Origin of the sequence: Mucilaginibacter oryzae, assembly GCF_003148845.1 — a bacterium.
GTDB classification, from domain to species: domain Bacteria; phylum Bacteroidota; class Bacteroidia; order Sphingobacteriales; family Sphingobacteriaceae; genus Mucilaginibacter; species Mucilaginibacter oryzae.
On the sequence record NZ_QGHA01000013.1, the window covers coordinates 1 to 57671 of the forward strand.

Annotated in this window: 47 protein-coding genes (1 of these 47 running past the window's edge); 24 read left to right on the top strand and 23 right to left on the bottom strand. The window is 45.0% G+C overall.

Going from position 1 to position 57671, the window contains the following annotated elements:
• Nucleotides 1-273: 273 nt before the first annotated feature.
• Both LX99_RS21845 and LX99_RS25795 read right to left on the bottom strand, forming a co-directional pair.
• Complete coding sequence (locus LX99_RS21845) at nucleotides 274-1359, bottom strand: acyltransferase family protein (RefSeq protein ID WP_109609768.1); 1086 nt, start codon at nucleotides 1357-1359, stop codon at nucleotides 274-276.
• A 297-nt stretch (nucleotides 1360-1656) separates the two neighbouring features.
• Nucleotides 1657-1818 carry a hypothetical protein gene (locus tag LX99_RS25795; RefSeq protein ID WP_170122767.1) on the bottom strand — a complete coding sequence of 54 codons (162 nt, stop codon included), beginning with the start codon at nucleotides 1816-1818 and terminating at the stop codon, nucleotides 1657-1659.
• Between the two features lie 385 nt (nucleotides 1819-2203).
• On the opposite strand from LX99_RS25795, the gene LX99_RS21850 reads away from it, so the two are divergent.
• The 3 genes from LX99_RS21850 (at nucleotide 2204) to LX99_RS21860 (ending at nucleotide 6242) form a co-directional block, all read left to right on the top strand.
• Complete coding sequence (locus LX99_RS21850) at nucleotides 2204-4939, top strand: DEAD/DEAH box helicase family protein (RefSeq protein ID WP_245927989.1); 2736 nt, start codon at nucleotides 2204-2206, stop codon at nucleotides 4937-4939.
• 253 nt (nucleotides 4940-5192) lie between these two features.
• A complete protein-coding gene (greA, locus tag LX99_RS21855) occupies nucleotides 5193-5666 on the top strand; it encodes a transcription elongation factor GreA (protein ID WP_109609769.1) in 474 nt (157 codons plus the stop codon).
• A gap of 180 nt (nucleotides 5667-5846) precedes the next feature.
• Nucleotides 5847-6242: an HIT family protein gene (locus tag LX99_RS21860; protein WP_109609770.1), complete on the top strand. Its 396-nt coding sequence runs from the start codon at nucleotides 5847-5849 to the stop codon at nucleotides 6240-6242.
• Between the two features lie 81 nt (nucleotides 6243-6323).
• Here the strand turns inward: LX99_RS21860 and LX99_RS21865 are convergent, their stop codons facing one another.
• The 4 genes from LX99_RS21865 to LX99_RS21880 form a co-directional block, all read right to left on the bottom strand.
• A complete protein-coding gene (locus tag LX99_RS21865; protein WP_109609771.1) occupies nucleotides 6324-7199 on the bottom strand; it encodes an OmpA/MotB family protein in 876 nt (291 codons plus the stop codon).
• A gap of 377 nt (nucleotides 7200-7576) precedes the next feature.
• On the bottom strand, nucleotides 7577-9040 hold the full coding sequence (gene radA, locus LX99_RS21870; RefSeq protein ID WP_109609772.1) for a DNA repair protein RadA: 1464 nt from the start codon (nucleotides 9038-9040) through the stop codon (nucleotides 7577-7579).
• 289 nt (nucleotides 9041-9329) lie between these two features.
• On the bottom strand, nucleotides 9330-11747 hold the full coding sequence (locus LX99_RS21875; protein ID WP_109609773.1) for a glycoside hydrolase family 31 protein: 2418 nt from the start codon (nucleotides 11745-11747) through the stop codon (nucleotides 9330-9332).
• Between the two features lie 310 nt (nucleotides 11748-12057).
• On the bottom strand, nucleotides 12058-12723 hold the full coding sequence (locus LX99_RS21880) for a hypothetical protein (protein ID WP_109609774.1): 666 nt from the start codon (nucleotides 12721-12723) through the stop codon (nucleotides 12058-12060).
• Between the two features lie 79 nt (nucleotides 12724-12802).
• Between LX99_RS21880 and LX99_RS21895 the strand changes: the two genes are divergently transcribed.
• From LX99_RS21895 to LX99_RS21920, 6 genes are all read left to right on the top strand, one after another.
• Nucleotides 12803-15781 (top strand): ligase-associated DNA damage response DEXH box helicase, encoded by a 2979-nt coding sequence (locus LX99_RS21895; protein ID WP_245927990.1) that lies wholly within the window; start codon nucleotides 12803-12805, stop codon nucleotides 15779-15781.
• A gap of 66 nt (nucleotides 15782-15847) precedes the next feature.
• A complete protein-coding gene (locus tag LX99_RS21900) occupies nucleotides 15848-16162 on the top strand; it encodes a hypothetical protein (RefSeq protein ID WP_109609775.1) in 315 nt (104 codons plus the stop codon).
• 134 nt (nucleotides 16163-16296) lie between these two features.
• Complete coding sequence (locus tag LX99_RS21905) at nucleotides 16297-16611, top strand: hypothetical protein (protein WP_109609776.1); 315 nt, start codon at nucleotides 16297-16299, stop codon at nucleotides 16609-16611.
• A 93-nt stretch (nucleotides 16612-16704) separates the two neighbouring features.
• The gene (locus LX99_RS21910) at nucleotides 16705-17040 is read left to right on the top strand and encodes a tRNA-binding protein (RefSeq protein ID WP_022834093.1); all 336 of its coding nucleotides are present in this window, start codon (nucleotides 16705-16707) and stop codon (nucleotides 17038-17040) included.
• Nucleotides 17041-17523, top strand: a complete 483-nt coding sequence (locus LX99_RS21915; protein ID WP_211319072.1) for a nucleoside deaminase — start codon at nucleotides 17041-17043, stop codon at nucleotides 17521-17523.
• A 229-nt stretch (nucleotides 17524-17752) separates the two neighbouring features.
• Nucleotides 17753-18277: a hypothetical protein gene (locus tag LX99_RS21920; protein ID WP_109609777.1), complete on the top strand. Its 525-nt coding sequence runs from the start codon at nucleotides 17753-17755 to the stop codon at nucleotides 18275-18277.
• A 51-nt stretch (nucleotides 18278-18328) separates the two neighbouring features.
• Here the strand turns inward: LX99_RS21920 and LX99_RS21925 are convergent, their stop codons facing one another.
• Nucleotides 18329-18796 (bottom strand): DUF4920 domain-containing protein, encoded by a 468-nt coding sequence (locus LX99_RS21925; RefSeq protein WP_109609778.1) that lies wholly within the window; start codon nucleotides 18794-18796, stop codon nucleotides 18329-18331.
• A gap of 191 nt (nucleotides 18797-18987) precedes the next feature.
• Here LX99_RS21925 and LX99_RS21930 point away from each other — a divergent pair, with 191 nt between their 5' ends.
• On the top strand, nucleotides 18988-20361 hold the full coding sequence (locus LX99_RS21930) for an NHL repeat-containing protein (protein WP_109609779.1): 1374 nt from the start codon (nucleotides 18988-18990) through the stop codon (nucleotides 20359-20361).
• Between the two features lie 113 nt (nucleotides 20362-20474).
• On the opposite strand, the gene LX99_RS21935 is transcribed toward LX99_RS21930, so the two are convergent.
• The 6 genes from LX99_RS21935 to LX99_RS21970 all read right to left on the bottom strand — a co-directional run bounded on the left by LX99_RS21935 (nucleotide 20475) and on the right by LX99_RS21970 (nucleotide 34034).
• Nucleotides 20475-22751: a GH92 family glycosyl hydrolase gene (locus LX99_RS21935; protein WP_109609780.1), complete on the bottom strand. Its 2277-nt coding sequence runs from the start codon at nucleotides 22749-22751 to the stop codon at nucleotides 20475-20477.
• Between the two features lie 383 nt (nucleotides 22752-23134).
• Nucleotides 23135-25315 (bottom strand): type 1 glutamine amidotransferase family protein, encoded by a 2181-nt coding sequence (locus LX99_RS21945; RefSeq protein ID WP_245927991.1) that lies wholly within the window; start codon nucleotides 25313-25315, stop codon nucleotides 23135-23137.
• Nucleotides 25316-25389: 74 nt separating this feature from the next.
• A complete protein-coding gene (locus LX99_RS21950) occupies nucleotides 25390-26139 on the bottom strand; it encodes a DUF3823 domain-containing protein (RefSeq protein WP_109609783.1) in 750 nt (249 codons plus the stop codon).
• 11 nt (nucleotides 26140-26150) lie between these two features.
• The gene (locus tag LX99_RS21955; RefSeq protein ID WP_109609784.1) at nucleotides 26151-28061 is read right to left on the bottom strand and encodes a RagB/SusD family nutrient uptake outer membrane protein; all 1911 of its coding nucleotides are present in this window, start codon (nucleotides 28059-28061) and stop codon (nucleotides 26151-26153) included.
• Between the two features lie 15 nt (nucleotides 28062-28076).
• A complete protein-coding gene (locus LX99_RS21960) occupies nucleotides 28077-31247 on the bottom strand; it encodes a SusC/RagA family TonB-linked outer membrane protein (RefSeq protein WP_109609785.1) in 3171 nt (1056 codons plus the stop codon).
• A 426-nt stretch (nucleotides 31248-31673) separates the two neighbouring features.
• Complete coding sequence (locus tag LX99_RS21970) at nucleotides 31674-34034, bottom strand: prolyl oligopeptidase family serine peptidase (protein ID WP_109609787.1); 2361 nt, start codon at nucleotides 34032-34034, stop codon at nucleotides 31674-31676.
• 450 nt (nucleotides 34035-34484) lie between these two features.
• On the opposite strand from LX99_RS21970, the gene LX99_RS21975 reads away from it, so the two are divergent.
• Together LX99_RS21975 and LX99_RS21980 are read left to right on the top strand one after the other, a co-directional pair.
• A complete protein-coding gene (locus LX99_RS21975; protein WP_109609788.1) occupies nucleotides 34485-34991 on the top strand; it encodes a GNAT family N-acetyltransferase in 507 nt (168 codons plus the stop codon).
• 47 nt (nucleotides 34992-35038) lie between these two features.
• Nucleotides 35039-35551, top strand: coding sequence for a helix-turn-helix domain-containing protein (locus LX99_RS21980; protein ID WP_109609789.1), 513 nt, complete (start codon nucleotides 35039-35041; stop codon nucleotides 35549-35551).
• On the opposite strand, the gene LX99_RS21985 is transcribed toward LX99_RS21980, so the two are convergent.
• The 5 genes from LX99_RS21985 to LX99_RS22005 form a co-directional block, all read right to left on the bottom strand.
• Nucleotides 35473-36969 (bottom strand): lipopolysaccharide biosynthesis protein, encoded by a 1497-nt coding sequence (locus LX99_RS21985; RefSeq protein ID WP_109609790.1) that lies wholly within the window; start codon nucleotides 36967-36969, stop codon nucleotides 35473-35475. The two genes, LX99_RS21980 and LX99_RS21985, sit on opposite strands and share 79 nt — an antisense overlap.
• Nucleotides 36970-37314: 345 nt before the next feature.
• On the bottom strand, nucleotides 37315-38439 hold the full coding sequence (locus tag LX99_RS21990; RefSeq protein WP_109609791.1) for a glycosyltransferase: 1125 nt from the start codon (nucleotides 38437-38439) through the stop codon (nucleotides 37315-37317).
• Nucleotides 38439-39131 (bottom strand): class I SAM-dependent methyltransferase, encoded by a 693-nt coding sequence (locus tag LX99_RS21995; RefSeq protein ID WP_109609792.1) that lies wholly within the window; start codon nucleotides 39129-39131, stop codon nucleotides 38439-38441. The genes LX99_RS21990 and LX99_RS21995 overlap by 1 nt, the downstream gene beginning before the upstream one ends.
• A gap of 94 nt (nucleotides 39132-39225) precedes the next feature.
• Complete coding sequence (locus LX99_RS26160) at nucleotides 39226-41190, bottom strand: M56 family metallopeptidase (RefSeq protein ID WP_109609793.1); 1965 nt, start codon at nucleotides 41188-41190, stop codon at nucleotides 39226-39228.
• A gap of 2 nt (nucleotides 41191-41192) precedes the next feature.
• A complete protein-coding gene (locus LX99_RS22005; protein ID WP_022829769.1) occupies nucleotides 41193-41564 on the bottom strand; it encodes a BlaI/MecI/CopY family transcriptional regulator in 372 nt (123 codons plus the stop codon).
• Between the two features lie 158 nt (nucleotides 41565-41722).
• Here LX99_RS22005 and LX99_RS22010 point away from each other — a divergent pair, with 158 nt between their 5' ends.
• The 3 genes from LX99_RS22010 (at nucleotide 41723) to LX99_RS22020 (ending at nucleotide 44139) form a co-directional block, all read left to right on the top strand.
• On the top strand, nucleotides 41723-43126 hold the full coding sequence (locus LX99_RS22010) for an MBL fold metallo-hydrolase RNA specificity domain-containing protein (protein WP_109609794.1): 1404 nt from the start codon (nucleotides 41723-41725) through the stop codon (nucleotides 43124-43126).
• A 63-nt stretch (nucleotides 43127-43189) separates the two neighbouring features.
• On the top strand, nucleotides 43190-43684 hold the full coding sequence (gene parS, locus LX99_RS22015; protein ID WP_109609795.1) for a type II RES/Xre toxin-antitoxin system antitoxin: 495 nt from the start codon (nucleotides 43190-43192) through the stop codon (nucleotides 43682-43684).
• Between the two features lie 5 nt (nucleotides 43685-43689).
• Entirely contained in the window at nucleotides 43690-44139 is a 450-nt protein-coding gene (locus LX99_RS22020) for an RES family NAD+ phosphorylase (RefSeq protein ID WP_022829715.1), read from the top strand.
• A 39-nt stretch (nucleotides 44140-44178) separates the two neighbouring features.
• On the opposite strand, the gene LX99_RS22025 is transcribed toward LX99_RS22020, so the two are convergent.
• Nucleotides 44179-45744 carry a M20/M25/M40 family metallo-hydrolase gene (locus tag LX99_RS22025; RefSeq protein ID WP_109609796.1) on the bottom strand — a complete coding sequence of 522 codons (1566 nt, stop codon included), beginning with the start codon at nucleotides 45742-45744 and terminating at the stop codon, nucleotides 44179-44181.
• Between the two features lie 122 nt (nucleotides 45745-45866).
• Between LX99_RS22025 and LX99_RS22030 the strand changes: the two genes are divergently transcribed.
• Entirely contained in the window at nucleotides 45867-46073 is a 207-nt protein-coding gene (locus LX99_RS22030) for a hypothetical protein (RefSeq protein ID WP_109609797.1), read from the top strand.
• 2 nt (nucleotides 46074-46075) lie between these two features.
• Here LX99_RS22030 and LX99_RS22035 read toward each other — a convergent pair whose 3' ends face one another.
• The 3 genes from LX99_RS22035 to LX99_RS22045 form a co-directional block, all read right to left on the bottom strand.
• The gene (locus tag LX99_RS22035; protein WP_109609798.1) at nucleotides 46076-46768 is read right to left on the bottom strand and encodes a response regulator transcription factor; all 693 of its coding nucleotides are present in this window, start codon (nucleotides 46766-46768) and stop codon (nucleotides 46076-46078) included.
• A 167-nt stretch (nucleotides 46769-46935) separates the two neighbouring features.
• Nucleotides 46936-48750 carry a sensor histidine kinase gene (locus tag LX99_RS22040; RefSeq protein ID WP_109609799.1) on the bottom strand — a complete coding sequence of 605 codons (1815 nt, stop codon included), beginning with the start codon at nucleotides 48748-48750 and terminating at the stop codon, nucleotides 46936-46938.
• A 206-nt stretch (nucleotides 48751-48956) separates the two neighbouring features.
• Nucleotides 48957-49325: a DUF3127 domain-containing protein gene (locus tag LX99_RS22045; protein ID WP_109609800.1), complete on the bottom strand. Its 369-nt coding sequence runs from the start codon at nucleotides 49323-49325 to the stop codon at nucleotides 48957-48959.
• Between the two features lie 88 nt (nucleotides 49326-49413).
• On the opposite strand from LX99_RS22045, the gene LX99_RS22050 reads away from it, so the two are divergent.
• The 6 genes from LX99_RS22050 (at nucleotide 49414) to LX99_RS22075 (ending at nucleotide 54886) form a co-directional block, all read left to right on the top strand.
• Nucleotides 49414-50589, top strand: a complete 1176-nt coding sequence (locus tag LX99_RS22050; protein ID WP_109609801.1) for a THUMP domain-containing class I SAM-dependent RNA methyltransferase — start codon at nucleotides 49414-49416, stop codon at nucleotides 50587-50589.
• The gene (locus tag LX99_RS22055; RefSeq protein WP_109609802.1) at nucleotides 50590-51087 is read left to right on the top strand and encodes a hypothetical protein; all 498 of its coding nucleotides are present in this window, start codon (nucleotides 50590-50592) and stop codon (nucleotides 51085-51087) included.
• A 265-nt stretch (nucleotides 51088-51352) separates the two neighbouring features.
• A complete protein-coding gene (locus LX99_RS22060) occupies nucleotides 51353-51592 on the top strand; it encodes a helix-turn-helix domain-containing protein (RefSeq protein WP_022834004.1) in 240 nt (79 codons plus the stop codon).
• Between the two features lie 53 nt (nucleotides 51593-51645).
• Nucleotides 51646-52296, top strand: a complete 651-nt coding sequence (locus LX99_RS22065; RefSeq protein ID WP_109609803.1) for an HD domain-containing protein — start codon at nucleotides 51646-51648, stop codon at nucleotides 52294-52296.
• Between the two features lie 34 nt (nucleotides 52297-52330).
• Nucleotides 52331-53638: a carbohydrate porin gene (locus LX99_RS22070; RefSeq protein ID WP_109609804.1), complete on the top strand. Its 1308-nt coding sequence runs from the start codon at nucleotides 52331-52333 to the stop codon at nucleotides 53636-53638.
• 414 nt (nucleotides 53639-54052) lie between these two features.
• On the top strand, nucleotides 54053-54886 hold the full coding sequence (locus tag LX99_RS22075) for a mechanosensitive ion channel family protein (RefSeq protein WP_109609805.1): 834 nt from the start codon (nucleotides 54053-54055) through the stop codon (nucleotides 54884-54886).
• A 71-nt stretch (nucleotides 54887-54957) separates the two neighbouring features.
• On the opposite strand, the gene LX99_RS22080 is transcribed toward LX99_RS22075, so the two are convergent.
• Nucleotides 54958-56925: a vWA domain-containing protein gene (locus LX99_RS22080; protein ID WP_109609806.1), complete on the bottom strand. Its 1968-nt coding sequence runs from the start codon at nucleotides 56923-56925 to the stop codon at nucleotides 54958-54960.
• An 84-nt stretch (nucleotides 56926-57009) separates the two neighbouring features.
• Here LX99_RS22080 and LX99_RS22085 point away from each other — a divergent pair, with 84 nt between their 5' ends.
• Both LX99_RS22085 and LX99_RS22090 read left to right on the top strand, forming a co-directional pair.
• Nucleotides 57010-57579, top strand: a complete 570-nt coding sequence (locus tag LX99_RS22085; protein ID WP_109609807.1) for an RNA polymerase sigma factor — start codon at nucleotides 57010-57012, stop codon at nucleotides 57577-57579.
• On the top strand, nucleotides 57572-57671 hold the beginning of the coding sequence (locus LX99_RS22090) for a carboxypeptidase-like regulatory domain-containing protein (protein WP_109609808.1). 1289 nt of this gene lie beyond the right edge of the window; the window shows 100 of its 1389 coding nt (coding positions 1-100); it begins with the start codon at nucleotides 57572-57574; the stop codon falls past the right edge of the window. The genes LX99_RS22085 and LX99_RS22090 overlap by 8 nt, the downstream gene beginning before the upstream one ends.

Consider the following 57671-nt stretch of genomic DNA (forward strand, 5'->3'; position numbering starts at 1 on the left):
ACACCCAAAAACCTAAGTTGGAATACGCTACTATTGATAATCAGCTATTTGCACCAATCGCACACAACGCCCTGGAACACTCTGTTTTAAAACCGAAACACTGACAAAATGCTGTCACCATCCTGATGAATAATGAGTGGTAAATTTGGGGGCCTTCCATTACTGCCGGTTGGGTTAACGGGCGGGTAATCGTGGATGTGTTCTGCCTGAACCCAGGCGGAACGGGCTGTAGTTGTGATGAACCCTAATGCCGAGAAACCTTTATTTATTGATTTAGTTTACCTGCTGCTTCCGTTTGCCTGTGAGGTACCTGCGCAACGGGATATCGTAGGCCTTCATCACCAGTAATGCGAAAGCCGGGAGGATAATTAAGGCAGCTATAATAATTAAGGCGAGATGAAGGGCGTCTGGTTTATTGGCTGAATAATAATTGGCAAACATCCACAAAACGGCATAATGGGTCATGTAAAGCGGGTAGGAGATATTGCCCAGAAAATTGCAGACCTTTTTTAATGTGTCTGATAATACCACCCCGGCGCCAAGCGAAATAATGAACGGGAAATAAAGCAGGATGACAAACGGTTCGGTCAGCCAGTTCCAATTGGAAAAAGGCATGATAAAAGCCAGGGACAGTAACGCTGCAATGCCTGTAAAACCCAGCTTGTTTTTGGTAACGAGGTTAAACCGGTAAATAATAAGCCCGGCCAGAAAAGAGTAAAACACCCTCGCGCCGCCATGCCAAAAGGTGTCGCCGCTCCAGCCGCCCAGCAAATTGCCGACCTGCCGGCAAACCATACACAGGATGATCGCCGCGATAATAGCAAGTGCCACGAGATATCGCCGCCGCAGCCTCCAAAGTATCAATGCATAAAAAATGTTGGCTACATATTCCCAAAACAATGACCACGCCGGGGCATTTAAACCAAACAGGTTGAAATACCGGTCGCTCATTACCGGGTAAGGGATCAGTAGTATTGATGTTAACACGATCAGTATAAGCTTGTCTGTGCTGTACGCTTCGGGGTGGCCGCCAAAAGGATCGAATAGAAAAGTTATCAGCCCTAATACCGAACCGAAAAATACCAGCGGATGCAGCCTGATCAGTCTTGATTTAAAAAATTGGACGACTCCAATTTTGTCTATCCTGTCGTCGTAAGCATATGCTATTACAAATCCAGATAAACAAAAAAAGAAATCGACAGCTAAAAAGCCGTGACCAATAAAATCGCGGCTGTAATCGGTATAAGCAACCTCCATAAAATGAAAAGTAACCACCGCGAGGGCCGCTATACCCCGAAGGCCGTCAAGCGCTTCGAAGTGTTGTTTGGTTTTAAGGATTCCGGGAGATACTTTTTCCATGCCTGGTGAGGTAACGTTTTAAGGTTTTGACAAATAAAGAAATATATTGTGTAATAATATCACTTTCTTACCTGGAGGTTAAATTTCCTCTCAAAACAGGGTTAATAGCAGTTAAGGTATTTTCTTTGCCTGCTGAAATAGCATTTTTGTTACCAGTTTAATTGCGAAACTACCGGCCTGGTGTCACTTTCACAAACATCCTGGATAAAATAATATACAGCGGTGTAAAATCGTGTACAAACAAAAACAGCCTCCAAAAGGAAGCTGCTATCATAGGTAAACGTAAATATATGTTGATCAGGCAATCATGCCTGTAGTTGCGGGGTTAAAAGCCTGATTGTTGCGTAAAAACTGCAGGTTGGTGGCTTTAAAGGCATTAATGTCTTTCTTCAATTTAGCTTTAATCAGATGGGGCGCCTGGAGCGACTGAAAATTGATATTTAGATTTAATACTTTCATGCTGTGTATATAGCCAAAGCTGTGCCAAATTCTATTTCTGGTAGAAATAGCTTGGCTGCCGTTGGTGGATGATACAACCGGAAACTGACTGCGGTTTGCTACACCTGACTGGCAGCCGTTTAGTGGAACAAATACAAAGCAACAATTGGACAGGCACAAGAGATTATTGAATTATGACGGAATAGCCTGTGTGCCGTGAAAATTTGATGAACGTTTTAACGACTCAACGACCCGATTTTATAAATTAAAACGAGATATTTAATTTTGATAAGCAACTGAAGTATGTATCACCAATTAATGGAGACCCTGGTGTTGAGCTTGCGAAATAAACCTGTACCCGTTTAGTAACAAAACTTTCAACGCTACATCTGAAGAATATATATTGATGCATTTGGTGACCGGGTTTCCTGATAATATAAATTTCCAATACGGCTGGCGTAAATACCAGCAACGTGTATTAGACAGACTTGACGAGCACCTGATTGACGGGCACCTGCACGTGATAGCACCTCCGGGATCAGGCAAAACAATTTTAGGGCTTGAGGTTGCCCGGCGAATCAATAACGCTACCCTTATCCTCGCGCCATCTATAGCCATTCGTAACCAGTGGGTGCAACGTTTTTGTGATATGTTTCTACAAACAGCGCAGGTACCTGGTTGGCTCTCGACAGATATTCGTAACCCGGCTTTCTTAACCATATCAACCTACCAGGGGCTGCATGCGGTCTGCAACAACCTCCGCTTGGCCGAAGATGAAGATTATAAGGATGAGGAAGAAGAAAGTGACGAGTCCTCTGCAGTATCGCGTAACCAGAACCTTGAAAGTATTATTGCAGCGCTCAGGCAGCAAAATGTAAAAACCATTGTTATTGATGAGGCGCATCATCTTAAAAACGAGTGGTGTTACACTTTAATGAAGGTGAAGGAAACCCTTGATCCGGTTACCATCGGCCTCACCGCTACTCCGCCTTACGATGTATCGCCCAACGAATGGCAACGTTATATAGAACTTAACGGACCTGTTAGTGTTGAAATTTCGGTTCCTGAACTTGTTATTGAAGGTGATTTATGCCCGCACCAGGATTATGTGTACCTGAGCAGGCCCACTCAAACCGAAAAAGAAAATATCGGCGCTTTCAGGCAGCGGATGGAGGCGCTTTTTGCCGAGTTAACAGAAGATAAGGTACTTATAACCGCCATTGAAAGCCACCCGGCCTGGGTCGACCCTGCGCAACACCTCGATTGGATTTACACTAATCTGTCATGCTATTCGGCAAGCCTGATCTTTGTAAATGGCTGCGGGCGGGAAGTTTCAAAACAACACCTGGACATTATTGATGATAAGGATGTAGCCATACCGGCCTTTGATTATAAATGGGCCGCAATCCTGCTCGATTTTTACCTCTATAAAGAGAAGCAGTATTTTAAAGGCTTTGAATATCATAAAAGAGCCCTCGAAACAAAGCTGCGACGCGGCGGTGCTATCGAAAATAAGCAGATCAGCTTTTTGCAAAGTAAACAGGTTACCGGTGCCCTTGCATCAAGTATAAGCAAGTTGCAAAGCATTAAACACATTGTTGATTTTGAATACGGGCAATTAGGCCAGGCCATGCGCATGGTGGTACTCACAGATTATATCAGGAAAGAGTTTTATGTAAATGCGCCCGTCAATCATTTCGAATTGAATAAAATCGGGGTAATGACTATTTTCGAGAAGCTGCGGCGAGAAAACCCCTCCGGTATCCGTATTGGCGTGTTAACTGGTTCTGTGGTGATTATTCCGCGCCGGGCCTACCCTGCGTTTGAAGCAGCCGCGAAACGTAAAGGCATTGAAAAACATCTATGCTCGGAGCTGCCTTTCGACAGAGATTATATGTTGATTGAAGAATGCGGGGCGCTGAAAAATAATATAGTTCATTTAGTTACAGCTATTTTTCAGGAAGGGGAAATTGAACTGCTGATAGGTACCAAATCATTATTGGGTGAGGGTTGGGACGCACCTGCTATCAACACCCTTGTGCTTGCCAGTTTTGTGGGTTCATTTGTATTATCCAACCAAATGCGCGGTCGCGCCATCCGCACCCAAAAAGGTAATTTAAATAAAACCGGCAATATCTGGCACCTGGCCTGTGTTGACGACACTTCGGCCACGGGTGGCGACGATTTTGATACGCTTAAAAGGCGCTTTAAAAGTTTTGTTGGGGTTTCGTTTAAACAGGATGGCCATATTGAAAATGGGATAGGGCGCTTAAACATCCCGGAAAATATCCGCGACTACCGGCAAATTGATTTGCAAAACCAGCAAATGCTGCAACATGCTGCTAACCGTTCAGCCCTTAAAGAAAGCTGGGATACGGCACTCGCAAAAGGGGAATCGCTGATTGAGGAAATTAAAATCCCTTTTGGCGGTGAACAGGAATACCAGGAGGTTAAAAGCATGTATTTTAACCGTACCATAAAAAACATAGTGATATCGCTGTTAATCGGCATGACTGATTATTTGGTGAACGCTGTATCATCATTGGGCCGTAGCGGTCGACTGCTTCAAAGTCGCGAAGGTATATACTCGTATTTAACCGCTTTTTTTATCATAGGCTTATTGATATTTGCCCGCAGGGCTTTTAAGGCATTTCGGTTATACGTAAAATACAGGGATATTGCCAAAGATGTACAACATGTAGGCGAAGCGCTGCTTGATAGCCTGATTAAGATCGGTACCGTTAAAACAGTGAGAGAAAAACTGGCTGTTGAAGCGATGGTTGATAAGTTTGGCGCTGTTTACTGCTATATCGACGGCGCATCGGCTTTTGAAAAATCAACCTTTATCAGCATGCTGTATGAGATTGTTGGCCCTGTTGATAACCCGAGGTATGTGATAACCCGCAAAAGCTTTTTTATGCGCGTATTTAAACAGGAAGACTTTCATCCGGTACCTGAGCTTATTGGCAGAAACAAGCACACTGCCGAATATTTTGCAGATGCATGGAAACGACTGGTTGGCCCATGCGACCTGATTTTTACAAGGAGCCTGGAAGGCAGGAGGTTACTACTTAAAGCGCGTATAAAATCGTTAGCGGCACAATTTGAGAAGAAAGCTCAGCGGCTAAATAAATGGCAATAAGTGAAGCGCAAATTTATGTACCGGTGGAAAGGCTATCGGTATCGACAGACCGCCTAAAATTCGCTTATGAAAAATTTGCATATTAAAACTTAAATCTCTTATCTTCGTTAAATAACAAAAAGCAAGACTATGTAAGCAGATGGCCTACATAGTCTTGTTTGCTTTTATAAGCGTAGCGTCCTTTCTTACAAACAGGGAAGGGCGGTTTTTTTTGGATCACCAACAAGAATCATAATTAATTAATTTTTGCGTTATGGCAGAGGTATCATACTATACCAAAGATGGTTTAGAGAAATTAAAAGAGGAATTACAACGATTAAAAACCACCGGTCGTGCCGATATATCACGGGCTATTGCCGAAGCCCGCGATAAAGGCGATTTATCAGAAAATGCCGAATATGACGCGGCTAAAGAAGCACAGGGCCTGCACGAAGCCAAAATTGCCCAGCTACAGGAAACCCTTGCTAATGCCCGCCTGCTTGATGAATCAAAAATAGATACATCAAAGGTTTTGGCGTTATCTGTTGTTAAAATCAAAAACCTGAAAAACGGCGCTACCATGAGTTACCAGCTGGTTTCAGAAAGCGAAGCTGATATGAAAGCGGGTAAAATATCGGTTACGTCTCCGATAGCCAAAGGCCTGTTGGGTAAAAGGGTTGGCGAGAAAACCGAAATTACCGTACCTGCAGGCAAAATTGAATTTGAGATCCTTGAAATAAGCAGGTAATTGCCAAACAAATCGCTTTTAGCCTCACCTAAATCCTCTCCTTTGGAGAGGGTTGGGGTGAGGCCCCTTCAAATAGATAATTGACAACTATTTGTTAGCGGGGTAAATAGTTTAAAACCATAACTGTTTGCCCCGTTACCGTAAACACCCTTTCTATCCAATACTAAAAACGATACTGATATGAGCACCATCTTTTCAAAAATAGTGGCAGGTGAGATCCCGGCGCACGTTGTAGCCGAAAGCGTTGATTTTTTGGCTTTTTTAGATATCAACCCTTTAGCAACAGGGCACGTGCTGGTAATCCCGAAGAAAGAGGTGGATTACCTTTTTGATCTTGATGATGAAACTTATACCGGTTTGCAGCTGTTTGCAAAAATTGTTGCTGCCGGGTTAAAAAAAGCGGTTCCATGTAAAAGGATTGGTGTGGCGGTGATAGGCCTTGAGGTTCCGCATGCGCATATACACCTCATCCCGCTGCAAAATGTGGAGGATATTAACTTTTCGCGACCTAAATTGAACCCAAGTCCCGAAGAGTTGAAAAGAACTGCCGAAAGTATAAAGGAAGCCTTGAGGTAAACCTCGCTTTGTGATATAAAAAACGCCGCTCTTTTTTGAAGAGCGGCGTTTTTTGTGGGCAGCTTTGTAGCCTGTTTCCCGTTATTGTTTTGCCGGTGCAGGTTGATCTGCCGGCGCTTTGCCAATCAAATCCATAAACTGATCAAGTTTTGGCGTGATGATAATTTGAGTACGCCTGTTTTGTGATCTGCCGGAAGGGGTTGAATTATCAGCAATAGGGTTGTACTCGCCGCGGCCGCCGGCGGTTAAGCGTTTAGGGTCAACCTGGTAAGTGTTTTGTAAGGCTTGCACCACTGATGACGCGCGCAGGGCACTCAAATCCCAGTTGTTGCGGATATTTTTCTGTGAGATAGGCACATTATCCGTATTACCTTCAATCAGCACATCGTAGTTGCTGTAATCCATAATAATTTTGGCGATTTTGCTCAGGGTAGCGCCCGCTTTATCCGAAATTTCGTAGCTGCCTGATTTGTACAGCATGTTATCTGACAAGGAGATGTACACAACGCCTTTCAGTACCTTTACATCAACATCCTGTGTTTCCTGCGGGGTTAATGAACGGGTAAGGTTGTTGGTTAACACCATATTAAGCGAATCGCTTTTGTTTTTGGCATTAACCAGCTGTTGGATGTAGCGGTTGGAGCTGTTGATCTCATCCACCAGTTTAGATATGTTAACGTTACCTTGGCTGCTGGAGTTTAAACATTTGTTCAGCGCGTCCTGTAAAGCGGTTACGTTAGCTTTTTGCTGATTGATCTGCTCTTCCAGGCTTTCGTTGCGGCTCCGCGCTACGGCAAGCGCCTGCTCGCTGGTTTGGTATTTTATACTTAAATCTTTGGTGCTGTTTTGTAATTGGGTATAGTTAGCATCCAACTCTTTGTACTTTTTGCTGCTTACACAGCTTTGGCCTAAAACTGCTATTGAAAGCAGGGCCAAAAAGGATATCCGATAGTTCATAGTTGTAAATTTTGGTTTTTTTAATTCATAATAACCGTTAGCTAATTAACGCATATAATATGTGCATACTATGAAGATAGTAATTATATCCGTATAAATTAACCGGAATGTGACACAATCTGCAAGTTCTGTGCCGATTGATAATCTCCCCGCGAAGGTGGTTTTAAAGGCATGAAACCAAAGTGACCGTCCGTAAAAAAAGACAGTGATTAAATGCATTATTAAACTTAATAAATCAAGCTTTTAAATTCCTCTCTCGACAGCTAAGCCCCCGGCTCGCGAACGCATCCATCTGTATGGAACAGAACACATGCAAATCTGCAATGCGTTGGTTTGTACTTTATGCCCCTGTTTCTTTACTACTACTGGCTAAATCATCAACCAAACAACAAACTGAACACCTCCTCGATAGTACTTACAATTTTAATGTCGATGTTGTAGCGCGACAGATCCATACGCTTTTTATCCTGGCCGCTGGCCGGAAGGTTATATTTGGAGATGAAAATCTGGTTGAAGCCCAGTTTCTGTGCCTCGGCGATACGTTGCTCCACCCTGTTTACGGCCCTGATCTCTCCCGATAAGCCGAGCTCACCGGCAAAGCAGGTTTTGAAAGGGATGGGGATATCCTCGTGCGAAGAAATGATCGCCGCGGCCAAACCCAGGTCTATTGCCGGATCTTCAACCCTGATGCCGCCTGTAATATTCAAAAACACATCTTTTACCCCGAGCCTGAAGCCACAGCGCTTTTCGAGCACGGCCAGCAGCATGCTCATACGCTTGGTATCAAAACCCGTTGCTGTACGCTGGGGTGTACCATACGGCGACGCGCTCACCAATGCCTGGGTCTCTATCAGCATGGGCCTCATGCCTTCTAAAGTGGCCGAAATGGTAACCCCGCTTAAAGGTGTATCGCGGTGGGAAAGCAAAATCTCGGATGGGTTGGATACCTCCCGGAGGCCCTCACCCATCATCTCGTAAATACCCAGTTCAGATGCCGAACCGAAACGGTTTTTGATGGTGCGGAGGATGCGGTAAACATGGTGCCTGTCGCCCTCAAACTGTAAAACGGTATCCACCATATGCTCCAGTATTTTGGGGCCGGCTATCATACCGTCTTTGGTGATATGCCCTATTAAAAATACCGGTGTCGAGGTTTCCTTGGCAAAACGCAACAATTCGGCGGTGCATTCTCTCACCTGCGATACGCTGCCGGGGGTAGATTCTATATGGGCGGAGTGTAAAGTCTGGATCGAATCAATCACCAGCAGGTCGGGCTCCAGGGCCTCAATTTGTTTAAAAATGTTTTGGGTAGAGGTTTCAACCAATATATAACAGCCGCCGGCCGAAGGGCGGGCCTGCAAATCTTCCGGGTTTCTTAAGCCGCTGTTTTTAACGCCCCCTTCAGGGTGCGGGGCGGGTAGCCGCTCGGCCCGCATTTTAATTTGCCTTTCGCTTTCCTCGCCCGATACGTATAGCACTTTTTGACCGGGCATGTTTAATGCTAATTGCAGCATCAGGGTTGATTTACCTATGCCGGGCTCCCCGCCAATCAATACCAGCGATCCGGGCACAATCCCCCCGCCTAAAACACGGTTAAACTCCTTATCGGGCGTAGGCAGGCGGTGCTCTTCGGAATAAGTAATAGCCGAGATCTCTACCGGCTTGTTGGCTCTTTGCTGACTGGTTGATGCAGGTTTCCAGGCCGGCGCCTGGCTGCCCCCTTTTTCAATCACCTCCTCAACAAAAGTATTCCATTGCTGGCACGAAGGGCATTTACCCAGCCACTTGGGCGATTCAAAGCCACAGCTTTGACAGAAGTAAGCGATTTTGGATTTGGCCATTGTTTTGATGTGCAGATTACAGCTATGCAAATATGCAGATTATTTTTGCAGGTTTACTAAATTAATTAGCAATATCAGAAAATCGGGCCAGATGTTAACAACGTAGCATTAAATTCAGGAAAAATACGGTAAGAAAAAACCTTGCGCACGTTTTAAACGCGCGCAAGCGATGCAACCTCACTTAAATCCTCTCCTTGGGAGAGGACTTTAAGAAGCAAGGCGTTCCCTCTGCTTTGCAGAGGGTTGGGGTGAGGCTTTATCGCATAGGCAATGGCAACTCCTTTTTTAATTAAAGGGCCACCACCATGGCTTTACCGTTATACTTAACTACCTTATCAGCCTTGGCGGTCGGCGCTACATCGGCGCCGTGTTCCCCCTTCACCACCACAATATTAAATATGCGGCTTTTCAGCTGGCCCGGGAAGTGCCCTTTGGTATCTGATATGGTTAGCTTATGCGCCTTATCGTTCCAGTTTAAGGTAAACGTTGCCGATTGCCCTTTTTCGTAGTTGTAGTTATCGTTCTCATCCTCATAAAATTTAAATGAGGCGTTGGCGCCGGGGTAAATGCGCAGTTCGATATTGCTGTTAGGCTTCTCGGTAGCGTATTCAACATCCGGCCCCATCGGGATAATCGATCCGGCTTTTACATATAATGGCAAAATTTCGATAGGCGCCGCCGCGCTGATGGTTTGGCCGCCGTCCAGCAATTCGCCGGTCCAGAAGTTGTACCATTTGCTGGCCGCGGGCAGGTATACCTGGCGGGCCTTCGCTTTTTTATCAGCATCGGCTGATGTATACAACTGCTCGGTAACGGGGTTAACCATAAACGCGGGACCAAACATATACTGATCCGGAATGCCATACACATTGGCATCGCCGCGGTAATCAAAAGCCAGCGAACGCATTATGGTATAGTTATCATTTGTTACCCGGCCTGCCAGCGAGTAAATGTAGGGCATCAGGCGGTAGCGCAGTTTATCAAAATTTAACAGGATAGCCCTTGTATTTTCATCCCAGTTTTTGCTGAATATGGCCCGTTCGCCTTTACCATGGATGCGAAAAATAGGGCAAAACGTACCAAACTGAAACCAGCGGGTAAACAACTCACGTTTATCCGGCTGCGACCAGTCGGCAGGTTTCCAGTGGTAATGGTAACCGCCTATATCTGATGTCCAGTAAGGGATGCCTGAGGTGCAGGCATTAATACCCTGCGGTACCTGGTCTTTAAAATCATGAAAAGTACACTCAATATCGCTTGACCATAAGGTTGAGGCGTTGCGCTGCTCGCCGGCAAATGATTGCCTTACCAAAAAGAAGGCCCGTTTGCCCGGGATATCCCTGCGCCAGCCCTCGTACACGCCTTTGGTATGCTGCAGCGAATAAGTGTTAAAATAGTCTATTCCTTTACCTATGGCAAAGTTGCTTTGCCTGCGGGCATCCAGCAAGGCGCCGTTATCCGGCTCACACTGGTCTATCCACCAGGCATCCCAGCCGTAACGTTTAATAAGGCTGTCGCGGGCCTGGTCCCAGTAAAGCTCACGGGCCTTGGGGTTATGGGCATCATAGTAAGTATCAAAAGTGTGGGTAACCACGTTATCCCAGGTAATATCAGTAAGACCGCCCATTTTTTCAAGGGCATCATAGTTAGGGGTACCTTTGCCAAATACCGGCCATATCGAAATCATGGCATGCAGATTGGCTTTATGCAAAGCGTCAACCAGTTTTTGCGGATGCGGGTAACGCTCGGGCTTCATCACATGCGAGCCGATGGGCAGCGGATCCCAGTAGTACCAGTCTTGCACAATGGCATCAACCGGTATATGGTTATTGCGATAGTTGTCTTTTACCGTCAGGATCTCGTCTTCGCTCATGTACCTGTCCTGCGATTGAAACAGGCCGTAAGCCCATTTACCAAACAAGGGGGCCCGACCGGTAGCTGTGCGGTACAGATCAATGATGTGGTCAAAACCCGGACCGTAAAAGAAGTAGTAATCAACCTGTTTACCGCTTTCGGATACGTATTTAAATTTGGTGTTATCAGCCTCGGCACCATAAAAATTACTGGCCGAATAGTTATCCCACATTAAACCGTAACCTTTGGTTGATAACAGCACCGGGATAGCGCCGGTAAGATATTTGATAGCCAGATCCTGGTTGCGGCCTTTGTAATTGATTGACAGGGAATCCAACGGGTGGCAGCCGAGGCCAAACAAGGCTTCATCTTTTGGAGAGATAAACTGCGTAGTAACGGTGTTGGTATTGATACCCGCCACGGTTGCGGGTGTAACCGATTTATTGTCGCTGTCTTCGGCAGTAATAATATTGCCTTTCAAATCGGTATAGGTAATGGCGTTGGTGGCTTTGTTAATCTTAACTTTCAGTTTTGATGTACTGATAATTACTTCTGTTTTAGTATCGGCAACCGTATAGGCCGGGCGTTGCAGCCATTTGTTGTTAACCACCAGCGAGGGTTTAGTTTCAAATGCGTTAAACACGGTGTACTTTACTTCGATGATATCATCCTTGCGGATAAATATTTTCATCAGGCCCTTGTCTAGCTTAAAGCTAACGCCATCGGCCTCTTTTTTAAAGGATTTTACAGTTGCCGAAGCTTCCATAAGCGGCATGGTTATCACCAGTAAAATAATTAACGCAATCGATTGCTTAATTTTTGCGCCCTTGTGAAGTAAGTGTTTAAACATCATGATTATCACTGCTTTGGTTTATACCCGGTGTAAGATCAACACCTGTTTTGACAGCGTGAATATAATGTAGTTTTACTAATTGAAGAAGAAAAAACGGCTGAGAGGGTAAAATTGATTTTATAGTATTACAAAAGAGCAAAAAAGTGCAGAAGATGGCAATAACAATTTTCGCACGATCCTTTGCGGATGATCGAATTACACGAATTTCAAATCTTAAGCGACTGAATAAATTCATGTAATCCAATTCCAAAGTAATTCGTGGGGAAATTTCCTGACTCGCCTTTAAGCATTAAACCTATGCCACCAATTCTTAATGCATATTTAAATACGCCGCCGCGGTGTCATCAACTTTATGAACAACTACCCCCACACATTTCCCGCCGTTATCTATCTCAAATGAGATGCCTTTGGCCAGATCGGTATAAACCTGCACTTTACCGCCTTTGCCGGTATAACTATTTATTGCTTTTAAAGTATAGTTTTTATCTATATCGGCTTTGGCAGAACCGGCACCCATACCTTCGGCAGTTTTAAACCGGGGCGATGTAACCAGCACTTTGCGTACGCGGTTAACCGATTCATCCTTTCCGCCCATATTACGATGCGCGAAAACAGCGGTACGGTTACCCTTTGGATGATGGCCTGCAAACCAAACCATCAGCGAACTGCCCATAGCCGAGTCGGCGCTATCGGGTTTGCCCAATTGTTTAATTACATTTTGAACATCATCATCCAAAACAATATGGCCTATGCCCTTGCCCGGCGTAATCAGCCAATCGGCCTGGGAGTTGTCGCCTGTGTCTGATGCCAGGGTATGGTGTACCGTGGTATCTTTTTTATCATCGAGGTGCAGGCCGGTGGTATCTTTAGGTATTTTATTGGTATCGGCAATAGTTGCAGGTTTTTTATCATTGTTGCCGCAAGCCATTAAACAGATAGCTATCCAGGCTATCCCCAAGCATTTTTTGATCATCATATTACCATAACCAATTTAATAGTTATTTTGTTGGCGCGGACGGTTATAACCAAACGCCTAAATTTTTGTTAACAGGATAATGACAAGCAAAGGCCAACAGGTAATACAGCAATGGTACGCGGAGAAAAAATGGGAACAGTTTCCCTTCCAGGCCGAAATGATGGAGGCCTACCTGTCGGGTTATTCCGGTCTGCTGAACGCGCCAACCGGCAGCGGTAAAACCTTCGCGCTTTTTTTGCCTTTTTTAGCCGGGTTTATCAACAAGCACCCCGATACTTACAAAACCCAGCAAAATAACGGCCTGCTGATGCTCTGGATCACGCCGTTGCGGGCATTAACCAACGATATCCGGAAAGCCATGCAGGAAGCTTGTGATGAAATTGGCCTGCCCTGGCGCATCATGACCCGCACCGGCGACACGTCCGCTGCCGAAAAAACGGCCCTCAAAAAAAAGCTGCCCGAGGTGCTGCTTACCACCCCCGAAAGCCTGCACCTGATGCTGGCCCAAAAAGAATATCCAAAACTGTTTAACCAATTACAGGTAGTTGTGATTGACGAATGGCACGAACTTTTAGGAACCAAACGCGGCGTACAGGTAGAGCTGGGGTTGTCGAAGTTGAAGCACCTCTCCCCGGCCCTCTCCAGAGGAGAGGGAGTTGGGAAGCAGGATCATATGATAAAGGATAAATATCCGGGGTATCATACTGCTGATGCTTTAAGCTGGCATGCAAACATTGATAACGCGAAGTTAATGCGTCGGCAGCCTACAGATGCTGAAAATATTTTGTGGCAGTTGCTGAGAGGTAAAAAAACGGGCTACAAGTTTAGAAGGCAACATCCGGTTTTGAATTATATTCCTGATTTTATTTGTCTTGAAAAAAAACTGATCATTGAAGTTGACGGAGCATACCACGATGATACAGAACAGCAACATTTAGATATTGAAAGAACCCGCCACCTGGAAGCGGAAGGATACATTGTATTAAGATTTGCAAACGCTGAGGTTTTGACGGACTCGGAAAGGGTGATCGAAAAGATTAAAAACAATCTGCAAAACGGCTCCCTCCCCCCGGGGGAGGGCTGGGGAGGGGTTAAAATCTGGGGTATCTCAGCCACCATCGGCAATCTTGAACAGGCCGCGGAGGTGTTGTTAGGTAACAATTTTCCGAAAAGCCAGATCAGGATGGTACGGGCTAACCTGGAAAAGAAACTGGATATCCGGTCCATCATCCCTCAAAATATCGAAAACTATTCATGGGCGGGGCATATTGGCCTAAAGCTGCTGCCCGAGGTGATGGAAATTGTGGCCCGGAGCAAAACCACGCTCATCTTCACCAATACCCGTTCGCAATCGGAGATCTGGTACCATGCTATTTTGGATAATTACCCGGAGTATGCCGGTATCATGGCCATGCACCATGGCTCGTTGGATAACGAGTTGCGCAATTGGGTGGAAGCCGCCCTGCATGCCGAGGCGCTGAAGCTGGTAGTTTGCACATCAAGTTTAGATCTTGGCGTGGATTTCAGGCCTGTTGATACCGTGGTGCAGGTGGGCAGCCCTAAAGGCGTTGCCCGCTTTATGCAAAGGGCTGGCAGGAGCGGTCACCATCCCGGCGCCACCTCACTGGCTTATTTTGTGCCTACCCACTCGCTTGAATTATTGGAAGGGGCGGCCCTAAAAGAAGCCATTAAAGATAAGATATTTGAAAGCCGCGACCCATTGCTGCTTGCCATGGATGTGCTGATCCAGTACATGGTTACGCTGGCGGTGTCGGACGGTTTCCGGGCGGAGGAATTATTTCAGGAGGTTAAAACCACCTACGCCTTTGCCGATCTGAGCAGGAACGAATTTGGTCAGCTGCTTGATTTTATTACCAGCGGCGGCAAAACGCTGGCCCAGTACGATGAGTTTTTAAAGGTAGAAGTGGAAAACGGACTCTATAAAGTAAATAGCCGCCGGGTTGCCATGCGCCACCGCCTCAGTATCGGCACCATTACAAGCGAACTCAGCATCCGGGTAAAATGGCTAAGCGGCGGCAGTTTAGGTACTATCGAAGAATCGTTCGTATCTAAATTAAAACCTGGCAATACCTTCTGGTTTGCCGGGCGTAGCCTGGAGTTTGTGCGTGTGAAAGAGATGACGGCATACGTTAAAAAATCAAACTCAACCAAAGGCATCATTCCGAGCTGGAATGGCGGGCGCATGCCCTTATCATCGCAATTGGCGGCGGTATTCAGGCTTAAGCTGGATGAGGTGGCCCATGGTGTTGAACGCGATGTGGAGGTTAAAGCCCTGAAGCCTTTATTTGATCTGCAGCAGCAGTTATCCCATTTGCCCCAAAGCCACGAATTTTTGATCGAGTCGTTTAAATCCAAAGAAGGGCACCATTTGTTGTTTTATCCTTTTGAAGGGCGTCTGGTGCATGAGGGCATGGCATCTTTACTGGCCTATCGCATCAGCAAAATAAAACCGGCCAGTTTTTCTATCGCCATGAACGATTATGGTTTTGAGTTGCTTACCGACGAAGATATCCCGATTGAGCAGGCTTTGGAAGATGCCGCTTTTTTCTCGCTCGATAACCTGATTGATGATATACAGCATAGCTTAAACGCCAATGAAATGGCGCGGCGAAAGTTCAGGGATATCGCGCACATCGGTGGCCTGGTATTTACGGGTTATCCCGGTCAGCAAATAAAAAACAGGCATTTGCAGGCCTCCACTTCTTTATTGTTTGAGGTTTTCAGCGAGTACGAGCCTGATAATTTACTGATCCGCCAGGCTTACAACGAGGCATTGGCCTTTCAACTGGAAGAGTTCAGGCTCAGGGCGGCACTGCAGCGCATCCAAAAACAAAATATCATTTTAAAAGTGATTGAAAGGCCAACACCTTTCGCTTTCCCGATTATGGTTGATAGCCTGGGCCGCGAAAAACTGACTACCGAAACCTTAGAAGAGCGCATCGCTAAAATGGCCCGCAGCTACGGCGCTGAAGGTGTTGCCGAACCTGCAGCACGAAAAGCCAGGAAGCCTGGTATTACGAGAAAGAAAGGTTTCTGATTATTTTTTACATCATATCATTAAATCAAACCCGTTACGTTAATGGTGTAAATACCCAAATTCAATATGAAAAACCTAAAACTCCACCATTTTCTCATTATGCTTTGCTTCTTTATTACCTCATGCGCTACTACAACCTACCTCGGAGATGCTTATCCCGCTACCGAAAAAGTCGACGTGTACTATGATGCCAGGGATGTGAAAAAGGATTATAAAGTAACAGGGCATTTAGTTACCGATTACACCTATAATCCGGCTAAGGCTAAAGAAGAACTGATAGCGAAAGCGAAGAAAGCAGGCGCGGACGGCATTATCATATTACTGGGCGCAGCCGGCAATCATATAGCTATCCGGGCGGATGCGCTAAAATATAACCGGTAAATTAATTTAACCTTTAAACCACTTGTTTGCACCCGGATACCGGGAAAGGATGTTTTGTGATATGTTTTTTTACCTATACCATTAAACCAGGTATTGGCTTGCACGTCTAAATCAAACAACTATCCCGGATAAACATGAAAAACCTAAAACTACACTGTTTTCTCTTTGTGCTGATTTTTTTTATCAGCTCCTGCGTTACAACCAACTACCTGGGAGATACTTATCCCGCTACCCAAAAAATCGACGTGTACTATGATGCCAGGGACGTGAAGAAAGATTATAAGGTGATAGGACATTTAATTACGGATTATACCGATGATTCGGTAGAGGCTAAAGAGGCCCTATCGGCAAAAGCCAGACAGGTTGGCGCCGACGGGATTGTTATTTTACCGGTAAGCGGCAATGGCGACCACGTATCTATTAAAGCTGATGCCATCAAATACAATTGAGAGCCGCTCTAAACCCACTACGGTGAGGCTTTATTTTTAGCCCCCTGTACCGGAGCAGGGCTGATATGACGCTCTTTTTTTACCTTTGCCACCATGGAAAACATCACCTGGCATGATTTTGAAAAAGTAGAACTAAGGGTAGGTACCATCCTTGAAGCCGTAGATTTCCCCGAAGCGCGTAAACCCGCGTTTAAGGTACGGGTTGACTTCGGCGAGTATGGTGTCCGCTGGTCGAGCGCGCAAATCACTAAGCATTATACTAAAGAGCAGTTAGTAGGCAGGCAGATTGTGGGGGTAACCAACTTCCCTAAAAAGCAGATTGCAAACTTTATGTCGGAGTTCCTGGTTACCGGCTTTGCCGACGAGCATGGCGACATTGTATTAACCGCCGTGGAGAAACCTGTGCCAAACGGCAGCAAACTTATTTAAATGAGATACATCAGTTTTGAAGATGAACCAACTATATCGCCCGATGACTATTTTATGGGCGAGGCGCTGAAAGAAGCACGGTACGCGTTAGAGGAAGACGAGATCCCTATCGGCGCAATTGTGGTTTACAACGGCCGCATCATTGGCAAGGGGCACAACCTTACCGAGCGTTTAAACGATGTGTCCGCCCACGCCGAAATGCAGGCGCTTACGGCCGCCGCTAACCTTATGGGGGGTAAATACCTGCAGGGCTGTACACTATATGTTACCATGGAACCCTGCGTGATGTGCGCGGGAGCATCATACTGGTTCCAGGTAAGCAAGATCGTTTTTGGCGCTTACGATAACAAACTGGGCTTTGGGCGCATCAACCAAAAAATAACCCACCCCAAAACCATCATAACCGGCGGCATCCGCGAAACCGAGTGCAGCCAGTTGGTGAAGGATTTTTTTAAAGCGAAAAGACAGGGAAACCGCTTATAAGTTTAGCCTCACCCCAGCCCTCTCCTTCGGAGAGGGAGCGCCTTTTTGTTAAGTCCTCTGCTATGGACAGGACTGGGATGAGACCTTTTTATTTATTTTGCCTGAATAAAAAAATTTTATATTTGCACCCGAAAAAAACCTGAACATACATATCACCAACGGCTAACACCTATCCACTGCAAATAAGGTCCTATCAAACAATAAATCACAATTTAATCAATCAAAACAAATGAAAAAAGCACTATTGACATTAGCTTTACTTATGGGTACGCTTGTGCAGCTTTTGGCCCAAACCGACAAAATTTACAAACACAATGGCGAAACCGTTGACGGTAACGTAGTACGCGTGGCCGAATACACCGTAGTTTTCAAGTATCTGAACGAAGATGCGGAACAAACCATTGGCAAGTACGCTGTTGAAAAAATAGTTTATGGCAAAAGCGGCCGTATCGAAAAAGTTACCGACAAAGTAACCGTAGCAGGTAAAGACGACTGGGAAAAAGTGATTATCCTGGAAGACAAAAGCGAAATTTCGGGCTTAACCAAAGTTGCCGATGTACGCGGTAAAACAGGCTTTATCAACTATCATACCGGCAACTCGGGCGATAAAAAAGCTGAAAAGAAACTGAAGGAAGCCGCCGCCGAACTGGGCTGCCCATTTGTTTTGCTTACCAGCGAAAAATCATCAAACACCAGCAATAACAGCTTTGGTGGTAACCAGGACATTAAAAAAGGCATCGCTTATAAATACTAAGCTTTTATTCAGCCTTTGGGCAAAGCCATCCTGTTAACCGGGGTGGCTTTTTTATTGATCAATCATCATCCCCTTCACCTCAAATGTTACCACGCGTTTGGGGTTGGTTTTAACGCGGTGCTGCTTTTTTCCCGAAACGGTATCGCCGGCCAAATGCTGCATATCATCGGCAATAAACTGTTTGGCAGCAATTCCTGAAATGATAACCGTACGCCCGGCCAGCGCCCTGGGGATACTAATCCCGGCATTATAAAAATGCGCCGATATGATGCGCCCGTTGCCTGCATCCATCTCAAACCAACCGCCTTTGGGTTTGGTTACCCGTAACACCTTACCCGCGATAGCGGTAGTGATGCGGGTTTTCTTCCCCATAAAATCTTCCAGCTTTGAGGCTTGCATCATTGCCGCGGTATCGGGCTTATTTCCGTAAACCATACCATGGGGCAATGGTTCATGTTTCTGAGCCCCTGCAACTGCCGAAAACAATGTCAATAGGGTGAACAGCGCTAACTTTTTCATATGGTATACTAACAGGCCTGCCGGTAAAAGGTTGACAGGTAACGCCGGGTTTACCTGTGTTTTTTTTACTGATCTGAGATTATTGTTGTAATAAGTATGTTAATAATTGTTAAAATGTTACTTTCGGGCAATTTGCTACGTATTGATCAGTTAATTTTGCCTACGTACTCTTACAAAATTCAAACTCACTCGTGAAAAGAAATTTTACTAATACCTTTTTATTTGCCGCGCTTTTAGCTGTAGTTGCCTTAGCAATTACAAGCTGCGGAAAAAGTGGTAACGCTACCCCGGTAGAGTTACCTGATCTGACCACTATGGATGTTGTTGTGCCTGCCACCGATGGTACTATAGCCTACACCGGCGGATTATTTAATGCACAAACAGATGTAAGTTTGAGCGCGTTTGGCATTTGCTACAGCTCCACCAACCAAACACCTACCATTGCCGATAACAAAACCAAGGATACCGTTTTACAACTGGCTTACCTTACCAAACTTAAGGGCTTAACTGCTAAAACAACCTATTACGCGCGCGCTTATGCTACCAACAGCGCGGGTACAGGTTATGGTAAGGTTATCCAGTTTACTACCAGCGATGGCACAGCGCCAGCCGGCGGAACGGTAACCACACTGGCCGGCAACAACCAGGATTTTATTGATGGCCTTGGTGAAGCTGCCGCCTTTGACGGGCCGCAGGGCTTAACCTACGCCACTGACGGAAATTTATATGTGGCCGACTCGTATAACAGCGCTATCCGCAAGCTTACATTAGGCGGTAATGTTACCACCTTAACCGGTAACGGCACCATTGGGTATGTGGACGGGACACTTGCCGATGCCCGGTTTTATGCCGCGCAAGGCGTTGTAATGGATGCTTCAGGCAATATTTATGTAGCCGATTACGGCAACAACAACATCCGTAAAATTACACCCGCCGGTGTGGTAAGCACCTTTGCCGGCAGCGGCGATGCCGGTTATACTGACGGCACCGGTACCAAGGCAACTTTTAACAACCCACGCGCCCTGGCTATCGATGCTACAGGAAATATATACGTGGCCGACCAGGGTAACAACCTGATCCGTAAAATTACCCCGGCAGGCGTTGTAACTACATTTGCTGGCAGCCGCGGTGCAAGCTACTATGACAATGCAACCCCAACCAGCGCCACCTTTAACAAGCCTAACGGTATTGCTATAGATGCGGCAGGCAATATTTATGTTGCCGAGGCGCTGAACCACGCTATTCGTAAAATTACAACAGCAGGCGTGGTTACCACATTTGCGGGAGGTAATAAACGTACAGACTTTGTTGGTTCGCCTGCAGCTATTACATTTGATGCCAGCGGTAATATGTTTATAGCCGATCAGAACGGCCGCATATTGGAAATAACTAAAGATAAGGTATTGAAATCTGTTGCCGGTAAAGCCGGTGTAAACGGTTACGCCGAAGGCGTTGGCGAGGCCGCCCAGTTCAATTCGCCGCAGGGTATAGCTGTTGATGCCGCCAAAAACGTTTACGTATCCGATTATTACAATAACCGTGTTCGTAAAATAGCATTGCCGTAATCAGGGCATTTAATCAAAAGAAAGGGGTTGTTCACGCTGATGAACAACCCCTTTCTTTTTCCCTTGATTAACCGGCTTTGAGCGCGGTTTTCTTAAACAGGAAAACTTCTTTCTTACTTCTCGTTACTCATCGAATAAGGCACATCGGCATCCTTGGTGCCGCGGTTTTTATTCGGGGTGGCCTGCATATCAAAATCAAGCGTTTCGCCGTTCAACAATGCCTTGTGGCTTAGCCAGTTATTGGTATATGGTTTACCATCAACAGTAAGCGTGTTCACATAACGGTTTTCGTCGCTGTTTTTAGGGGCGTTGATGGTGATGGTTTTGCCGTTTTCGAGGTTAACGGTTACTTTTTTAAATAATGGCGCTCCTAAAACGTACTGGTCGCTGGCCGGGGTTACCGGGTAAAAACCCATTGATGAGAAAATGTACCAGGCCGAAGTCTGCCCGTTATCCTCATCGCCGCAATAACCATCAGGGGTAGCCCTGTATAAACGGTTCATAGCCTCACGCACCCAGTATTGGGTTTTCCAGGGCTGCCCGGCATGGTTGTATAAGTAAATCATGTGCTGGATTGGCTGGTTACCGTGCGCATACTGGCCCATGCCTGCTATCTGCATCTCGCGGATCTCGTGGATCACGCCGCCGTAATAGCTATCGTCAAATACAGGGGGCATTTCAAATACCGAATCGAGTTTAGCTACAAATTGCTGTTTGCCGCCCATCAGGTTAATCAAACCCTGGATGTCGTGGAATACGCTCCAGCTATAGTGCCAGCTGTTACCCTCGGTAAAGGCATCGCCCCATTTAAAGGGATTAAAAGGCGTTTCAAACTTGCCGTCCTTGTTTTTACCGCGCATCAGTTTAGTTTCAGGATCGAACAGGTTACGGTAGTTCTGGCTGCCTTTTTTATAAACCTCGATCTCTTTTTTAGGTTTACCCAAGGCTTTACCTAACTGGTAAATAGTATAATCATCGTAAGCATACTCCAGAGTACGGGCAGCATTTTCATTGATCTTTACATCATAAGGCACATAACCGAGGGTGTTATAATACTGAACACCACGGCGGCCGGTAGCATTAGGCCCTTCGTTGTTAGCGCCATGCTTTAGGGCTTCGTACAAAGTTTCGATATCATAACCGCGCAAACCTTTCAGGTAAGCCTCAGCTACTATGGATGCCGAGTTATTACCGATCATACAATCGGCATAACCCGGGCTCGACCACTCGGGCAGCCAGCCGCCTTCTTTATAATCATTAACCAGGCCTTCCTGCATCTCTTTAGCTATAGACGGATAAACCAGGTTAAGAAAAGGGTACAAAGCCCGGAAAGTATCCCAGAAACCCGTACCGGCAAACAGGTAACCCGGCGCAACTTTGCCGTTGAAGGGGCTATAGTGTACATTTTGTCCGTTGGCATCAACCTCATACAATTTGTTGGGGAAGAAAAGCATGCGGTAAAGGCTGCTGTAAAAAGTGCGGGTTTGATCAAGCGTACCGCCTTCAACGTTCAGGTGGTTAAGGGTTTTATTCCAGGTATCTTTTGCCTTTTGGCAGGTGATGGCAAAGTCATCATTAGCCAGCTCGCGTTTCAGGTTAAGTTCGGCCTGCTCAATGCTGATGAAGGATGAGGCTACTTTAACGTGTACCTTCTCACCTTTAGCGGTTTTCAGGGTGATCACCGCGCCCGCGTGGTTACCGGTGTATTCCAGCAAACCGGCATCCTTTTTCCAATCGTGCCATGCCGAAGCCAGCGCAAACGGTTTATCTACATAAATAACAAAGTAGTTTTTGAAATTAGAAGGTACCGCGCCGCTGTTTTTGGTGCTGTAGCCAACAATCTTTTGCTCGCCCGGAATAATTTTCACGTACGATCCTTTATCAAAAGCATCGATCACCAAATGCGAGCTATCGCTTTTAGGGAAGGTAAACCGGAAACTTGCCGCGCGTTCGGTAGGGGTAATTTCGGCAGTTACATCATAATCGGCCAGGTAAACGCTGTAGTAGTAGGGTTTAGATACTTCGGCCTTGTGCGAAAACCAGCTCGCGCGGTCGTTTTCGTTCAGCTTTAACGCGCCTGTTTCCGGGAAGATGGAAAACATGCCATAATCGTTCATCCAGGGCGATGGCTGGTGGGTTTGTTTAAAGCCGAGAATTTTATCGGCATCATAGGTGTATTGCCAGCCGTCGCCCATTTTGCCGGTTTGTGCTGTCCAGAAGTTCATTCCCCACGGCAAGGCCACCGCGGGGTAGGTGTTACCGTTAGAGAGCGATGGTTTGGATTGTGTACCCATCAGCGGGTTAATGTAATCAACAAGCGTGGCCGGCTTTTCCTGCGCCGACAGGGCTGCCGGTAAAAAGGCGAATGCCAAAAGGAGTAACTTTTTCATTTATTTATTTCGGGGTGTTGTTTTGCAATTCAATAAAATATGGTGTTCAAAAAAAAGCGGCGGCTCGCGCGGTTCCCCTCTTGAGAGGGTTGGAGGGGTTTGCTACTATGCTCGCGGCTTGTCGCTCGCATAACACACCCCTGCTCCCGCGCTTTCCCTTCGCCCCCCCTCTCGAGAGGGGAACTTAAAAGCTTGATTTGTTAACTTGACGGCTATACCCTCAATAGGGAAACTTGAAACCTCAAAAAAATCTTCCAAACAACCATATTCATCGTAAGGACAATTTTTTTGAGCAGATATACATGATGTAATCAAAAAAAACTTCCGCACACCAAATTTCGCGTACGGAAGCATAAACCAACTTTCTCTCAAAAAAAGAATTTTTACCATTTTATATCCACCTTAACACCATCGGGGCTGTTGGCAAAACCGAGGTATAAAGTTTGCGATGCCGTGTCCCAGCTGGTTTTTACATCGCTTATGGCTTGCCCATTGTTATCGGTAACTATAGTTGCTTTCGGCTTTGCAGGCAGCAAGATCCGGGTACTGTTCAGTGTTTTGACAGGGCTCTTGGTTACAAAAGTGTAGCTGCCGGCCGTTGTTTGTTCATCATAAACCCTTGCCGCAGTTGCCAGTACTTTGGGCTGTTTTTTATTGGCTACGCGATTTACAGCATAAAGCAAAGCCTGCTCGCCGGGGTTAATAGTTTTTTGTGCCAGTACCGGCAATTGCGGATCGAACAGATCAATAACCGGGCCTTTTACGGTGTACGGTTTGCTGTCGGAATTTTCGTCCATTACGGCCACAACATCGTAAGGGCCGCGCTCCAGGTACATGCTGTTTTTAAAGGTAAGCGTGCCCCCTTTGGCATCCTTTTCAAAAGCCAGTTTTACAGTTTTAATAAAGTTATCGTCATTATTGGCCTGCATTACATACTCCTTCGGGTTTTGCCTCAACACATAAACCGCGCCCTTGCCAACGGCAAAACGCTGGTCATTGCCGGTTGGGTTTACACCCAGCAACTTAAACAAATGCTCCGATGGCGCTTTAAAGTTGTTGCCTTTGGTATCCCACCATTCCATTACCGATTGGTACGGATCATCATCCCTGCCGGTATAGATCAACACACCGCCGTTTTTAACCCATTGTGCCAGGTGTTCATGAACCTCGGCAGATACCGGTTTCATGTTGGAGTAGCTCATCACCAACACTTTGATGTTTTTGAGCGACGCCGCATAACCCAGGTTTTCCATGTGCACCGTTTGTACAGGCACACCGCGTTTTACCAGGGGCAGGGTCTGGCCGTAAAAGTTGGAGAACTGCGGATCTTCAAAACCATTATGCGTAGGGAACCGCTGGAACATGAGCGAGTTACTCATCAGCACGCCGATGCTGTTAACGCCCGATACCGTATTCGGCGAAGCGGGCATATCGTTCAGCGCGTTTACCATTACCTGCATCTGGGTGGAGTAAAACTGCGGGATCAGCGTTTTCTCGTTGGTGCCCAATACCGGGTAAGGGTGGGTGTAAATCCGTTCGGGCCATGGCATTACCTCGTAATCGGCAACCATAGGGTACAAAAGTTTAGCCGTGAAGGTAGCCTGGTAATTGCGTTTATAATCGCTCCAGTCGCGTACGCGGTCTTCAATCGGGTCGGTCAGGAAAAATACCTTGCGGCCGGTTGGGGCGGTCATGGATACTACCGAACCGTACTCCAAAAATGCATTTTCAAACACACGTTCCTTTTCTTTGCCGTTAAAGTAAGTAGGCTCGCGCGAGGTGCCAGTCCACACCTGGGCTATGTAACCATCAATGCCCGGCAAAGATGCCAGACTGGCCTCCGGACTAACAATCTGCCACGATGAGTAGTTTACCAGCGAGTGCGTGGCAATGAAAACCTTAATTTCCATATCCTTACTTTTACCGTACTCCTTAGCATAGTTTGATACCTGTTTAATGGTTTCATAATACAGGTTATATTTTAATTTGTTGGATAGATAGGTATTCTCGGCCGAAGCATCCTGCGGTTTCCAGGGGAAGCCATAATACTTTTGCCATTGGTATTTAAAGCCAGCGCTGTAACCGGCGCGCGCCCAAAATTCAGGCTCCTCTAAAAAAATATTGGTAATCCCCGCGTCAATCACCCGTTTTACCACCGCGGTTTTCATGTATTCGATAAAAGAATCATCGGGCACCACATAAGGCATATCCTTGCCGTGGAAAATGGTATCACCTTTTTGTGTTACCTGCCCTACGCCGAGGTGGTTTTTACCATCCCATTTACCCAGAAAGTAGTCCTTGTAATCGCCCCAGGCAATGCCAGTCATGAAGTTGACGTCATACCCACGGTCGCGCCAGGTTTTTACGCGCTGCTCGAAGCTCATACCCGGATGATCATTAGTGCCATAAACAATGGCGATGTCTGACCGTACATCAATCTCGGGCCGCCAGGGGCTGCTGGTTTGAAAAGCGGTTTTCTCCTTAAGCGAAGTCGGCTTCTGCTGCCCGTAAACACCCGATGCAAGGGCAAGGCTGCAACAAAAAAGTAAAGTGTTTTTCATCATTGCTAATATGTAATTAATACCTGTAAGGAGGGGCTGCCTTAACAGCCCGCTCCCGCACACAGGTATTTATTTGGTTAAGGTATTTTAACCTCTTTAACGTCGGTATAGTTATAATAATTTAAACCGTATTGCATTTTAGCCCCCACGCGGATAAAGTAGCTCCTTTTACCGGGTAACGCGCCGCCAAGGGTGGTTAGCGTAGTAGTTGCCCCAATAGTAGCATTGGCCGCGTCGCCGCTTAATTTAGGCGTGTAACGGTTATCGTAATTATTGTTCCCTACGTAGTTGTTCGAGTTAATAAAAACAGCTACATCGCTCACGTTTTGCTGAAAATCAGGGTTGGCGGTACCGCGGGTAACTTTAAATTTGGTGGTGATTGTACCATCGGCATTTAAAACCGGGTCGCCTATCCATTCTATCCTTAAAAAGGGCTCTACCGAAAAATTTACGGTAGTCACATCCTTCACATCAACCGTCTGGCTTTTATCCACAATGGTTTTACCACTTGCATCAACCTGTACCAGGGGTACAAAGGCGCCCTCGGCCGAAATTACGTTTTTACCCGCAAACAGTTTGGTATTTTGGTAGGTACCATCCTGGTATGATGATATGTAAAATGGCGTAGGATTGGCGCTCCAGCTTATTTCCAATAGTTTAATGCGGGTGCCTGATCCCTGCTCGGTTTGCAGGCTTTTACCTGTACCGGCATCGGTTACGGTACCTTTCAGGGTAACATCGGGCGCGGCGTAGTTATCAGTTTTTTTGCAAGAGCTGCCCGCGGCAACCAATGCGCTTAATGCTATGCTATAAAATAGTTTTTTCATCTCTCAATAAATTAGTATCCCGGGTTTTGAATAAGGTTCTGGCTTTTCTGGATCTCGTTTTGTGAAATCTGCTCGTAATACCAGCGGGGATCAAAGGTATAGCGAGAGTTACGCTCATCTAAACGGGCATCAAAAAAGTATTTATTATCATTTGCCGAAAAGAAAGGCATCAGCGTACGGTAAACCGTGCTGTTTTGCTCTTTATCGGCAACACGCCAGCGGCGCATATCCCAATACTGCTTATTTTCAAAGCCGAGTTCTTTTTTACGCTCTTTTCTTACCACATCAATGCTTACATCGGCTGTACCGGTTAACAGGGTGGCGCCGGCACGTTCGCGGATGGCGTTGACCTGCGTAAAGGCATCCTGCAAATAATTTTTATCCCCCTGGCCAAGCGCGTTAAGTTCGGCCGCGGCTTCGGCGCGGTTAAGCAATACCTCGGCATAACGCAGCTCGATCCAGGTTTGATCTGAACGGTTTTCCAATACCAGCGAGGTTGGTTTATCCGGTACGATATACTTACGGATGGAGAAACCTGAAACCGAGTTGGTACCATCACCGGTAAAATAACCGCTTAAACCGGCAGGGTTCATGGTTTTACCATTAGGCAGGGTATAAGGGGTTTGAGCAGCATTGGCCGACTCGACGATATTGGCAGTAGGGTAATGCGCGGTTGAACCCGCAGGCAACAACGGACTGATCCCCCCTGCCGTAGGGCCGGTATAAATGCCCCTTCTTATTTCAATGCTTACCCCTTTCATTAAATCGCCGGGTAACACTACCGTTGCCCTGAGCCTTGGCTCGGCATTGGCAAACAAGTCCATGGTATTGGTATAAAGGTCATATTTGCCGCCTGTTGTGGTTTTAATGGTACCATCGGCATTTTTAGGGAAACCGTCAAACAGCTCCACATAGTTCAGCGTAGGGTTAACCTCTGATGAGTAACCGTTAGCGCCCATCAACTGGCGCGGTACGTTATAGGCATCATAACCATGCACCGATTCGGGGTAGTGATACTGGCGCACAAATATGTTCTCGCCGCTTGTGGCGTCAAAAAACAAGTTCACATAGTTTTGATACTGGGCTTCCTTATCCGTAGCCGACCATGCTTTTTTATACAGATCATACTTGCCCTCAAGTAGCGCCGCCGCGTCATAAGCCGCTTTAAAATAGGCAACCGCCTTGGTTGCCGGGATACCGCAAAGCCTGTTACCGCTGCCATCAACCAATGAGATCTGGTTATATTTAGCCACCGAGCCGGCAAACAACATCGCCCTCGATTTGAAACCCGCCGCTACATATTTATTGGCGCGGCCTGCCTGGCTTTTTTCGGGCAGGTTGGCATAGGCATAATCCAGGTCGGTACCTATAAAATCATAGATCTTCTCTTCGGATGTACGGGGAATCTTCAATTCCTCAACGCTTTGCGCCGGATAACTCAGCACCTTATCAACCAATGGCACGCCGCCGTAACGTTTAACCAATGCAAAGTAAGTTGCCGCGCGGATAAAGCGGGCTTCGCCTAACCACTGGTTAACCTGGTCCGGGGTAAAGTTGCCTGCGTATTTGGCTATGTTTTCTGAAAAATAATTGGCATCGCGAATGGTGCGGTAACAATCGCTCCAGGTTGATAAGCCGGTATTTTCCTGCATCGAGCCATTTTGGTCGCGGCTTAAGGCTTCGCCGGTGGTAGCGCTTGTGGGGCTGATGATCCAGAACATATTCAAACCACGCTCGGGCGAGTACCTGAAATCTTCAATAGGTAATTCGGCGTACATGCGGGCCATATAGGCGGTTACACCCGCCGAACTTGAAAACACATCCTGATCGCTGATGATACTTGGCGGCAGGGTGTCGAGCTTTTTACATGCTGTAGACCAGCAAAGTAAAAAAGCCAATATTGTATATGCGTATTTTTTCATGATGGATATGCCTGATTAAAATTTAACATTTAAGCCAAGAGAGAATATTTTATCCAGCGGATATAAATAGCCGTAATTGGCCGACGGGTGCTCCGGATCGAGGTATTTTAAGCCGGTTACGGTTAGTATGTTGTAACCGTTGGCAAAGATCCTGGCGCCTTTAATACCTAAAGTTTTGGCAGCGCCTTGCGGCAAGGTGTAACCGATCTCGGCCGATTTTAACCTCACGTAAGCAGCGCTGTGAATGTTTGACAGGGAGTTGGTATTGGCCGTTGTACCGGTAAGGGCAAATGTACCGGGTGTCCAAACCGTATTCGGGTCGTAAGGATCGGCTTTAGGGTCAGTGGGGTGATATCTGTCCATAAACATGCTCAGCGCGCTGCCCCCGCCCCAAAGCGGGATATTCAGCTGTTCGATGTATGATACGCTGATACCGGCCGCGCCCTGCAGCACCGCGTTAAAATCAAAGCCTTTGTAGTTGACGCCCAGGGTTAAACCAAAGGTGGTGGCCGGGGTGCTGTAGCTGTTGTTGCTTACGTTTTGCGCTATGGGGTGTACGTCCTGATCGTTAATCACGCCGTCGCCGTTCCAGTCCTCTAAAATATAATCGCCAACAACCGCGTTACGTGATACATATTGCGGACTGTTCAATATCTGCTGATAGTTCTGGAACTGACCATTGGCCCCATAGCCCCAGAAAATGTTGTTATAGCGGTTATCGTTATTGTTATGCCAGTTAAGCTGCGAGTTACCGTAAGCCGCGTGAATTTTGCTGATCCATTTGCTACGGGTATAGCCAAAGGTACCTTTTACTATGTAGCCCACGTTGCCGATATGGTTGCGGTGGTTCAGCTCAATATCAAAACCGTTGGTTTGATCGCTGTTCAGGTTCTCCTGCGGCAGCTCGGCGCCTACTACGCCCGGTAGGGCTTCCAGTCTTTTATCAAGCAAACCGCTGCGGTCGCGCCTGAAAACATCCACCGTTACGCCCAGCAAGCCGTTCCATGCCTGCAGGTCGATACCGGCGTTATACGTTTTGGCCACCAGCCAGAAAATATAGGGGTTGGCAATACCACGGCTTTGGGCAGCATTAACAAAAGTACCATCAAACACCGAGCCCGGCGGGAGCCTGTTGTTATCGCCCGATGCGGGGTAGTTATAACCGGCCAGGTAGTTAAATGAATCCAGGTTAGAGTCGTCGCCAAGTTTGGCGTATGACAACCTGATCTTCAAATCGTCAACAAATGAAAGCGCTGATGTATTTTTCCAGAATTTCTCCTGTGAGATCCGCCAGCCTAAGGATCCTCCGGGGAAAAAGCCCCACCTTTTTAAGGGCGAGTTTTTGGAATTGGCATCGTTCCTGAAGCTGAACTCGGCCAGGTATTTGCCGTTATAATCATAGTTTACCCTGCCTACGTATGATTTTGAAACAAAGTTAAAAGGCCAGCCGCCATCTATAGATGCTTTTTGATTGGCAGAGTTACCCGCGCCAAGCTGATCAACCGGTAACGACAGTTCGCGCATGGCGTTGAAGTTATCGCCCGATTGCGAACGTTCCTCGTACAGGAACAACCCCGCAATGTTGTGGCCGCCTTTTAAGGTTTTATTGTAGTTTGCCGATAGCTGCATCAGGCTGTTAGGCTTTTCATAAAATTGCCTGGTTAATGAGCCCGGGGTTTGGTTGGCAATAGCAGCGTAACTTTGGCTGTTTGCATCGTAATTGTACTGATTGTACGAACGCTGGTAAACCTTATTGCTCGACATGTAGTAATCATAATTATACAAACCTTTTACACTTAAGCCCGGTACAAAGGGTACGGTATAGGTTGCAGCCATGGATGACTGGAACCATTTGTTGGCGATTTTTTTATAACCGCTGATATCGGCATTTGACAGGGCTACCGGGTTGGAGCCATCCACCTCGCCGTTGTTCAGGTACGCGGGGTTGTTATTGGCATAAACCGTTTGCGTTGGCACCTGCCGCCAAAACGAGCGGATAATCCACCAGGCATCGTTATAAAGCTGGTTGGTTTGCTCGAGGGTGGCCGCCAGGTTCAGGTCGATAGTCAGGTTTTTGGTTACCTTACTGCTTACGTTCGATCGTACGTTATATTTCTTGTAGTTCAGATCGCGGCTTTTAAAAAAGCCGTCCTGATCTGTAGTACCCAAACTCAAAAAATAGTTGGTGGTTTCGTTACCGCCGGATGCGTTGATGTTATGCTGCTGTTGCGGCGAGCTGTTGGCAAACACCTGCGCGTACCAATCGGTGCTGGTACGGCTGCCGTTTCTGAAAGCTGCAAAATCGGCATCGGTATATTTTACATTCCCGCCGTTTACATTGTGTAAAAGCTGCTCGTTAACCAGGGTCATATAATCGATAGCGCCAACCGGCTTAGGCATGTACGATGGCACCTGCCAGCCGTATGAACCCGAATAGTTCAGTTCCATCGATCCTTTTTTACCTTTTTTGGTAGTAACCAACACTACGCCGTTGGCCGCGCGGATACCATAAACGGCAGCCGATGCATCTTTCAATACCGATACACTTTCAATATCGTTCGGGTCGAGCCTCGTGATATTATCTCGCGGCACACCGTCGATAATCACCAGCGGGTTACCAAAGCCCCGGATATCAAACGAGTTGCTGAACGAGCCCGGCTCCGAGGTATTTTGGGTGATCCGCACACCGGCAATTTTACCGGCCAGCATGTTCAGCGCGTTCTCGTTTTTGGTAGTTACAATTTCAGAGTTGGTTACCGAAGCTACCGAACCGGTTACCGAGGCTTTTTTCTGGGTACCATAGCCTACCACAACCACTTCGTTAATATTGGTGGCGTTGGGGATTAGTTTAACAGTAATGTTTTTTTGAGCACCAACCGCTACTTCCTGCGGTACATATCCCAGAAAGCTAAATACCAGGGTTTGTGTTGACCCGGCATTGATACTGAACTGCCCGTCAACATTAGTGGTAGTTCCGTTTGGTGTGCCTTTAAGTTTAACGCTAACGCCGGGCAGGGGCAGCCCTTTTTCATCGTTCACCACACCGGTTATTTTGCCTTGCGCAAAAGCCGAAGTGCATGCGGCTAAAAACAGGAGTACAGCGATGCTACGCTGCAGCGCCCCCCAACATTTAGCCCGATAATGGATGCGATGGCATCCACCACAAATGGTAAAAATTTCCTTCATAAATAATTTGGTTAATGGGTTTATAACTCTTCGCCGCCTGAAAAAAAGTATACCGGTTAAAGGGATGGTTAAGCCTGATCAGCCGCACCTGTTTTTCAATTGGCGCAGCAATGATAATGGGGGAGGTATTAAAACAGGGGTTAAAAAAAGGGTTAACACGGCTAAAAATTTATTAACCGGGCAAAATTTAAGCGATTTAGCCTCATCTAAATTGTTGCTATCTCACAGGGCGTAAAAGATTTCTCTTTCGCTCCCGCGCTCATCCCCTCCATTGCTTTGTGAAATGACATTTTTGTTTTTCTTAAGATGGCACATACAGTAGTTTCTTAAGAGGAGAATCGCACGATCCGCCGCTTTTGAATGGTTTTTCCTGAAGATTCGGGCACAAAGCCATCTCCGGTTCATTGTAAGCAAAGGCGGATTTATCTACTTCTTCAACGTACGCTCAAACAACTTATAAATCCGCTTATATTCATCGGTCCAGCTGCTGGGCTGTTCAAAGCCGTGGTCTTCTACAGGGTAGGAGGCCAGTTCCCAGTTTTCCTTATGCAGTTCGATGAGTTTTTGGGTGAGGCGGATAATGTCCTGGTAGTTCACATTCTGATCTATCATGCCGTGCAGCATCAGCAGGTTGCCTTTTAAGCCGTTGGCAAAATAAATGGGCGAACTTTTGCGGTAAGCCTGCTCGTCGGTAAATGGTTCATTCAGGATATTGGAGGTATACTCATGGTTATAGTGCGCCCAATCGGTTACCGAGCGGATAGCGCCGCCTGCCGAAAAAACATCCGGCTCGGTAAACATGGCCATCAGCGTAATAAAACCGCCGTACGATCCGCCGTACAAACCCACATGTTTAGGGTTAACGCCATATTTATCAACCAGCAATTTCACACCGTCAACCTGGTCGGTAAGGTCTTTTCCGCCCATATGGCGATAAATGCCTGTACGAAAATCGCGGCCATAGCCGGCGCTTGCGGTATAATCGATATCTAAAACCGTATAACCATTATCGGCCAGCATATTGTTAAACATATACTCGCGGAAATAGTGGCTCCAGGAGTAGGTTACGTTTTGCAAATAACCCGCGCCATGCACAAATACCACCGCCGGTTTTGCCGGGTCCTGTTTTTCAGGCTGATATAGGCGGGCGTAAACATCGGCGCCGTAACGGTTTTTAAAGCTGATGATCTCCGGAACGCGCCATGGGTAACTCAGGTATTCGGCCGATACCGAGTTGGTTATTTTAACGGCCTTTGCGCCGGGCTTATTGGCCTGGATATACAATTCCCATGGCCGGTTGGAGTACGAATAACGTATAGCCAGCCATTTTTCATCGGGCGATAAAGTAACTTCATTGCCGCCCTTCATCCCGGTAATTTTAACCGGTACGCCACCGCTAACCGGGATGCTGTAAAAATGAGTAATACCTGGGTGATCGATATTGGCGGTGAAGTAAAATCTCTTTTTATCATTGCTCAGTTGCAGGGTTTGCACTTCCCATTTTCCGTTGGTGAGTTGTTTTTTTGTACCGTTTTCCACATCAACCACATAAATGTGCGAGTAGCCGCTTGCTTCGCTCTGGTAGTAAAAATGGGTAGCGTCAATAAAGCCTGCATTGCCGGGATCATCAATGCCCGGTCCGCCAATCCAGGCTTCATCCCGCTGCCGGTCAAGCAAACTTAGTTTTCCGCTCACCGGGTCGAGCCGCATGATCCAGCAATCTTTATTATCCTGCGATGAAATGATCGCCACGGCATTGCTGCCGCTTTCGTTCCATAAAATACCATCAACGGTTACGGGCCTGTCGGCATTTTGCTTTTGGCGTTCTTGTAGCTCACCGGGGTAATCTTTCAGGTAATCGGGCAAATCTTTGATGCCTGGAATTTCTGATGTGATGATCGGGTAATAAGTGTCGCGGCGTTTATCGTAAACAAAAGTTTCGGATGTTGAAGAAGCGCGGCCAACTTTCGGGCGGTTAGGGATATCCTCGGTAAAGCCCGAGGCCGTTACATAATTAGGTACAATAGCATTCTGTACGCCATTGGCACGTTTGGTGAGGCGGTAGGTGATAAACCGGCCATCCGGGCTGATCTTAACCTCGCTTACCCTTTTATCGCCGGTTACAATCTCCTTTAATTTTTCGGGTTTAAGCAATTCAGTTTGGATCGAATCTTTCTTTTCTTCTTTGGCTTGCTCTTTAATAATATCAAACAGTTCCAGTTGTTGTTTTTTAAGCCACTGCTCCTGCTCGTTAGGTTGCTCTTTGTCTTTTTTATCGCTTGCAGCCCGCACAAAATTGGTAAGCTGCAGCAACTCGCCTGTTTTCAGGCTGATGATAAACAGGTTATTATCTGATCGATAAATAATTTTCGTTTCGTCGCCGCTAAAGGCAGGCGCGGTTTCTGAGGCTACGGTGTTGGTAAGGCGGGTTGTTTTATTAGTTTTTAAGTCGAACAGATAGAGGTCGCCATTTTTGCTGAACACTTTTTGGCTATGCTTTTTGTTCCAGCCGCCGTTATCGGTGCTTAGGCCGCGCTGCTCCGCAATGCTTACTTTTTGGGCCCGGTTATCGGCAGCGCTCACGGCGTATAGTACCGCGTCGCCTGAGGCATCATCATTCCATTTAAAATAGATCTTTTTGCTGTCGTCGGCCCAATTGATATCGGAGGGCGATACGCCGATCCATTTCGGGTCGCGCATAATTTTTTCAACGGTTAACGTATCCAGTTTCTGGGCAAAGGAAGTCGCCGCCGGTAAAAGCAGCATGAGGGCTAACAGTTTTTTCATATCAACTTAAAACGCGCAATTTAGCAGTTTAGGTAATGATTGCTATTTAAAATCAATTAATTCAGGGAAATTGCTTTAAACTTTTTTGTGATATTGATCGATGACGAAATATCTTCTGCGGGTGCAAAGTCGCCTACTTACCGTGCGAATAAAATGTTTCACTACGTTTAACATGACAAATTGGTCTTTTTGGATGATGAATATGATTGCATCGCAAGGCCATCACATTGTGTACGTTTAAAATGGTTACTATTATTTATAGAAGTTTATAAAGAATTTTTCACACGAATTATCTTTTAAGTCGGAAACAATTAAACGAATTACACGAATGGTCATTTTTCCATTATTGTATTATTCGTGTAATTCGCTAATTCGTAACAATTCGTGTGAAAATTTTTAAGCTATTTATATATCGATAATTTTGTGACGGGTGCAATTAATTGTTACAAAATGGAACTACAGGGCAACGGTTTCTTATTGCGGGGATGGCAAACAGGCGACGAAGCATCATTACAGAAACATGCCAACAACCCCAAAGTGCCGCTGTTTTTGCGCGACAGGTTCCCTCGCCCCTATACCATGGATGACGCCAAATTCTGGATTAACCGGGCCCAAAACCAGCCGCAGCTTACCAACTTTGCCATCATCGTTAACGGCGAAGCATGCGGGGGTATAGGTATTGAACTGATGAGCGGCGAAAGCCGCATAACCGCCGAAATGGGCTACTGGCTTGGTGAAGAACATTGGGGTAAAGGGCTGATGACCGAAGCCGTTAAACTTGTCACAGCCTACGCTTTTGAACATTTCCCGCTTGAACGTTTAGAGGCAGGTGTTTATGATAAAAATACCGCCTCCATGCGGGTGCTTGAAAAAGCTGGGTATGTTAAAGAGGCGATTCTGCACCGTTCGGTTATAAAAAATGGCGAGGTGATGGATAAGCATTTACATAAAATATAATAATTAATTACACAAATTTGTTGTATCTTAAAAAAAGAGAGATAATCATGTCAAGACCTGTATTAAAAGTAGGAAACTACACCCCTGAAGAAATCAAGGCACTCTTTCGGGATGATGAGAAGTATACAATAGGTATTCGTTTATATGCAGTTTATCAGGTAGCTAAGGGTCAACCAAGTAGAAAACTGGAAGATTTATATAACACGAGTTTTAAACAAATAACCAATTGGGTGCATCGTTTTGAAAAGGAAGGGGTAGCCGGGCTGAAAGATAAGCCAGGCCGCGGGCGGACAGCCTGCCTTAGTCAGGAGCAACGGGAACGGCTTAGTAATTTACTTAGCAAAGAACCACCAGCAGACCACGGGTATAATAGTGCTACCTGGACAGGTCCTATGCTGTTCGACTTAACAAAGTCACTCCCAATGACAATGAAAAGCTACTTCAAATTAAAAAAACTATTAAACTGTCCAATTCAGACAACTTACAACCCTAATAATGCCTTTATTTTAGCCAATACCTCATCTATTTTTTCATTCAGATCTTTGGATACTTTCAGGTAGTATGTAAAAGCAAGATAGATAATTGACGTAACACCGCTTCTCACCAAAACATCGAAGTAAAAGTTCGGCATTCGCCAAAAAAACTTTCCTACAACCAAACTGACAAGCGAAATGCCAATAACCAGTAAATGCTTATAAGTGAAGGGCTGCATTTTAAAGCGGATTTTTATATAAAACCAGGTAAAAAAATTAACCCCGCTTATAGCAAGCAGGTAAGATATTGCAGCTCCCATTCCTTTGTATTTGGGGATGAGGATATAATTTAAACCAACACAAAATACTGACGCAACCAATACAACGATAGTAACAAGTTTATATTTATGAGATGTGGTTAAAATGTAGGTATTTAATCCTCCCGTTATATCAACCAAAAATCCCAAACCAATAACCAGGAACAAACTAAAATACTTCGGGTCGGTAAAATCCTTGTTGTGCGCAATCGCATATAAGTTCTCACGGTTAATGATAATCCCAATAAAAAGCAGGCATCCAAAAATCATTTGTATAATAGATGTTTTTGCATATAGTTGGGCTATAACGGGCAAATTATTTGAGCGCCACGCATCAGCTACTATAGGATAAGTGGTACGACCAAGAGCTTGAGCCGGTACGCTTATCAGTATTGCTATATTAAAATACCAGCTATACACGCCCTGTACATCATCGCCCGCAATGGAGCTTAACATTAGCGTATCAACTTTTTGAAGCAATACATAAACAGTACCTGATATAAGGATAAATGTACCGAAGCTCACCAGCTCTTTCTTACTGATTTTTGAAAAACGCCTGTCAGTTAATCGTAAATCGAATTTACCGCTTGCCATTATACTGATCAGCAAAAGCAGCGATATCAACCCATTGGCAGCTATATAAATAAAAATAAAATCGCGGAAACTGATCCAATGTAAAGCTATCATGACGAGGGCTCCGGTGGTAAGCAACCGCAATAAAATGTTTTGTAAAAAATTGGAGTAGATGGTTTGATAAATCACCCTTCCGGTCATTTCCAGGTAATTAAACGCTACTATAAAAAATGATAAGGGTATCATATAATAATAATACCTTTCAAAAAAAACGGAGTTATGATAGGCTCCTAATATAACCGGCTTAAAAATGATGTAAATAAAGGTGGCTGCTGCAAAACCAATGGCGGAAAAACCGGCAACGAGGTGCATAAAGCCATTATGCCTGTTATCATCAGTACGATAAAACGGGAAATATTTTGCAATAATACTCGGTACTCCCATGGATGAAAGCAGTGAGTACATTACCGATAAGCTTACCACCAGTTGATAAAACCCATATTCGGCCGGGGTGGTAAAAAACGGAAACAATAAAACGGTATTGATATAGGCCACTACCATCCCTCCGTACGACAAGAAGGTGTTTTTATAAGCCTGCTTTTTTACAATCCCCATTTAAGCATTATTTACTTAAGCTTTATTGCTGGTATAATTTATCCTGTTCAGCAATGAAGGCAGTTTACGATCTTGAAAATATCCATCAGCAGTTTTCCATGCATCTTCCAAACTTGCTTCTCCGTTAATAACAATATTAACGGAGATTTTAACAAGGTAATTAACAGCGCTGCAAGAAGAAAATTGCTCCATCGGGTAGTAGCATAATATAATTCCTCACCTTGTTACACATGTCAAACTGTAGCCTTTTAAAAAAAAGCGCATAAATTAACAATGCCCAAGTCTTGTTTAACGAGGTTGCAATCCATTTTTTTGACGGCTTTGTGCGCCGATTTATTTAACATATTAATGCTTTTTTATTGATTGTTTAAGTATGATAGTCAACTTTTCTATCCTATCGTTTATATCATAGTTCTTACGGATGTGCGCCGCTTCCTTTTTCCCTAACCCGGCAGCAAGGTTAACATCCGATGCTATTTTAATCATATAGCCGGCCATGCCCTTAATATCGTGTTCGTCTACCAGGTATCCTGTTTTACCATTAATAACAGCCTCCTTAATACCCGCATGCTTTGTACTTACAATCGCAAGACCCGCCGAGCCTGCTTCAAGTATAGTATTAGGAGTACCTTCCATATCGCCATCGGCGGCGGTTACAGAATGTTGTACAAAACAGCGCATATTTTGCATTAATTTATTAATGCCGTCGGCTGTTAATACGCCTGTTAAGGTAACATAATCAGTTAAATTTAACTGTTTTACAAGTACCTCCACATCGTTAAAGAGCGGTCCTTCTCCCACCATCCATAAACGGGCTTGCGGATAATTTTCATGCACCATTTTAAAAGCCAGAACAATGGATGCAGGCGATTTTTTTTCAACAAACCTTCCTACCGACAAAAAATTAACAGGCGATTGTGATATATCGATCTGCGGAAATTTGGCCGCATCAACTCCATAAGGATTAAGGACAATTTTTTCGGCAGGCGCGCCGAGGGTTATCAAAGCCTCAATCATATCCTGAGAAACCGCCACTATCGCCGAGCAATAAGAAAATGCTTTCCTGTATAGTTCGTTATATGCACTTACAGTGGGTTTATGGTGTGCGTCCGCGCCATGAAAATGTATAACCAATGGAACATCAGCAAGTTTACATGCACCGGATACCATAGCGCCCACCATGCCGTACTCCGCAAGTACAACATCTATCTTATTAAATTTCAAATATTGAGCTAAGGCTCTCGTTCGTACGCCAATTTCTTGCTTTTTGAATATCCTTTTTTGAATAAGATAACTCAAAAGTCCGATTTTAGATTTGATGATAAACTTCCCAGCGTCATCGCAAAGCGGAAATGCCCCGCCATAAAGCACTTTTTTATTCGCCTGTATCCTGTCAACATGTGCTTGTATAAAGGTTTCTGAAAAAGCGCTTTTGTTGGGCTTTATAATGCATAAATTAAACTTATCCATTACAAAGTACTCAACGGTTTTTGAGCTATCACTACATATAATGACGCATCCCTGTCACGTTGCGGTTGCGAATGTATCTTATCAAACAAACGGATAAAACTTTGCATTACAAAAGCGAATGGAGGGGCCAAAAACTTGGGAAGTTTTAATAGGATAGCATCTTGAAACAGTTGTATACCGCTTGCAGCAAGGCCCATGATACCATGAAATGAGGTAATTTTGAAACCTTCAGCCTCTATAGTTTTACGAAGACCGGCACTTGTCCACCGCCAGTAATCGTACGGAGTGGGATGATAATACCAGTAACCATGCGTTGTACATATTATACTACCTCCAGGTTTTAAAATCCGTAAAGCTTCAGATAGATAGCTATGTGGTGAATCCACGTGTTCCAATACCTGGTTAGAGAGTACAATATCACAAAAATTATCGGGCAGGGTGGTTTTGCTGTCGTGATCTATATGATAATCTGCAAGTGGATTGATATCAAGATCCACGCCGATATACTTACCTACCATCGGTTCAATAACCGATTTATAGGGCATATCGCCACAGCCAAAATCAATAAGGGTAAGGCTTTTATCAGCAGCAGTTAAATCCTGCATTACCTTTAAAGTTGCATTACGCAGTTTGGTTAAATGTACATATCGCGTTGAAAAAAGCGTAGGGTTTAGCCTGCTATTGCTACTCATATCCCACAAAAATACATGTTTTTTGCGGATTGTTAAAAATACTTACAGCCACAAAGCACTCATAACAGTTTCGGTGAAAATTGTATTAATTACTTTAAATTCGGTTCTTCTTCTTAGCTGCTTTAGTAACTATCATAACCACCCCATTTGTAGCTTTACTGCCATAAATAGCCGTTGCCGATTTATCTCGCAGCACACTGATACTTTCAATATCAGACGGGTTGAGTGTATTTACCGCGACGGGAGTTTTTTGCACAAACCCGTCTATGATGTATAATGGTTGGGCGCCGGTATTAACACCCTTTAAATTGAGCACGTATTTTGTAGTATCCTTACGCAACTGGCCAGCAAATGATGAAGTTGAATTAGCGCCTTCCACCACGCCGGTTTTATTGTCGCCGGTTTTCTCCTTTTTATCGTCGTCTGCCAACGTAAAACTTATCGGTACACTGTACTGTACTTTTACCGGGCGGCCGTTTTGGGTTCCGCACTTCCAGGCGGGTGAAAGCTTAAGCACCCTTACCGCTTCCTCATCGCAGCCGGCCCCAATTCCTCTAACCACTTTCATATCGGTTAACGATCCGTCCTTTTCAACTACAAAGGTAATGATCACCCTGCCCTGTATATTGTTTTCCCTGGCTGCCTTCGGATATCTGAGGTTGGCTGCCAGGAACTTACTAAAGGCTTCAATCCCTCCGGGAAACTCCGGCGCCTGCTCAACAGCCGTAAAAACCGGTTCTGATATGATTTTCCCTTTAATCTCCGATACTGTATCAACCCGGGGCATATCATCAGGAGCGAGCGAAAAATTTATAGGTACCGAATATTGCACCCTAACCGGTCGCCCATTTTGTATCCCCGGCTTCCATTTTGGCGACAGGGCAATCACGCGCATAGCTTCGTTATTCAATTCACCGGTAATTCCCCTTACAATTTTTTCATTGGATAGTGAACCATCCTTTTCAACAATAAAAGTAATGATTACCCTGCCTTGTATCTTTTGCTCGCGGGCCGTTGCTGGATATTTAATGTTTCGGCCTAAAAATTTGCCGAAAGCTTCAAGCCCGCCCGGAAATTCGGGTACGTTTTCAACAGCGGTAAAAACTGCTGTCGTATCGGAATCAGCTACGCTGTCATTGTTGGCAGGCAGCGGCTCATCAATAGTAATTTCGGCTACTTTACTGGCCGGGGTTTCAAAAACTTTATTGGCATTGGTATTGATCACCGCAACAGCATTACTGTTATTAATAGTAGCCGATGATAAGATCATCATCAACATAAACAATGGCGCCGAAAGCCCGTATTTAATGAGTTTAATTCGCTGCGAGTTGTTTTTTTGCAGCATCATGATGCGGGCCTTCAGCATGCTTTTGTTAAAAAACGGGTTAACAAGGTTGTGCGTGGGGGTATGAAATGTCTGGCTTAACAGCAGCATCGCATAATCGGCCTTATTGGTGCCTGCTTCAATAGCCTGCCTGTCGGCAATAAACTCGTGAATATGTTTAATGGCCATGCGGTAAAAATATACCACCGGGTTAAACCAGTTTATAATCATCACCAGTTCAACCAGCAATACATCGGCCGAGTGCCACTGCCGGGCATGCACATCCTCGTGATTGGATATGGCTTCATGCACTTCACCGTCGGCGTTTAATTTCACTGTTTTGAAAAAAGAGTACGATACAGCGGGATCGGGCTGGTTGATTACTTTTTTAAGCTTGATTAATTGCCAGATGAGCCTGGCCGACAAAAACAGGATACCGGCCATGTAGATGATAAACAGAATTTGTCCTATGCTTACCGGCGACTCTTCGATCGGCCTAAACCCATACACCAGTACCGGGCTGTTATACAAAGTATATTTTACCTGCTGCGTTATAAACAGGTTTTGCACCCAGCTGGCCTGGATAACGGGAATCATGAACGATAAAACGGCGGCACTTACCAGGTAAAGCCTGTTAAGCTGAAAAAAAGTTTCCTTACGCAATAACAACACATAAAACCCGTAAAACAGCAACAGGTATATATTTACCAACAACAGATATTGCCACCAGCCCATGATTATTTTTCTTTTAGTTTTTCAATCAGTTTCATGATCTCATCGGCCTCCTTCAGGTCGATCTTTTCCTTCTTCACAAAAAATGAAAACATGCGGTTAACCGAGTTATCAAAATAACCGCTCAGCAACTTATCTGCAGCAAAATCCTGGTATTGCTCTTTGCTGATCACCGGATGATACTCATGACTTTTGCCATAGGCCGTATGCCCCACAAAACCTTTGGTTTCCAAAATCCTGATAATGGTTGATACCGTGTTATAGGCTGGCTTCGGCTCGGGTAACTGGTCTATAACATCTTTAACATACCCTTTTTTCAGCAGCCAAAGCACTTGCATAATCTGCTCTTCTGCGCGGGTTAACTCTTTAATTTCCATGTGCGTACTTTAAATATTAATACCTCGTGTATTAATTTGATTGATCGGTTAAACTAAGTTAAGGCATATACCTCAAATTAACAACTAAATTTTTAGTTTTTAATTTGATAAACTTTTAATCGCCATCTTCGTTGAGTTACTTCATACACCATTTATAAATGAATATAACATTTCATGGCGCTGCCCGCAACGTAACCGGCAGTAAGCATTTGATAAAGCTGAACGATGGCACCGGTATTTTGCTTGATTGCGGGATGTTCCAGGGCCTGGGCGAGCAAACCGAAGAAATGAACGAACACTTTGGCTTCAACCCCAAAAAGGTTAACCACCTGATCCTGTCGCACGCGCATATTGACCATTGCGGCCTGATCCCTCGTTTGGTTGCCGAGGGCTTTGAAGGTAATATTTATTGCACCCCGGCCACCATGGATCTCACCCGTATCCTGTTACTTGATTCGGCCAAAATCCAGGTACAGGATGTTGAATACGACAATAAGCACCGCGCGCGCAAGGGCCAGCCGCTGCTTACGCCATTGTATACAGAGGAGGATGTAACAGAGGCCTTGCACCTGTTTAAAATTGTTGAATACGGCGAAGAATATGTGCTCAACGAAAATGTAAAATTCAATTTTACTGATGCCGGGCATATTTTGGGCAGCGCGGCTGTACATCTCAGTTTGGTTGAGGACGGCAAAACCCATCGTGTTTCGTTCAGCGGCGATGTTGGCCGCTATGGCGATATGTTATTGAAAAACCCGCAGCCTTTTGAGCAGGCTGATTATATCTTATTAGAATCCACCTATGGCGATTCGCTGCATAAAGAACTCGGCCCCATTGAAGATGCCCTGCTCGATATCATCAAGCAAACCTGCGAGATTAAAAAAGGTAAGGTTATTATCCCGGCTTTCAGCGTTGGCCGCACACAGGAATTGCTTTATGCGTTGAACCAACTGGAGCTAAAAGGCGTTTTACCAGATATTCCGTTTTATGTTGATAGCCCGCTATCTGAAAAAGCGACACAGGTTTTGATGAACCATACCGAAGTGTATAATAAAAACGTGCAGGAAGTTTTAAAAGTTGACGCTAACCCGTTCGGTTTTAAAGGACTGAAATTTATTGAGAGCGTAGAAGAATCAAAGGAGCTAAACGACGACCCGCGACCTTGCGTTATCATATCCTCATCGGGCATGGCCGAAGCCGGGAGGGTAAAACATCACATCAAAAACAATATCAACAATCAAAAAAACACCATTTTAATGGTTGGTTATTGCGAGCCCAACTCATTAGGCGGCAGGTTGCTGCGCGGCGACCATGAGGTGCATATTTTTGGCGAGATGTATGAGGTGAAAGCCGAAGTACAATCAATCAAGTCCATGAGCGCCCACGGCGATTACGATGACCTGCTTCATTTCGTATCCTGCCAGGACCCAGCCCTTGTGAAAAGCGCTTTTCTTGTGCATGGTGAATACGAGGTACAACAACATTTTGCAGATAAGTTAAGGCAAAAAGGATTTAAGCAGGTAGAGATCCCCTATCAGCATCAAAAAGTTGAATTAAAATAAACGGGAAAATATTCTTTTATTCATGGAAAATTTTCCATATTTGTATAGAGCAATTTTTGGTTTATGGAAACCCGCAAACAACCCACAAATAGTGCTAAAAAGCCTGTTCAATATAAAACCGAGCCCATAAAAGCCGGCATTTTAAATGATTTTCAGGAGCCATACATCACTATGCCCCGTTATAACGATGCCATCAGCCTGCTGGATACATCAAAAAAAGGCCTTGAGGCTAAAAGCGCCCTTGATTTTCTGGCGCTTTCTGGCTTTACGCAGGATGAGTTCCAGGAAACCTTTAAAACTACTGTAAAAACCATTCAAAACCATGTTAACAGGCAATTAAAGCTTGATGCATCGTTAAGTGAAAAACTGCTTAAAGCATTCGCGCTGTTTGATAGCGGCATTGAGGTATTTGGATCGGCACAGGCTTTTCAGCAATGGTTACACACGCCTGCCTATGGGCTTGGCAACCGTTTGCCTTTTGATTTAATGGATACCATTACCGGCATCCAGCTCATCGACGAAGAATTAACCCGTATCCAATACGGAGACCTGGCCTAAGCCATATGCTGGTATACAGGATAGCGCTTGCTAAATACGCGAACAAACTGGTAGCCTCGGGGCGGGCCGCCCGCTGGAACCCCAATGACGTGGATATGATCTATACTGCTTCAAGCAGATCATTAGCCTGCCTTGAAAATGTGGTGCATCGTAACCAACTGGGATTAAACCTTGCGTTTAACGTGATGACTATCGAAGTACCGGATAACCTTAAAATAACTACTATTAATTTAAATACGCTTAAGCCCGATTGGAGCAACTTTAACCAGATGCGCTTTACCCAAACAATAGGCGAAAACTGGATCAAAGAACAAAAAACCGCTATACTGGCCGTACCCTCATCAATTATTGAAGAGGAATTTAATTACCTGCTTAACCCTAAGCATCAAGATTTTGGGGCTATCAAACTCATCAGATCCGTACCGTTTGTTTTTGACCAGCGGATAAAGCAATAAAAAAGGGATACCCGGCCGGGCATCCCTTTTTGTTAACTATTATCTTGCCGCCTGGGGCTTAGGCAACTCCTTGCGCGGAATCATTTCGGCGCGCTGTGAGGTATGATATACAAACGAAGCCACAATGGTTGCAGCCTGTTTAAGGTCATCTTCTATCAGGCGATCATAAGTATCCTGGTTGCTATGGTGGGTACGCGAACCATAATCGATAGCATCCTGAATAAACTGAAAACCAGGGATCCCTACCGCGTCAAATGAAAGGTGATCAGTACCGCCGGTATTCCGGATAGTGAGTGTTGTAGCACCCAGATCCTTAAACGGCTCTAACCATGCCTTGAAAATAGGAGCGGCAGCCGAATCGCCCTGTAAGTAAACGCCGCGGATTTTGCCGGTGCCATTATCCAGGTTATAGTATGCCGAAAGCTTAGCCTGCTCAGGTTTTAATTCCATGGTTTTGGGATCGCCGAAATGGTTGGCTACATAGCCGCGCGAGCCGAATAAGCCCTGCTCTTCCGAACTCCATAAAGCAATACGGATGGTGCGTTTGGGCTTAAAGTTTATGGCTTTCAAAATACGCATTGCCTCCAGCATCACCGCGCTGCCTGCAGCATTATCGGTTGCGCCGGTGGCCGCATGCCACGAATCGAGGTGACCGCCAATCATTACCACCTGGTCTTTCAGCTTCTTATCAGTACCCGGAATTTCGGCAATAACGTTGTAGCCTTGCAGATCGTCGGTAATAAAACGGGTTTTAATTTCAGCCTCCAGTTGTACAGGCTGTCCGCCTTTCAACAAGCGTAAAATGCGCTGATAATCTTCACTGCTGGTTTCCAGTTCGGGAGCAACCGCTTTGGCGGTATCAGCATACGATGCGCCATTAGTGGTAAACACGGTTCCGTCCGTGCCACGCCCCTGGCTTAACACCAGGCCAACTTTTTCATCAACCAAAAACTGGCTTAAAGCAGTTCTGAACGCGCGCAGCTTCCGAAAGTTTGCCATTTGCGCAGCATTAGGATCAGTAGCATTGCGGCGTGGACCGGCAGGCGTTGCTTTGGCACCAGCCATTTCGGCAAGCTCTTCATCGGTATAGCGGGCAGCATCTGCTTTCCAGGTACGCTCGGTTGGCGCCTTGGTATCAAATATCACAATTTTACCGGCCAGTTTACCCTTATACTGTTCAAGCTCGGCAGCCGAATCGGCTTTTAAAACCATTACGTCGCCTTTAATTAAGCCATCGGTACCGGGTGTCCAGGCTTTAGGGATAGCAATAATGGCGTGATAATAAGGCACCGTAATGGCAGCATAGTTTTTTTGCACTTCCCAGCCTTTGCCAAACTTACCCCAGGCTTCGAGTTTAGCGTTGCTCATACCCCAGGTTTTAAGCTGGTTAACGGCCCATTTCTGGGCGCGTATTAAACCCGGCGAGTTTGCCAGGCGGGGCCCCGAAACATCAGTAAGATAGAAGGCCGTTTCCATCACTTTTGAATGGTTAAGTCCTTCATCCCTTATCTTTTGCACCATCGCTGCATCAACGGGCTCCTGGGCTAATGCCGGCATTGCAATACCGGCCGCAATAAAACACGAAAAAAGTAGTTTTAAATTCATAGTGAATAAATTATAAGATCAGTTCAGTCAATAACAGACCTATTATAATAAATTAAACCTGACCGGATGTTGATTTAACAAAGTTTTTACAAGGCCTGTAGTTTATACGTTATATTTGGCTTATGGGTAATTACAGATTAGACAGGACGGCATTTAAAGCCCGAACCGCAAAAGAGGCTGCAAACCATAGTATTTACTACAAAGATTTGACATGGCAAGAGCGTTTACGTATCGCCAACTATTTAAATAGTGTTGCCTACAACTATCCGGAAAATGAACCGCCAAGGTTAGATCGAACAGCGTTTAGCATCAGAAAAATAAAACCCTGATATTAATTGATAAGCAGTTTATATCCACGGCCATGCACGTTGATGATTTCCACGTTCGGATCATCTTTAAGATACTTGCGGATCTTGCTTAAAAACACGTCCATGCTACGCCCGTTAAAGTAATTATCATCATGCCAGATGTTAAGCAGGGCTTCTTCGCGGGTAAGCACTTCGTTTTTACGCATGCAAAGGAGGCGTAACAACTCGGCTTCTTTGGTGGACAGCTTTTGCTGGCTATCGCCAATCATAATCATCTGCGATGTATAATCGAACGTGTATTTGCCGATATTGAACGAGGTTTGCTTCTCCTCTTCTTTTTTACCGGCATTGTCGGTGCGCTTTAGCAGGGCATTTATCCGGAGCAGCAGCTCTTCAATGCGGAATGGTTTGGTGATGTAATCATCGCCCCCGAGATTAAAAGCCTGGGTTTTATCCTCGATCATGCCTTTGGCTGTGGCAAAAATAATAGGCACCCCGGCATTGATCTTGCGGATATCCTTGCCGAGGGTAAAACCATCTTTTTTGGGCATCATCACATCCAGGATCAGCAAATCATAGGTTTGTTTGGTAAAAGCGCGCAGGCCTTCTTCACCATCCTTACATAAAACCACATCAAATTTGCCTTTTAACTGCAGGTAATCCTGTAATAACAACCCCAGGTTGGCATCATCCTCAACAAGTAGTATTTTTTTCATATATTATAAGTCCGGAAAGTCGGAAAGTCCGCAAGTCCGAAAGTGTTTCTTTTTTGTCCGGAAGTCCGCATGTCCGGAAGATTTTTTGCCTGGAAGGTTTTTTAAATGGAACAACCTGCAATCCTTTCTTTCGGACATGCGGCCTTTCCAACTTCCGGACCCAAAGCCTACGCCACCGCGAACTTCAGCTCAAACTCCGATCCTTTATCTTTTTCTGATTTTACGCCAATGGTACCGTTAAGCCGTTTCACTATGGTATTCACATAACTTAACCCAAGCCCAAAGCCCTTAACGTTATGCACGTTGCCGGTGGGGATACGGTAAAACTGCTCAAATATCTTCGTTTGCTGATCGCGGCTCATGCCAATACCCTTATCGGCTACCCTGATCACTACCTGTCCGCTTTTAATGGCTGTGCTTATGGTAATATCGGGCGCTTCATTGCTGTATTTAATAGCGTTATCAATCAGGTTGTACAACACGTTCGAAAAATGCAGTTCATCAGCAATAATAAAAGCATTTTCGGCGTCAAGGTGCAGGGTGGTTTTGGCACCGCACTTCTGCAACTTCAGCGACATGCTATCCAGCACTACCGAGATCATCTCATTTACATCAACCGGCTTTTTATCCAGTTTAAAATCATTACGCTCAATGCGGGCAATATTCAGTACCCTTTCAATATGGCTGCCTAAACGGGCGTTTTCTTCAAAAATGATATTGGCCAGGCGCGAAACCCGGGCTTTATCTTCGGCTATTTCATTATCCCTCAAGGCTTCGCTGGCAATCATAATGGTTGATACCGGCGTTTTAAACTCGTGGGTCATGTTATTGATAAAATCGATCTTCATTTCTGATATTTTTTTCTGTCTCAGGATAGAAAAAATCGTGTAACCGAAACAAATGATCAATACCATGGTCAAGCCGCCTGTTGTAGCCATAGTAGCCGTCATGTTACTCAAAATAAGCGAGTTTTTTTGCGGGAAGGATAACATGATCTTTCCGGGGTCATTAATCACCTCTTTGGTAAAAATCGGGGTTTGATAAGTATTGGCGGCTGTAAATACCGGCGGCTTATCGCTCTGGCTGTCGCTGGCGTTCGAAAAAATGAGCGAATCGCTGTTGGCTGTACTTATCTCGTAGCTAAATGGCAATGTTATTCCGCGGTTATGCAGCTCGAACCGCAATAATGAATCGATCCAAAGCGGGTTGATACGCTTGTTCAACGGCTCGCCGGATTTACGGTATTCTTCGGCAAGGTTTTCAATAACGGTTGGTTTGTTACCGGCCAGGTGTACTTTTTCGAGCGAATCAACCTCCAGCATTTTTTTGATCTGCAACAACTGCTTTTCCTTTTGCTTACGGGCCTGTTCCTGCACCCAAAGCGGGTTAATGCGTGGCACCGAAATCATTTGCTTGCCAAATTGAGGGTCGACATAAACATACCTCAGCGTATCGTATTTATGCAGCTTTTTAGGGCGTGTAATACGGCGCGTAATATGCGTACGTACAATTTCGGGCGTTAACTGCTCATGCACTACGCCAAACTCGTCGGTATATTCTTCAACATGTACCTTAAAATCAACGGTGCCTTCAGTTTGTAAGAGGGTATTTAACTGATCATCCATTTTTTTATGGTTGATCATCCGCTGTAAACTATCGCGGAGCATGGCTATCCGTTTTTCGCGGGCAGAGGGTTTCTTTTTCTTGCTTCGGGCTTTTATAGTTGTAACCGCAACTCCCCCTCCTTCTTCACTATCAGTAATAACTTTACTAACCGGCTGGGTTTTGGCCTTTAAAAAATTATTGGCATCCTGGCGGGTTACTTTATCAACAACGCTGTTGAGCGACTCGCGCACAGACCGGTCAAACAAATCGGATTGCATCTGGTACGATTGCCTCAGGAAATAAAATTGCATGGCTACCACGCTCAAAAGCGCGAAACCCATTAAGCCAATAATTAAACCTATGCTCCTCTTCTTCATTTGTTAACATACAAAATTATCTGAAATCCATTTACAAAGCTGCCTTTTAACAATATTTAACAATTAGCGCTTTTGTTAAAAGCCTGTTTAATATGGGTTTATTGCATTCAACTTAACGGCCGATATAAAGTTTCCAAAAAATCCGGATAAAAACAGAAGGCCCCCGAAAAACGGAGGCCTTCTGCAATTTTGGGTATCTGTAAATATTAAAATGGCAGGTCGTCATCATCGGCCGACGAGCTGATATCAGCCGAAGGCGCCGCGTATTGAGGCGCTGCCGCGGCACTGTTAGCAGCGGCAAGGGGAGTTATTCTCCATAACTGCAGCGAGTTGAAATAAGATTTTTTGCCGGTTTTATCTGTCCAGGGGCGGCCTCTTAAGTTGAATGAAACTTCAATATCATCGCCAACTTTTACGTTATCCAACAAATTGCAACGATCCTGTATCGCTTCAAACTTTAAATATTCGGGGTATTGAGGGTTCTCAATATATTCAAGTATAAGTTCGCGTTTTTTGAGCGATTCGGTTACTTGCTGGGTAGCCGACACTTCATGTACCTTACCTTTAACTTCCATAATTAGTGTTCAAATAATTTAAAATGTAAAGTTAATAGTAATGAAATTAAAATAGGGGCTTTTTAATTGTTAATTTTGCCAAATTAATATGCAAGTTTTCCACACAGAAAGTAAGATCATCATTACCTGTAACAAAAGATTATCGCCCTACCTGCAGCAGGAGGTTGAAGCTTTAGGGTATGAGCCAACCCGTGTTTTTAATACAGGCGTTGAGCTGCAGGGTACCGTTACAGATACCATACCACTTAATTTAAACCTGCGCTGCGGCAGCCAGGTACTATATTTATTAAAAGCATTTATTGCCAATGATCCCGCCGAACTTTACAACGAGCTGGTAACTATTGAGTGGGAAAAACTGATAGATTTTGCGGGATACTTCTCTGTAACCTCCAACGTAAACAACGAGCATATCTTAACCCCGCTGTTTGCCAATGTTAAGGTGAAAGACGCTATTGTTGACAGGATAAAATCCATAAAAGGTATCAGGCCTAATTCGGGCCCGGAGGTTAATAAAACCGTTGTGCATTTATACTGGCAGGATAACCGTGCCGAAATATTTTTAGATACATCGGGCGAAACGCTGGCCAAGCACAGCTACCGCAAAATACCGGGAAAGGCGCCTATGCTGGAAGCCCTGGCCACATCAACCATTATGGCTACCAACTGGGACAGGAAAAGCACTTTTATCAACCCCATGTGCGGCTCAGGAACGCTGGCTATTGAGGCGGCGTTGCTGGCTACTGATAAATATCCCGGCTTATTCAGGATGAATTACGGTTTTATGCACCTGTCAGGATACGACGAAACGGTATTTTTTGCCGAGCGCCGCGCGTTAAAGGATAAAGCGAAAAAAGAAACCAGCTTTAAAATCATCGCTACCGATATTTCGGCCGATGCCGTGGATGTTGCGCGTAAAAATGCCAAAACAGCCGGCGTAGAACATTTAATTGATTTTGCCGTTTGTGATTTTGAAGAAACTGACGTACCTGCCGAACCTGGTATTGTGATGTTTAACCCGGAATACGGAGAGCGCCTTGGCGTACACACCAAACTTGAAATGACCTATAAACGCGTAGGCGATTTCCTGAAAAAGAAATGCCTTGGTTACCGGGGTTATGTATTTACCGGCAATCCGGACCTGGCTAAAAAAATAGGTTTGAGAGCCGCCCGCAAAATTGAATTTTATAATGGAAAGCTTGATTGCCGCCTTTTTGAATACGAACTTTACCAAGGCAGCAAACGCGAGCCTAAACCCGAAAATTAAATGAAGAAGATTCTGTTTCTTATAGCGCTGGTATCATCATCCTTACTTACCAAAGCGCAAACACAACTGGCCTTCCCTTTCCAGGGCGGCAGCCCGATCATGAGCCGTTTTTTTAAAGACAGCCTCATCGTATCGCCCGAAATTATGAAAAAGAAAGCCGCGGGTACCGCGGTTTTTAAATTCACCGCGGATGATAAAGGCACTATCAAGAAAATAATTGTTTACTATGCCGATGATGCTGTTTTGGTTGTACCTATTATTGAGGCGCTCAAAAAATCTAACCATAAATGGATCATCCCCGATCATGAAAAGCTGCACGATTTTATACTGCCTTTTTCCATCAGCTTCAATACATCGGCAAACACCAGCAACGCAACTATTAAACAGGCTTTTGATTATTACAGCCAGCGCAAACCTATTATCACATACAACCAGGTGCCGTTAGAGGCGGCTACCCTGTTGCCAACTGTGCTCATCAGCTATGACCTCACTGAATAGACTGCTTTGCCCACTTATACCAGGCATTAAAGCGATAGATTGAAAAATTTATCGCTTTTTTTATGATTTTTTTATATAATATTAATTAAATCAAGTATTTAACCAAAAAGAAACTTACGTACAAAAACAGGCTTTATGTTTAGTATAAATTAAAAACATTAAAGCAATATTCCTTTTTATCTTTTTTTTCTCAAAAAAAATTGAAAAATAAAAAATCCGGTTACAAATTATTCTCGTTAATTACATCTGATAAATATGTAATTGAATGAAAGACATGCTGAATACCAGGATCAAGGCAATTGCCGCTAACATCAGGCATAGCAGGGAAGGGTTAAATTATACCCAGGAATACCTTGCTGCCAAGCTTAGTATCTCGCAAAACGCCTATAGTAAAATTGAATTGGGCTACACCAAAATCACTGTTGAACGTTTGTTTCAAATAGCAGCCATATTGGAGGTTGATGTGACCGAACTGATAAACCCAGGTAAAGTAGTAGCTGCTTAACGTTTTATACACATTACCATTGTTCCGTCTTTTGCTTGTTATCTTTGCAAAAGATGGAACATAACTCTTTAATATCCGCCACTATTAACTTTGTGCGCGATACCCTCAAAAATGCCGAAGGAGGCCACGACTGGTGGCATATTCACCGTGTGTGGACCAACGCCAAACTCATTAACCAAACAGAAAACACCGATCAGCTTGTAGTGGAGCTTGCCGCTTTGCTGCATGACATTGCCGATAGTAAATTTCATAACGGGGATGAAGAGATTGGTCCGCGTACTGCCGGTAATTACCTGCAAAGCATGAATGTTGATGCGGCTATTGTTGTGCATGTACAGCAAATTATCAGGCATATGAGTTTTAAGGCCAGCTTTGATCAACCTTCCTTCCACTCGCCCGAGCTGGCAGTGGTACAGGATGCCGACCGCCTTGACGCTATAGGTGCAATTGGCATTGCCCGGGCCTTTACTTATGGTGGCTTTAAAGGCCGCGAGCTTTACAATCCCGAAGTTAAGCCGAACCTTAACATGACGAAAGAGGAATATAAAAACACATCGGCCCCCACCATCAATCACTTTTACGAAAAACTTTTGCTGCTTAAGGATAAAATGAACACCGAAACCGGCAAAAAGCTGGCCGCGCAAAGGCATGCGTTTATGGAAACTTATTTAAAACAGTTTTTTGATGAATGCGATTTGAAGTAAAGTTGAAAGCGTACTTTTGCGGCAAATTGCTTTTATGAAAAAAATTTTACTTACTATAAATGCGCTGCTTACAGTGGCCCTGGCCTTTGGGCAGGACACCGTAAAAAAGCAGCGCTTTAACTTCCATTTCCAGCAAACGGTTATTACGCAACATAAACCGTCTTTCCATGCAGATTACACCGGGAATAACAGTTTGCTTACTACCTCAGAAACTCAAAGTTCAATAACTACCACGCTTTTTGGCGGCGCGAGATTATGGAAAGGAGCCGAAGCTTATTTCAACCCCGAACTTTCGGGCGGAGCAGGCCTGAGCAAAACTCTGGGTGCGGCAGGTTTTCCAAACGGCGAAACTTTTCGCGTTGGTAGCGCCGAACCTAAAATTTATATAGCCCGTTTATATTTTACCCAACGTTTTGAGTGGGGCAGGGAAAAAGATACCATCAGCGATGATGCCAACCAACTGGCAGGGCTTAAAAGCAAACGCTACTTTTCGGTTACAGCGGGCAAATTCGGCATGGCCGATTTTTACGACGGCAACGAGTTTAGCCATGATCCGCGTACGCAGTTTATGAACTGGAGCTTAATGGATAACGGCGCCTGGGACTATCCTGCCAACACCCGCGGCTACGTACTTGGCATCCATACAGAGCTGGGCCAGCCCAACTGGACCCTGCGCTTCGCCTTCACCATGTCTACAACTACAGCTAACGGCGCCATATGGGACCAGAAAATTGGCAAGGCCAATACGCAAACCATCGAGTACGAAAAACGCTACACCCTTAACGGGAAAAAAGGAACGGTACGCATCCTCGGTTTCCGCAACAATGGCAAAATGGGTAATTACCGGCAAGCCATAGCGCTTAGCCCCACTGCGCCCGTTGTTGATACCACCCAGGCCTGGGGAAGGTATAAATATGGCTTTGGCATTAGCGCCGATCAGTACCTAACCAAAGATTTTGGCGTATTTGCCAAAGCAAGCTATAATGATGGCAAAACTGAAACCTGGTATTTTACCGAGATCGACCGCTCGCTTAGCTTTGGCGGCGTGTTGAAGGGTACTTCATGGAAACGTGCTGATGACGAGCTGGGCCTGGCCTTTGTGGCCAACGGCATATCATCAGCCCACCGCGATTATTTAGCGGCAGGCGGTTATGGCTTCATTATCGGCGATGGTAAACTTAATTACGGCACCGAGTTTATTGCCGAGCTTGATTATAAAATTGACGCCTATCAAAAAAAATTCTGGCTTACCCCGGGTTACCAATTTTTGTTAAACCCCGCTTACAATAAAGACCGCGGACCGGTAAATGTGCTTTCGTTAAGGGCGCATATTGAGTTTTAAAATGACTTAATCAGCATCGGAACATTCAATTTTTTATCTGAGTGTTCCGATGTTTTATATATTTTTCGCTCTTGCTTACGCAGTTTTGAGATAATTCTCCTTCTTTTTTATACCCCGTTATTTCCGCGCTTCCACTCATTGCCAAAAACAATTAATTTGAATTTTTTATATTTTCAAAACATAAAAAATCTCTTTACCTGTAATTAAAACAGTGGCCTTGATTCAAAATTATGTTTCTTAATCCGAAAAGATTAACATACTGTTATTCTTTTATTTACGCGAAAATTTCACTCCTTTTTTGAGTATTTTAACAAGGCCGGATTTGCAGCCTTGTGTAAAAAGACCGGCTTTATAATTAATCATAATTTAATTTATCATCACCACTTTAAAAGAAAACCCCAAGCTATTTTAATTATGGAAAAAGTATCAGTTTACACCGCCGCATTTTTTTCATGGATAAGCACTTTCGGGCTTAATTTATTAAGCGCACTGCTTGTTTTTGTGATCGGTATTTATATTATTAACTGGCTTGGCCGTGTATTTAACACATCAATGGCTAAAGGAAAAATTGATGTATCGCTGCAATCATTTCTCAGCAGCTTAATGATGGCCGGTTTACGCGTGTTGTTGCTCATAACCGTTGCGGGTATGCTGGGCATTCAAACCACATCATTTGTTGCCATTATAGGAGCATTGGGTTTAGCCGTAGGCTTGGCCCTGCAAGGCTCATTGGCCAACTTTGCAGGCGGCGTACTGATCCTGGTTTTCAAACCTTTTAAAGTGGGCGATATCATCGAATCGCAGGGACAAAGCGGCGCGGTAATCGAAATCCAGATTTTTAATACCATATTGCTTACGCCGGATAATAAAACTGTGATACTTGCAAACGGTGCCGTATCAAACAATACCGTAGTAAATTATAGCAGGCATGGCAGTATCCGGGTGGATATTTCGTTGGAGATCGAGCCTCAAAACAACATGGATATTATCCGCCAGATAGCTATCGACGCTTGCCTGTCGCACCCGCTTGTTTTGGCCAACCCAGCCCCGTTGGTTAACCTGTCTAAAATAAACGAAGGCAAAATAGCCATAGGCATTTGCCCCTATACCAAAGCCCAGGATTACTGGACTGTGTTTTTCGGAGCCCAGGAATTAATAAAGAAAGCGTTTGATGAGCATAAAGTTGGCATGCCTGAGCCTCATTTTTATATTACCCAAAGACCTGTCCATACCACGGCGTTAAGTTAAACACTCCCCGGACTTATGCGTAAAGCTATGATGCTGTTCCATCAATAAGCAACAGCATCATAGCTTTATGATCATTTACTTTCTTCAGCCCCGGTTTTAGCCAATAACCTCGCGCTTTCGGCCAGTTTAATAAACTCGGCGCGATATCCCTCATTATCATCGCCCTTGGCGGCGCGCGCCATACGGATAGCCTGCCCGTAGCTTGCATTTTGCTTAAACTGCGAATCACGCAGCAGCATACCTATTTCGGCCACCGAAGCTGCAAATCGAAAATCGGCTGATGTAGCGTTCAAGGGCACGGGATTATCTTTTACCACAACCTGGCTCAGTTTGCTTTTCATCGATGCCGGCTCTTTGTACCTGAACTTAATGGTCATCATTTCATCAGCCGCCGAAGAATAATTAGCCTTAGCCGCTTTTTGATACTTAAGCGGATCAACACTTTGCGAATAATCGTCTTTAACACCGACAGGTACTATTTCATAAAAAGCGGTAACCGTATGGCCGGAGCCCATATCGCCGGCATCTTTTTTATCGTTATTAAAATCTTCTTTAGCTAAAACACGGTTTTCATATCCCAGTAAGCGGTAAGCCTGCACTTTGGCCGGGTTAAATTCAATTTGCAATTTAACATCCTTAGCAACCGTAAATAAGGTTCCGCCAAACTCGCTCACCAGGGTTTTACGGGCTTCGGTAATGTTATCTATATAGGCGTAGTTACCATTGCCTTTATCAGCCAGCACTTCCATTTTACTATCTTTATAATTACCCATGCCAAAACCAAACACCGAAAGGGATACCCCGCTTTCGCGTTCACGCTCTATAAGCTTTTCCATATCATCATCGCCCGAAGCGCCAACATTAAAATCACCATCTGTAGCCAGGATCACCCGGTTGTTTCCTTGTTTCATAAAGTTCTTCTCGGCGATCTTATAAGCTAACCTGATACCCTCGCCACCGGCAGTTGAGCCGCCCGCGCTCAGGTTGTCAATAGCATTGTTGATGGTTTCCTTTTGATCGCCGGGGGTTGATGCCAATACCTCGCCGGCCGCGCCCGCGTATACCACAATGGCAACCCTGTCTTTAGCGCGCAGCTGGTTAACCAGCATTTTTAATGATGATTGTACCAACGGTAATTTATTGGGCATATTCATCGATCCGGAAACATCTATTAAAAACACCAGGTTGGAGGCAGGCAGGTTTCCGGCAGGGATAGTTTTGGCTTTTAACCCTATACGGACCAGCCGATGTTTAGTATTCCATGGCGCGGCTGATAGTTCGGTATGAATAGCCACCGGATCATTATTTGACGGGCCGCTGAGATTATAATTAAAATAGTTAATCATCTCCTCAATGCGAACGGCATCGTACGGAGGTAACTGCCCGCCATTGATAAACCGGCGTACATTACTGTACGAAGCGGCATCCACGTCAACCGAAAAAGTAGAAAGCGGCTCGCTTTCCGGATTTTTAAAACCGTTTTCGGTAATGCTTTTATAGCTTTCATCCTGCGGATCGGCAGGTGCGGGTGCAACTAAACCATATCCGGCAGCATCTGCATTTGACGTGATCTGCCGCTTGCTATTGGATGTTGCCACAACACCAGCCACCCTGCCCGATAACCGGTTGTTTATTGCCGGAGGTTCGCTTAATCTTACATCGCTAACTGAACTTACACTTCCTGTAACATTAACCTTTTTTTGCATGCCATATCCCACTACTACCACTTCATTTAATGACGCTAACGATCTAACCAAATAAACATTCAGCTTATCGCTTTTATCCGGTTTGATGGTTTGCGAAACATAACCTATAAAACTAAAAGTGAGTGTGCCTTTACCTTCAGGCAAATTGATACTATATCTGCCTTTGGCATCTGTTTGGGTACCTGTGGCGGTGCCTTCAAGCCTTACCGTTACACCGGATACCGGCAGGCTGTCTTTACTGTCATAAACCACTCCGCTAATGCGGCGTACATTAACCGTCTTAAATCCCGTTAAAGCGGCAAACAATAAAATAATTGCAAATATTCTCTTCATGGCTCCTTTTATTTTTACCTTAAAGATGCCCGGGATACTTGATTTCCATAAACCATTAAAAAAAATTAATTTTGTACTGTTTTAATGAACCTATTTATAAAACCCAAAAAACCAGGGACATCAACAGACGAGGAACTAATTAGTGATTATCGGACAAGCGGTAACCTAACGGTTTTGGGCAGCTTATACCAACGGTATATGCAGCTTATTTATGGCGTTTGCCTTAAATATCTTAAGAACGAAGAGCTGGCCAAAGATGCCGTAATGGGCATTTTTGAAGAATTGGTTGATAAAGTGCAGAAGCATGATATTAAACAGTTCAGGAATTGGGTTTATGTACTTGGGCGCAATTATTGTTTGATGCAATTGCGAAGCGATAAAAAAATGAACCTCGTTAATTTAGATGAGGTTGTGGAATTTACCCCGCTTTTGCATCATGATGATAGTAGTAAAGAAGAAACATTAAAAGCGCTTGAACGCTGTATTGATAAGTTAGCGGGCGCTCAAAAACAAAGTATCGATCTTTTTTATTTAAAAGAGAAGTGCTATAAGGAAATTGCCGAAATAAGCGGGTATACCTTAAATGAGGTAAAAAGCTATATCCAAAACGGCAAGCGTAATTTAAAAATTTGCCTCGAACGTAACCGTGCATAGTAACAGGGTCAACATATCGCTAATACAAAAGTATCTTGCCGGCGAGCTTGATGCCCGTGCTATGCACCAACTTGAAATGCAGGCGCTGGATG

Bases quoted from the DNA above. Each gene is read 5' to 3' on its own strand.
- LX99_RS21845 (WP_109609768.1), bottom strand. From the start codon at position 1,359: ATGGAAAAAGTATCTCCCGGAATCCTTAAAACCAAACAACACTTCGAA.
- LX99_RS25795 (WP_170122767.1), bottom strand. From the start codon at position 1,818: ATGAAAGTATTAAATCTAAATATCAATTTTCAGTCGCTCCAGGCGCCC.
- LX99_RS21850 (WP_245927989.1), top strand. From the start codon at position 2,204: ATGCATTTGGTGACCGGGTTTCCTGATAATATAAATTTCCAATACGGC.
- greA (WP_109609769.1), top strand. From the start codon at position 5,193: ATGGCAGAGGTATCATACTATACCAAAGATGGTTTAGAGAAATTAAAA.
- LX99_RS21860 (WP_109609770.1), top strand. From the start codon at position 5,847: ATGAGCACCATCTTTTCAAAAATAGTGGCAGGTGAGATCCCGGCGCAC.
- LX99_RS21865 (WP_109609771.1), bottom strand. From the start codon at position 7,199: ATGAACTATCGGATATCCTTTTTGGCCCTGCTTTCAATAGCAGTTTTA.
- radA (WP_109609772.1), bottom strand. From the start codon at position 9,040: ATGGCCAAATCCAAAATCGCTTACTTCTGTCAAAGCTGTGGCTTTGAA.
- LX99_RS21875 (WP_109609773.1), bottom strand. From the start codon at position 11,747: ATGATGTTTAAACACTTACTTCACAAGGGCGCAAAAATTAAGCAATCG.
- LX99_RS21880 (WP_109609774.1), bottom strand. From the start codon at position 12,723: ATGATGATCAAAAAATGCTTGGGGATAGCCTGGATAGCTATCTGTTTA.
- LX99_RS21895 (WP_245927990.1), top strand. From the start codon at position 12,803: ATGACAAGCAAAGGCCAACAGGTAATACAGCAATGGTACGCGGAGAAA.
- LX99_RS21900 (WP_109609775.1), top strand. From the start codon at position 15,848: ATGAAAAACCTAAAACTCCACCATTTTCTCATTATGCTTTGCTTCTTT.
- LX99_RS21905 (WP_109609776.1), top strand. From the start codon at position 16,297: ATGAAAAACCTAAAACTACACTGTTTTCTCTTTGTGCTGATTTTTTTT.
- LX99_RS21910 (WP_022834093.1), top strand. From the start codon at position 16,705: ATGGAAAACATCACCTGGCATGATTTTGAAAAAGTAGAACTAAGGGTA.
- LX99_RS21915 (WP_211319072.1), top strand. From the start codon at position 17,041: ATGAGATACATCAGTTTTGAAGATGAACCAACTATATCGCCCGATGAC.
- LX99_RS21920 (WP_109609777.1), top strand. From the start codon at position 17,753: ATGAAAAAAGCACTATTGACATTAGCTTTACTTATGGGTACGCTTGTG.
- LX99_RS21925 (WP_109609778.1), bottom strand. From the start codon at position 18,796: ATGAAAAAGTTAGCGCTGTTCACCCTATTGACATTGTTTTCGGCAGTT.
- LX99_RS21935 (WP_109609780.1), bottom strand. From the start codon at position 22,751: ATGAAAAAGTTACTCCTTTTGGCATTCGCCTTTTTACCGGCAGCCCTG.
- LX99_RS21945 (WP_245927991.1), bottom strand. From the start codon at position 25,315: ATGATGAAAAACACTTTACTTTTTTGTTGCAGCCTTGCCCTTGCATCG.
- LX99_RS21950 (WP_109609783.1), bottom strand. From the start codon at position 26,139: ATGAAAAAACTATTTTATAGCATAGCATTAAGCGCATTGGTTGCCGCG.
- LX99_RS21955 (WP_109609784.1), bottom strand. From the start codon at position 28,061: ATGAAAAAATACGCATATACAATATTGGCTTTTTTACTTTGCTGGTCT.
- LX99_RS21960 (WP_109609785.1), bottom strand. From the start codon at position 31,247: ATGAAGGAAATTTTTACCATTTGTGGTGGATGCCATCGCATCCATTAT.
- LX99_RS21970 (WP_109609787.1), bottom strand. From the start codon at position 34,034: ATGAAAAAACTGTTAGCCCTCATGCTGCTTTTACCGGCGGCGACTTCC.
- LX99_RS21975 (WP_109609788.1), top strand. From the start codon at position 34,485: ATGGAACTACAGGGCAACGGTTTCTTATTGCGGGGATGGCAAACAGGC.
- LX99_RS21980 (WP_109609789.1), top strand. From the start codon at position 35,039: ATGTCAAGACCTGTATTAAAAGTAGGAAACTACACCCCTGAAGAAATC.
- LX99_RS21985 (WP_109609790.1), bottom strand. From the start codon at position 36,969: ATGGGGATTGTAAAAAAGCAGGCTTATAAAAACACCTTCTTGTCGTAC.
- LX99_RS21990 (WP_109609791.1), bottom strand. From the start codon at position 38,439: ATGGATAAGTTTAATTTATGCATTATAAAGCCCAACAAAAGCGCTTTT.
- LX99_RS21995 (WP_109609792.1), bottom strand. From the start codon at position 39,131: ATGAGTAGCAATAGCAGGCTAAACCCTACGCTTTTTTCAACGCGATAT.
- LX99_RS26160 (WP_109609793.1), bottom strand. From the start codon at position 41,190: ATGGGCTGGTGGCAATATCTGTTGTTGGTAAATATATACCTGTTGCTG.
- LX99_RS22005 (WP_022829769.1), bottom strand. From the start codon at position 41,564: ATGGAAATTAAAGAGTTAACCCGCGCAGAAGAGCAGATTATGCAAGTG.
- LX99_RS22010 (WP_109609794.1), top strand. From the start codon at position 41,723: ATGAATATAACATTTCATGGCGCTGCCCGCAACGTAACCGGCAGTAAG.
- parS (WP_109609795.1), top strand. From the start codon at position 43,190: ATGGAAACCCGCAAACAACCCACAAATAGTGCTAAAAAGCCTGTTCAA.
- LX99_RS22020 (WP_022829715.1), top strand. From the start codon at position 43,690: ATGCTGGTATACAGGATAGCGCTTGCTAAATACGCGAACAAACTGGTA.
- LX99_RS22025 (WP_109609796.1), bottom strand. From the start codon at position 45,744: ATGAATTTAAAACTACTTTTTTCGTGTTTTATTGCGGCCGGTATTGCA.
- LX99_RS22030 (WP_109609797.1), top strand. From the start codon at position 45,867: ATGGGTAATTACAGATTAGACAGGACGGCATTTAAAGCCCGAACCGCA.
- LX99_RS22035 (WP_109609798.1), bottom strand. From the start codon at position 46,768: ATGAAAAAAATACTACTTGTTGAGGATGATGCCAACCTGGGGTTGTTA.
- LX99_RS22040 (WP_109609799.1), bottom strand. From the start codon at position 48,750: ATGAAGAAGAGGAGCATAGGTTTAATTATTGGCTTAATGGGTTTCGCG.
- LX99_RS22045 (WP_109609800.1), bottom strand. From the start codon at position 49,325: ATGGAAGTTAAAGGTAAGGTACATGAAGTGTCGGCTACCCAGCAAGTA.
- LX99_RS22050 (WP_109609801.1), top strand. From the start codon at position 49,414: ATGCAAGTTTTCCACACAGAAAGTAAGATCATCATTACCTGTAACAAA.
- LX99_RS22055 (WP_109609802.1), top strand. From the start codon at position 50,590: ATGAAGAAGATTCTGTTTCTTATAGCGCTGGTATCATCATCCTTACTT.
- LX99_RS22060 (WP_022834004.1), top strand. From the start codon at position 51,353: ATGAAAGACATGCTGAATACCAGGATCAAGGCAATTGCCGCTAACATC.
- LX99_RS22065 (WP_109609803.1), top strand. From the start codon at position 51,646: ATGGAACATAACTCTTTAATATCCGCCACTATTAACTTTGTGCGCGAT.
- LX99_RS22070 (WP_109609804.1), top strand. From the start codon at position 52,331: ATGAAAAAAATTTTACTTACTATAAATGCGCTGCTTACAGTGGCCCTG.
- LX99_RS22075 (WP_109609805.1), top strand. From the start codon at position 54,053: ATGGAAAAAGTATCAGTTTACACCGCCGCATTTTTTTCATGGATAAGC.
- LX99_RS22080 (WP_109609806.1), bottom strand. From the start codon at position 56,925: ATGAAGAGAATATTTGCAATTATTTTATTGTTTGCCGCTTTAACGGGA.
- LX99_RS22085 (WP_109609807.1), top strand. From the start codon at position 57,010: ATGAACCTATTTATAAAACCCAAAAAACCAGGGACATCAACAGACGAG.